The 57,671-nt window shown below is 45.6% G+C and carries 58 protein-coding genes, 1 tRNA gene, 1 riboswitch and 3 other annotated features (2 of these 63 cut by a window edge); of the genes, 4 read left to right on the top strand and 55 right to left on the bottom strand.

From position 1 onward, the window contains the following. The 14 genes from FQV28_RS05020 to FQV28_RS04960 form a co-directional block, all read right to left on the bottom strand. On the bottom strand, positions 1 to 888 hold the 5' portion of the coding sequence (locus tag FQV28_RS05020) for an AbrB family transcriptional regulator (protein WP_146494479.1). It extends 162 nt beyond the left edge of the window; the window shows 888 of its 1,050 coding nt (coding positions 1-888); it begins with the start codon at positions 886 to 888; the stop codon falls past the left edge of the window. A gap of 177 nt (positions 889 to 1,065) precedes the next feature. Then, the gene (gene hemL / locus FQV28_RS05015; RefSeq protein ID WP_146494478.1) at positions 1,066 to 2,352 is read right to left on the bottom strand and encodes a glutamate-1-semialdehyde 2,1-aminomutase; all 1,287 of its coding nucleotides are present in this window, start codon (positions 2,350 to 2,352) and stop codon (positions 1,066 to 1,068) included. Then, positions 2,353 to 3,333, bottom strand: a complete 981-nt coding sequence (hemB, locus tag FQV28_RS05010) for a porphobilinogen synthase (protein ID WP_146494477.1) — start codon at positions 3,331 to 3,333, stop codon at positions 2,353 to 2,355. Then, positions 3,326 to 4,030 carry a uroporphyrinogen-III synthase gene (locus FQV28_RS05005; protein WP_146494476.1) on the bottom strand — a complete coding sequence of 235 codons (705 nt, stop codon included), beginning with the start codon at positions 4,028 to 4,030 and terminating at the stop codon, positions 3,326 to 3,328. Before FQV28_RS05005 ends, hemB begins: the two co-directional genes overlap by 8 nt. Further along, positions 4,023 to 4,952: a hydroxymethylbilane synthase gene (gene hemC / locus FQV28_RS05000; protein WP_146494475.1), complete on the bottom strand. Its 930-nt coding sequence runs from the start codon at positions 4,950 to 4,952 to the stop codon at positions 4,023 to 4,025. The genes FQV28_RS05005 and hemC overlap by 8 nt, the downstream gene beginning before the upstream one ends. An 18-nt stretch (positions 4,953 to 4,970) precedes the next feature. After that, a complete protein-coding gene (ccsA, locus tag FQV28_RS04995) occupies positions 4,971 to 5,801 on the bottom strand; it encodes a cytochrome c biogenesis protein CcsA (RefSeq protein ID WP_146494474.1) in 831 nt (276 codons plus the stop codon). Between the two features lie 85 nt (positions 5,802 to 5,886). Then, positions 5,887 to 7,260 carry a glutamyl-tRNA reductase gene (gene hemA, locus FQV28_RS04990; RefSeq protein WP_146494473.1) on the bottom strand — a complete coding sequence of 458 codons (1,374 nt, stop codon included), beginning with the start codon at positions 7,258 to 7,260 and terminating at the stop codon, positions 5,887 to 5,889. 591 nt (positions 7,261 to 7,851) lie between these two features. Next, on the bottom strand, positions 7,852 to 8,433 hold the full coding sequence (gene yihA / locus FQV28_RS04985; protein ID WP_146494472.1) for a ribosome biogenesis GTP-binding protein YihA/YsxC: 582 nt from the start codon (positions 8,431 to 8,433) through the stop codon (positions 7,852 to 7,854). After that, positions 8,430 to 10,757 (bottom strand): endopeptidase La, encoded by a 2,328-nt coding sequence (gene lon / locus FQV28_RS04980; protein ID WP_146494471.1) that lies wholly within the window; start codon positions 10,755 to 10,757, stop codon positions 8,430 to 8,432. The genes yihA and lon overlap by 4 nt, the downstream gene beginning before the upstream one ends. A gap of 821 nt (positions 10,758 to 11,578) precedes the next feature. Then, on the bottom strand, positions 11,579 to 12,850 hold the full coding sequence (gene clpX, locus FQV28_RS04975; RefSeq protein WP_146494470.1) for an ATP-dependent protease ATP-binding subunit ClpX: 1,272 nt from the start codon (positions 12,848 to 12,850) through the stop codon (positions 11,579 to 11,581). Between the two features lie 169 nt (positions 12,851 to 13,019). Then, the gene (gene tig / locus FQV28_RS04970; RefSeq protein ID WP_146494469.1) at positions 13,020 to 14,345 is read right to left on the bottom strand and encodes a trigger factor; all 1,326 of its coding nucleotides are present in this window, start codon (positions 14,343 to 14,345) and stop codon (positions 13,020 to 13,022) included. 102 nt (positions 14,346 to 14,447) lie between these two features. Next, on the bottom strand, positions 14,448 to 15,428 hold the full coding sequence (locus FQV28_RS04965) for a tetratricopeptide repeat protein (RefSeq protein WP_146494468.1): 981 nt from the start codon (positions 15,426 to 15,428) through the stop codon (positions 14,448 to 14,450). Positions 15,429 to 15,511: 83 nt separating this feature from the next. Further along, on the bottom strand, positions 15,512 to 15,688 hold the full coding sequence (locus FQV28_RS19130) for a hypothetical protein (protein WP_186763785.1): 177 nt from the start codon (positions 15,686 to 15,688) through the stop codon (positions 15,512 to 15,514). Between the two features lie 8 nt (positions 15,689 to 15,696). After that, positions 15,697 to 16,092: a hypothetical protein gene (locus FQV28_RS04960; RefSeq protein WP_146494467.1), complete on the bottom strand. Its 396-nt coding sequence runs from the start codon at positions 16,090 to 16,092 to the stop codon at positions 15,697 to 15,699. 137 nt (positions 16,093 to 16,229) lie between these two features. Between FQV28_RS04960 and FQV28_RS04955 the strand changes: the two genes are divergently transcribed. After that, positions 16,230 to 16,895 carry a hypothetical protein gene (locus FQV28_RS04955; protein ID WP_146494466.1) on the top strand — a complete coding sequence of 222 codons (666 nt, stop codon included), beginning with the start codon at positions 16,230 to 16,232 and terminating at the stop codon, positions 16,893 to 16,895. A gap of 45 nt (positions 16,896 to 16,940) precedes the next feature. On the opposite strand, the gene FQV28_RS04950 is transcribed toward FQV28_RS04955, so the two are convergent. From FQV28_RS04950 to FQV28_RS04900, 11 genes are all read right to left on the bottom strand, one after another. Continuing rightward, positions 16,941 to 17,498, bottom strand: a complete 558-nt coding sequence (locus FQV28_RS04950) for a class I SAM-dependent methyltransferase (protein WP_146494465.1) — start codon at positions 17,496 to 17,498, stop codon at positions 16,941 to 16,943. 248 nt (positions 17,499 to 17,746) lie between these two features. Then, positions 17,747 to 18,343 carry a DsbA family oxidoreductase gene (locus tag FQV28_RS04945; RefSeq protein WP_255472834.1) on the bottom strand — a complete coding sequence of 199 codons (597 nt, stop codon included), beginning with the start codon at positions 18,341 to 18,343 and terminating at the stop codon, positions 17,747 to 17,749. Between the two features lie 448 nt (positions 18,344 to 18,791). Further along, positions 18,792 to 18,865 (bottom strand) — tRNA-Arg (locus tag FQV28_RS04940). 100 nt (positions 18,866 to 18,965) lie between these two features. Further along, entirely contained in the window at positions 18,966 to 19,571 is a 606-nt protein-coding gene (locus FQV28_RS04935) for an XTP/dITP diphosphatase (RefSeq protein ID WP_146494463.1), read from the bottom strand. Further along, complete coding sequence (rph, locus tag FQV28_RS04930; RefSeq protein ID WP_146494462.1) at positions 19,568 to 20,317, bottom strand: ribonuclease PH; 750 nt, start codon at positions 20,315 to 20,317, stop codon at positions 19,568 to 19,570. Before rph ends, FQV28_RS04935 begins: the two co-directional genes overlap by 4 nt. 341 nt (positions 20,318 to 20,658) lie before the next feature. Further along, positions 20,659 to 21,462, bottom strand: a complete 804-nt coding sequence (racE, locus tag FQV28_RS04925; protein ID WP_146494461.1) for a glutamate racemase — start codon at positions 21,460 to 21,462, stop codon at positions 20,659 to 20,661. A 17-nt stretch (positions 21,463 to 21,479) separates the two neighbouring features. Beyond that, a complete protein-coding gene (locus tag FQV28_RS04920) occupies positions 21,480 to 21,932 on the bottom strand; it encodes a MarR family winged helix-turn-helix transcriptional regulator (RefSeq protein ID WP_146494460.1) in 453 nt (150 codons plus the stop codon). A gap of 73 nt (positions 21,933 to 22,005) precedes the next feature. Further along, entirely contained in the window at positions 22,006 to 22,473 is a 468-nt protein-coding gene (locus tag FQV28_RS04915; protein WP_146494459.1) for an acyl-CoA thioesterase, read from the bottom strand. A gap of 124 nt (positions 22,474 to 22,597) precedes the next feature. Beyond that, positions 22,598 to 23,368 carry a succinate dehydrogenase iron-sulfur subunit gene (gene sdhB / locus FQV28_RS04910; RefSeq protein ID WP_146494458.1) on the bottom strand — a complete coding sequence of 257 codons (771 nt, stop codon included), beginning with the start codon at positions 23,366 to 23,368 and terminating at the stop codon, positions 22,598 to 22,600. Between the two features lie 18 nt (positions 23,369 to 23,386). Further along, positions 23,387 to 25,135, bottom strand: coding sequence for a succinate dehydrogenase flavoprotein subunit (gene sdhA, locus FQV28_RS04905; RefSeq protein WP_146494457.1), 1,749 nt, complete (start codon positions 25,133 to 25,135; stop codon positions 23,387 to 23,389). A gap of 44 nt (positions 25,136 to 25,179) precedes the next feature. Next, entirely contained in the window at positions 25,180 to 25,791 is a 612-nt protein-coding gene (locus tag FQV28_RS04900) for a succinate dehydrogenase cytochrome b558 subunit (protein ID WP_186763784.1), read from the bottom strand. 148 nt (positions 25,792 to 25,939) lie between these two features. Here FQV28_RS04900 and FQV28_RS04895 point away from each other — a divergent pair, with 148 nt between their 5' ends. Beyond that, a complete protein-coding gene (locus FQV28_RS04895) occupies positions 25,940 to 26,395 on the top strand; it encodes a YslB family protein (protein WP_370455112.1) in 456 nt (151 codons plus the stop codon). A gap of 106 nt (positions 26,396 to 26,501) precedes the next feature. On the opposite strand, the gene FQV28_RS04890 is transcribed toward FQV28_RS04895, so the two are convergent. The 13 genes from FQV28_RS04890 to zapA form a co-directional block, all read right to left on the bottom strand. Then, positions 26,502 to 27,716: an aspartate kinase gene (locus FQV28_RS04890; RefSeq protein ID WP_146494455.1), complete on the bottom strand. Its 1,215-nt coding sequence runs from the start codon at positions 27,714 to 27,716 to the stop codon at positions 26,502 to 26,504. A gap of 99 nt (positions 27,717 to 27,815) precedes the next feature. Then, a riboswitch (Lysine riboswitch) is annotated at positions 27,816 to 27,990 on the bottom strand. 41 nt (positions 27,991 to 28,031) lie between these two features. Continuing rightward, a complete protein-coding gene (gene uvrC, locus FQV28_RS04885) occupies positions 28,032 to 29,825 on the bottom strand; it encodes an excinuclease ABC subunit UvrC (RefSeq protein WP_146494454.1) in 1,794 nt (597 codons plus the stop codon). A 52-nt stretch (positions 29,826 to 29,877) separates the two neighbouring features. Then, positions 29,878 to 30,192: a thioredoxin gene (gene trxA, locus FQV28_RS04880; protein WP_106533870.1), complete on the bottom strand. Its 315-nt coding sequence runs from the start codon at positions 30,190 to 30,192 to the stop codon at positions 29,878 to 29,880. A gap of 155 nt (positions 30,193 to 30,347) precedes the next feature. Continuing rightward, on the bottom strand, positions 30,348 to 31,313 hold the full coding sequence (locus FQV28_RS04875; protein ID WP_146494453.1) for an electron transfer flavoprotein subunit alpha/FixB family protein: 966 nt from the start codon (positions 31,311 to 31,313) through the stop codon (positions 30,348 to 30,350). A gap of 61 nt (positions 31,314 to 31,374) precedes the next feature. After that, a complete protein-coding gene (locus FQV28_RS04870) occupies positions 31,375 to 32,148 on the bottom strand; it encodes an electron transfer flavoprotein subunit beta/FixA family protein (protein ID WP_146494452.1) in 774 nt (257 codons plus the stop codon). Between the two features lie 20 nt (positions 32,149 to 32,168). Further along, a complete protein-coding gene (locus tag FQV28_RS04865; protein WP_146494451.1) occupies positions 32,169 to 32,942 on the bottom strand; it encodes an enoyl-CoA hydratase in 774 nt (257 codons plus the stop codon). A gap of 16 nt (positions 32,943 to 32,958) precedes the next feature. Continuing rightward, positions 32,959 to 33,588, bottom strand: coding sequence for a fatty acid metabolism transcriptional regulator FadR (locus FQV28_RS04860; RefSeq protein WP_146494450.1), 630 nt, complete (start codon positions 33,586 to 33,588; stop codon positions 32,959 to 32,961). A gap of 88 nt (positions 33,589 to 33,676) precedes the next feature. After that, on the bottom strand, positions 33,677 to 35,368 hold the full coding sequence (locus tag FQV28_RS04855; RefSeq protein WP_146494449.1) for an AMP-binding protein: 1,692 nt from the start codon (positions 35,366 to 35,368) through the stop codon (positions 33,677 to 33,679). Between the two features lie 223 nt (positions 35,369 to 35,591). Continuing rightward, positions 35,592 to 36,005, bottom strand: coding sequence for a DUF350 domain-containing protein (locus tag FQV28_RS04850; RefSeq protein ID WP_146494448.1), 414 nt, complete (start codon positions 36,003 to 36,005; stop codon positions 35,592 to 35,594). Between the two features lie 23 nt (positions 36,006 to 36,028). Next, positions 36,029 to 38,389, bottom strand: a complete 2,361-nt coding sequence (locus tag FQV28_RS04845) for an endonuclease MutS2 (RefSeq protein WP_146494447.1) — start codon at positions 38,387 to 38,389, stop codon at positions 36,029 to 36,031. A gap of 12 nt (positions 38,390 to 38,401) precedes the next feature. After that, positions 38,402 to 40,105: a DNA polymerase/3'-5' exonuclease PolX gene (gene polX, locus FQV28_RS04840; RefSeq protein ID WP_146494446.1), complete on the bottom strand. Its 1,704-nt coding sequence runs from the start codon at positions 40,103 to 40,105 to the stop codon at positions 38,402 to 38,404. 60 nt (positions 40,106 to 40,165) lie between these two features. Further along, positions 40,166 to 40,702, bottom strand: a complete 537-nt coding sequence (locus tag FQV28_RS04835) for a CvpA family protein (protein ID WP_146494445.1) — start codon at positions 40,700 to 40,702, stop codon at positions 40,166 to 40,168. A 5-nt stretch (positions 40,703 to 40,707) separates the two neighbouring features. After that, a complete protein-coding gene (zapA, locus tag FQV28_RS04830) occupies positions 40,708 to 40,968 on the bottom strand; it encodes a cell division protein ZapA (protein ID WP_146494444.1) in 261 nt (86 codons plus the stop codon). Positions 40,969 to 41,051: 83 nt separating this feature from the next. Between zapA and rnhC the strand changes: the two genes are divergently transcribed. After that, on the top strand, positions 41,052 to 41,984 hold the full coding sequence (rnhC, locus tag FQV28_RS04825) for a ribonuclease HIII (RefSeq protein ID WP_146494443.1): 933 nt from the start codon (positions 41,052 to 41,054) through the stop codon (positions 41,982 to 41,984). Positions 41,985 to 42,054: 70 nt separating this feature from the next. Here rnhC and FQV28_RS04820 read toward each other — a convergent pair whose 3' ends face one another. The 11 genes from FQV28_RS04820 to FQV28_RS04770 form a co-directional block, all read right to left on the bottom strand. Beyond that, a complete protein-coding gene (locus FQV28_RS04820; RefSeq protein WP_146494442.1) occupies positions 42,055 to 43,041 on the bottom strand; it encodes a hypothetical protein in 987 nt (328 codons plus the stop codon). A gap of 11 nt (positions 43,042 to 43,052) precedes the next feature. Further along, on the bottom strand, positions 43,053 to 43,538 hold the full coding sequence (locus FQV28_RS04815) for a type II secretion system protein (RefSeq protein ID WP_146494441.1): 486 nt from the start codon (positions 43,536 to 43,538) through the stop codon (positions 43,053 to 43,055). After that, positions 43,535 to 43,900, bottom strand: a complete 366-nt coding sequence (locus tag FQV28_RS04810; RefSeq protein WP_146494440.1) for a type IV pilus modification PilV family protein — start codon at positions 43,898 to 43,900, stop codon at positions 43,535 to 43,537. Before FQV28_RS04810 ends, FQV28_RS04815 begins: the two co-directional genes overlap by 4 nt. Positions 43,901 to 44,060: 160 nt before the next feature. Further along, on the bottom strand, positions 44,061 to 46,460 hold the full coding sequence (gene pheT, locus FQV28_RS04805) for a phenylalanine--tRNA ligase subunit beta (protein ID WP_146494439.1): 2,400 nt from the start codon (positions 46,458 to 46,460) through the stop codon (positions 44,061 to 44,063). A gap of 13 nt (positions 46,461 to 46,473) precedes the next feature. Next, positions 46,474 to 47,511 carry a phenylalanine--tRNA ligase subunit alpha gene (pheS, locus tag FQV28_RS04800; RefSeq protein WP_146494438.1) on the bottom strand — a complete coding sequence of 346 codons (1,038 nt, stop codon included), beginning with the start codon at positions 47,509 to 47,511 and terminating at the stop codon, positions 46,474 to 46,476. Positions 47,512 to 47,550: 39 nt separating this feature from the next. After that, positions 47,551 to 47,778 (bottom strand) — a binding site (T-box leader). 88 nt (positions 47,779 to 47,866) lie between these two features. After that, a complete protein-coding gene (locus FQV28_RS04795; RefSeq protein WP_146494437.1) occupies positions 47,867 to 48,634 on the bottom strand; it encodes a TrmH family RNA methyltransferase in 768 nt (255 codons plus the stop codon). A gap of 47 nt (positions 48,635 to 48,681) precedes the next feature. Further along, a complete protein-coding gene (locus tag FQV28_RS04790) occupies positions 48,682 to 49,131 on the bottom strand; it encodes a small multi-drug export protein (protein WP_146494436.1) in 450 nt (149 codons plus the stop codon). Then, complete coding sequence (locus FQV28_RS04785; RefSeq protein ID WP_146494435.1) at positions 49,128 to 49,628, bottom strand: hypothetical protein; 501 nt, start codon at positions 49,626 to 49,628, stop codon at positions 49,128 to 49,130. The genes FQV28_RS04790 and FQV28_RS04785 overlap by 4 nt, the downstream gene beginning before the upstream one ends. Beyond that, a complete protein-coding gene (locus FQV28_RS04780) occupies positions 49,618 to 49,833 on the bottom strand; it encodes a helix-turn-helix transcriptional regulator (protein WP_146494434.1) in 216 nt (71 codons plus the stop codon). Before FQV28_RS04780 ends, FQV28_RS04785 begins: the two co-directional genes overlap by 11 nt. A gap of 245 nt (positions 49,834 to 50,078) precedes the next feature. Next, entirely contained in the window at positions 50,079 to 51,167 is a 1,089-nt protein-coding gene (locus FQV28_RS04775) for a M42 family metallopeptidase (RefSeq protein ID WP_146494433.1), read from the bottom strand. A gap of 79 nt (positions 51,168 to 51,246) precedes the next feature. After that, entirely contained in the window at positions 51,247 to 51,732 is a 486-nt protein-coding gene (locus FQV28_RS04770) for a dUTP diphosphatase (protein ID WP_146494432.1), read from the bottom strand. An 84-nt stretch (positions 51,733 to 51,816) separates the two neighbouring features. Between FQV28_RS04770 and FQV28_RS04765 the strand changes: the two genes are divergently transcribed. Further along, positions 51,817 to 52,203 (top strand): sigma-w pathway protein ysdB, encoded by a 387-nt coding sequence (locus FQV28_RS04765; protein ID WP_146494431.1) that lies wholly within the window; start codon positions 51,817 to 51,819, stop codon positions 52,201 to 52,203. Positions 52,204 to 52,248: 45 nt separating this feature from the next. Here FQV28_RS04765 and FQV28_RS04760 read toward each other — a convergent pair whose 3' ends face one another. The 6 genes from FQV28_RS04760 to dnaI form a co-directional block, all read right to left on the bottom strand. After that, on the bottom strand, positions 52,249 to 52,521 hold the full coding sequence (locus tag FQV28_RS04760) for a DUF1294 domain-containing protein (protein ID WP_146494430.1): 273 nt from the start codon (positions 52,519 to 52,521) through the stop codon (positions 52,249 to 52,251). A 69-nt stretch (positions 52,522 to 52,590) separates the two neighbouring features. After that, positions 52,591 to 52,950: a 50S ribosomal protein L20 gene (rplT, locus tag FQV28_RS04755; protein WP_106533893.1), complete on the bottom strand. Its 360-nt coding sequence runs from the start codon at positions 52,948 to 52,950 to the stop codon at positions 52,591 to 52,593. A 120-nt stretch (positions 52,951 to 53,070) separates the two neighbouring features. Next, on the bottom strand, positions 53,071 to 53,271 hold the full coding sequence (rpmI, locus tag FQV28_RS04750; RefSeq protein ID WP_033541514.1) for a 50S ribosomal protein L35: 201 nt from the start codon (positions 53,269 to 53,271) through the stop codon (positions 53,071 to 53,073). A gap of 29 nt (positions 53,272 to 53,300) precedes the next feature. After that, positions 53,301 to 53,819: a translation initiation factor IF-3 gene (infC, locus tag FQV28_RS04745; RefSeq protein WP_219905823.1), complete on the bottom strand. Its 519-nt coding sequence runs from the start codon at positions 53,817 to 53,819 to the stop codon at positions 53,301 to 53,303. 73 nt (positions 53,820 to 53,892) lie between these two features. After that, positions 53,893 to 54,031: a sequence feature (ribosomal protein L20 leader region), on the bottom strand. A gap of 58 nt (positions 54,032 to 54,089) precedes the next feature. After that, the gene (thrS, locus tag FQV28_RS04740) at positions 54,090 to 56,018 is read right to left on the bottom strand and encodes a threonine--tRNA ligase (RefSeq protein ID WP_146494429.1); all 1,929 of its coding nucleotides are present in this window, start codon (positions 56,016 to 56,018) and stop codon (positions 54,090 to 54,092) included. A gap of 137 nt (positions 56,019 to 56,155) precedes the next feature. Continuing rightward, positions 56,156 to 56,389 (bottom strand) — a binding site (T-box leader). A 577-nt stretch (positions 56,390 to 56,966) separates the two neighbouring features. Next, positions 56,967 to 57,671, bottom strand: the 3' portion of a protein-coding gene (dnaI, locus tag FQV28_RS04735) for a primosomal protein DnaI (protein WP_146494428.1). It continues 231 nt past the right edge of the window; only the last 705 of its 936 coding nucleotides appear in the window; the start codon falls outside the window, past its right edge — the gene reads right to left on this strand; its stop codon occupies positions 56,967 to 56,969.

Genomic DNA, 57,671 nt, shown 5'->3' with positions numbered 1-57,671 from the left:
TGCAGCACTTAAAAAGAAATCCAAAAAGATGTATTCCGGCAGCAAGACTGCCAATAAATAAGCGATGAGCACCGAAAAGCCGATGAGCAGCACATTATTGACAATTATCGCCATGCCCATGCGCACATTCATTTTCTCCCGAATTTGCTCCATTTGCAGGCCGAGATTAGCGCCGATAAATACCTGTGCAAGCGCCACAAGCCAATTTGGCAATTCCACTAAATGATTGCCGGTAAACGACTGGACCAGCGCCATCGTAAAAATAGGAGCCAATACTTCAGCTGCCGGAAACCGCACTTTCTTCATGATCCAAAAAATAAGCAGCCCCACTCCAATGGCGCCGATAAATGGCTGCCAGGAAAAGACGAACGTATCCGGGACCAATTCGCCGGCCTCTCTCCCGGCAAGAAAAACTGCCAGAAATGGCACGATTGAGATGACCATGAAAATACGAACTGTCTGCATCATCGTTACGACCGTAACATTTGCCGACTCTACTTCCTCCGCAATAACGACCATCTGCGACAAACCACCAGGGATGGAACCAAGCAAGCTCGTCGCCAAGCTCTCATTCGCCATCCGCTGGAACAATAGACCAAGCCCCAAGGAAAGCCCTACAATTGCAAACGTCATAAACGCCATATATGGCAAATCAAGCCACATAAGCGCCACCGTATCTCGGGTGAAAGATGAACCGATTTGGACGCCGAGCAAAACCAGGCCTGCCGTCCGCAAAATTTTCGGCCAATACAATTCGGTTTTTGTAAATTGATTTAGCAGCAATAAAACGAACATCGGCCCAAGCAGCCAAGGCAAAAACATGCCCACTTCGTAGAAAAGCCAGCCTGCTGCAAATGCTATTACTGCCGTTTTTAAAAATAGTTTCAAGATAAGTACCAACTTTCGTTTTGCGAAATAACCCTATAAAATCATATTACATGAAATAGGGATTTATATCAGCTAATCGATATTTCAGGTTGAGTAGAATGAATTCGCTATGATCGCTTGCCCGAAAAAGAAAAAACCGGAATGTCTGCTAGAGACATTCCGGCGATTCTTATTTTATTAACGTGCCAATTTTGCGAAGACTGTATGGAAAGCTTCGACGGTTTTGGCGATGTGCTCTTCTGTATGGGCTGTCGATAAGAACATGCCCTCGAATTGGGAAGGCGGCAGGAAAATGCCTTCTTCCGCCATCAAGCGGTAGTAATCGGCAAACAGTGCTGTGTCAGATGTTTTGGCTGTTTCAAAATTGATGACAGGTTCGTTAGTAAAGAAGAAACCGATCATCGAGCCCGCACGGTTAACCGTGTGCGGGATGTTGTATTTCTCAGCCGCCTCGCGGAAGCCTTTTTCCAGCTGATCGCCGCGTTCAACAAACGTTTCATACGAGCTTTCATCTAAACGGGACAACGTTTCAAAACCGGCCGTCATAGCAAGCGGATTGCCCGATAGCGTGCCTGCCTGGTAAATCGAACCGCTCGGTGCCACGTGCTCCATGATTTCGCGTTTTCCGCCGAAAGCACCAACTGGAAGTCCGCCGCCGATCACTTTGCCGAGGCAAGTCATATCCGGCGTAACACCGAAATGGCCTTGAGCGCAGTTATAGCCAACGCGGAATCCGGTCATTACTTCATCAAAGATCAATACCGTGCCGTTTTCGGTCGTCAAGTTGCGCAGCTCCTGCAAGAAGCCAGGCTGCGGAGGAACAACGCCCATATTGCCGGCAACCGGTTCGACGATGACCGCTGCAATATCGTCGCCGAATTCCTTGAATGCCAAACGGATGCTTTCCAAATCGTTGTAAGGAACCGTGATGGTGTTTTTCGCTACCGATTCCGGAACACCTGGTGAATCCGGCAAACCAAGTGTCGCAACACCTGAACCGGCTTTGATCAGAAGACTATCGGCATGGCCGTGGTAGCAGCCTTCGAATTTCAAGATTTTGCTGCGGCCGGTATAGCCTCTTGCTACACGCAGCGCGCTCATAGTCGCTTCCGTACCGGAAGAAACCATGCGGACCATTTCAATCGACGGCACGCGTTCCATCACGAGTTTAGCCAATTCGTTTTCAAGCAAAGTAGGTGCGCCGAATGAAGTGCCGGATACCGCCACTTCCTGGATCGCTTTGACCACTTCAGGATGCGAATGGCCAAGGATCAGCGGACCCCAAGACAACACATAATCGATATATGTATTGCCATCAATGTCGGTAATGGTGGCGCCGCTGCCGGAAGCCATAAAAATCGGGTCCATATTGACCGATTTGAATGCGCGTACCGGAGAGTTCACGCCGCCTGGCATTAATGTTTTCGCTTCAGTGAATGCTGCAATCGATTTTTCATAGCCCATTTATTTCTCCTCCAACCAGCGTGCGGCATCTTTTGCGTGATAAGTCATGACGATATCTGCACCTGCGCGTTTCATGCTCAATAGCGTTTCAAGAACCATTCTCTTCTCATCTACCCAGCCATTGATCGCTGCAGCTTTGACCATAGCGTATTCGCCGGACACGTTATAAGCGACGATCGGCAAGTCGTAGTTGTCGCGGACTTCACGGATAATATCCAAATAAGAAAGGGCTGGTTTCACGATCATGAAGTCTGCGCCTTCTTCGATATCCGAAGCTGCTTCACGAAGAGCTTCCAAGCGGTTCGCTGGATCCATTTGGTAAGTTTTGCGGTCGCCGAATTGCGGTGTTGAATGGGCAGCTTCGCGGAACGGACCGTAATAAGCTGATGCGTATTTGACGCCATAACTCATGATGGGCACATTTTCAAAGCCAGCTTGGTCAAGGCCGAAGCGGATCGCTGCTACGAAACCGTCCATCATATTCGACGGTGCGATAATGTCAGCTCCAGCTTTCGCTTGCGATACAGCTGTACGAGCTAGCAGATCAAGAGATTCATCGTTCAAAATCACGCCGTTTTCAATCACGCCGCAGTGGCCATGGTCTGTATACTGGCAAAGGCAAGTATCTGCAATGACGACCAAGTCGGGATGGCGGTCTTTTGCAAAACGGATCGCTTCTTGAGTGATGCCGTGGTCATGATAAGCTTGTGAGCCGACTGCATCTTTTTCATTCGGCACGCCGAAGAAAATAACGGAAGGAATGCCGAGTGACACGACTTCATCCAATTCTTCCCCTAAACGGTCCAACGAATAATGGTAAACCCCTGGCATAGAAGAAATTTCTTCTTTGATATTCTCGCCTTCTACGACAAATAGCGGGTAAATGAAATCTTCTTTGTGCAAGCTTGTTTCACGGACCATCGAGCGAAGATTTGCAGATCCGCGCAGACGGCGGTGGCGGTTGAAATTCAATTCATTCATTAAAACAACTTCCCTTCACAATTTCGTTAAGTGCATCTAATATTGTATATTTCTCAGGAATAAAATCGACCTGGCCTCCGGTTTTCAGGATAGCATCCCGGGTGACATGTCCGATTGCGGCTACTTTGATGCCTTGCCAATCCCCTCCAGCTTCCCGGTATGCCGAGACAGCAGAAGGGCTGGCAAAAAGGACAGCGGCGTTTTTCATGGCCGCCAGTTTTTTGGCATTGCCAATATTCAAAGTCGTTTCATAGATAACCCATTCATCTACCGGAATCGGCATGGAGGCAATTGTATTTTTGGCAAGTGATCCTTTGATGAACAAACAACGATCCTGGCCTGCCTGTTCTGGAAATTCTTCCACAAACCGGTCAGCGCTGTAGACACTCGGCATAAAGTCGACCTGATAGCCATTTTCTCTCAGCACTTCGGCCGTTTTTTCCCCAACGGCTGCAATTTTACGCTTGACCGGAACATCGAGCAAACAAAACGCTTCTGCGCTGTTGCGGCTTGTAAAAATAAGCCAGTCGTAAGCATCAAAATCCGGCAGTTCCGACTGGCGGACCACCGTTTTGATGAGTGGCAAATAGACCGCATTCCCGCCTAATTCACCGACCCTTTCCATCGCTTCCACCGGTTTTTTGGAGCCCGTAAAAACAACGGTTTCTCCCCGCAGCGGAAAATTCTGATCAGACATGGTTCTCGGCTTTAACTTTTTGGATCAAGTCATAACCGCCTTGTGAACTGATGCGTTCCGCGACAATCCGGCCTGCTTCGATCGGGTCACGTCCAACGATGGATTCTTTGTACACTTCAAGCGAATCAGGGGAAGAGATCAAACCGGTAAATGAAATATCGCCATTTGCTACTGTTGCATAGCCGGCAATCGGCACTTGGCAGCTGCCGTCCATGTCTCTTAAGAATTTTCGTTCTGCTGTTACGGCAAGTGCAGTGTTTTCGTCATTGACTTTCGCCAGTTCTGCAAGCAATTCCACATCGTCTTCACGGCATTCGATGGCAAGTGCGCCTTGGCCGATCGCCGGCAGGCATTCTTCCACATCCATGAATTCCGTTACGATATTGTCATCCCACCCCATGCGCTTCAAACCGGCAGCGGCCAAAATAATAGCATCAAAATCGCCAGACTTCAACTTGTCCAAGCGGGTGTCGATATTTCCGCGGATCCACTGGATATCCAGGTCCGGACGCAACAAGAGCAATTGAGAACTGCGGCGCAAGGAACTTGTTCCGACAACCGCGCCCACAGGAAGGTCCAAAAATTTAACGTGGTTGTTTGAAATGAACGCATCGCGGGGATCTTCACGCTCAGGAATACAGCCGATGACCAAACCTTCCGGCAAAACGGATGGCATGTCTTTCATGCTGTGTACAGCAAAGTCGATTTCGTTATCATATAACGCTTGTTCAATTTCTTTGACGAACAGCCCTTTGCCTCCGACTTTTGAAAGTGTCACATCAACAATGCGGTCGCCTTTGGTAACGATTTCTTTGATTTCAAACTCAAATGGCGCTCCGGCTGCTTTCAATTTATCAATAAACTGTCCCGTTTGCGTCAATGCCAACTTGCTTCTTCTTGAACCTACAATAATTTTTCTCAAAATAAATCCTACCTTTCCCTAATACCAAAAATGAAAATCTGATAGCCGGCTTCCTAAAAAGAAATTGACCAGCAACAATAAAAACGCATAAATATGGGCTCTCGCGTAGTTCATGCCATTCAGCGAGCCGCCTCTATGGCGGAACAATACCCAACTGTAGACAACCAGCAAGACGAACGAGCCGACGATTTTCAAGTCGAGCAGCGAAAATTCAGCGAGCGAGATATAAGCCCATTGAAGACCGAGAATGAGCGAGACGAACAACAGCGAAATCCCGACCAATATGGAGATGGTCATGCCTTGCTCGGTCTGGCCAAGTGACGGCATATTGCTTAGCTGTTTGGTCCATTTCTTCTTTTTCAACAGCCTGTAGAGGATCATATGCAACGCCGAAAAGACGAACGATAGCGACAAAGCCGCATATGACAGGATCGCAAACGTGATATGGATCAAAAGCAATTCCGATACCAGTGCTTCCCCTATCGGCGAACGTTCGATCTGCACCGGCGCAAACGTATGGATGGTCATAAAAATAAAACCGATAATGTTAATGAAGAAAACCGCAAAATCAAATTTGTAAAAAATGCGCAAGACAATCGACAAGGTCACGAGCAGCCAGGCATAAAAATAAATGCCTTCAAACAAAGTCAGAATCGGAAACCTTTGTGTTTCGATAATGTAAAACACAAGGAAGACCGTCTGCATGATCCAAACGACGCCAAGCAGCACCATGGCGATCCGGCTCGCCTTTTTCTCTTTATATAAATAATCGATAAAGTAAAAAACAAGGCTGACTGCGTATAGAACAACCATAGCTTCGTGCAGCCTTGCCATTGTTATGTCAGCCATCCTATTCCCCTTCGTTTCCATAGTTAAAGGCGTTCCCGTCTCTACATTTTAACATATAGATTCGAAAACGCCTCTGTTAGAAAGCTTAAAATGAATATCTGGGAGTTTCTTGTGCAGACTGTTTTTTCTCTTCAGCAGCTGCTTCAGCTTTCAACTGGACAGCTTTTGTTTGTTTCTCAAGTTCAGCTTCGACCTCATCTTCAATACCAAAGATTTGCTGGAACAGTTCCAGCTGCTCACGGGATTTTGGCGCACCGGCCATTTCCTTCGCTTGCAGAATCGGGTCTTTTAGCAATTGGTTGATAATTGATTTGGTATGCTTGTTCAAGATTTTCTTTTCACGGTCTGTCAAATCCGGCATTTTGTTTTCAATGCTTGCCATTGTCTCTTCCTGGATCGTCAACGCTTTTTTGCGAAGCGCGGAAATCACAGGAACCACACCAAGTGTTGTCAGCCAGTCGTTGAACTGGATCGCTTCCTGGCTGATCATAGCCGAGATTTCATTTGCGGCGCGTTCACGTTCAGCCAAGTTGGCTTCAACGATTCCTTGCATATCATCGATGTCATACAAAAATACATTTGCCAAATCGCCGACACGCGGGTCGATATCGCGCGGCACCGCGATGTCCACCATGAACAACGGTTTGCCTTTGCGAATTTTTTCGATGTGCTGCATCAATTCAAGATCGATGACAAAATCAGTTGCGCCCGTTGATGAAATCAAAATGTCAGCATCCAATAATGCACATTGCAGTTCTCTCATTGATTTGGCTTGGCCGCCAAATTTATCTGCTAAGGTTTCAGCTTTTTCAAAAGTACGGTTAATGACCGTCACTTGATCGGCTCCGCTTCCCTGCAAATTCTTGATCGCAAGTTCGCCCATTTTGCCTGCGCCTAAAATAACGACATGCTTGTTTTTCAGCGTGCCGAAAATTTTCTTCCCAAGTTCAACCGCTGCATACGAAACCGACACGGCGTTTTCACCAATTGCTGTCTCCGAATGCGCTTTTTTCGAGAGCGTAATCGCCTGCTTGAACAATTGGTTGAACACTGTACCGGTCGTGCCATTTTCCTGGCCAGCAAGAAAACTGTTTCTGACCTGTCCAAGGATTTGGGTTTCGCCAAGCACCATGGAATCAATGCCAGCTGTCACACGGAATAAATGCTCAACCGCCTCGTCTTTTTCGTGCACAAATAAATACTGAGAAAATGCTTCTTGGGGAATATCAAACCAATTCGCCAAGAATTGCTTCACATAATAACGCCCGGTGTGAAGCTGGTCGACGACCGCATAAATCTCAGTCCGGTTGCACGTCGAAACGATAACATTTTCCAGTATGCTTTTTTGTTCTTTTAGCGCTTGCATCGCATTCGGGAGTTCGGTTTCAATAAACGAAAGCTTTTCCCGGATTTCTACTGGTGCAGAGCGATAGTTTACCCCAACTACTAGTGTATGCATGGGTCAAAACACCTTTCACGTTCCATATTTCATATCTATTAGTATACCACTTTTGCTGGTTTATAAGCCTTGTAATTGTGAACAAGCAATGAAAATACGCTTGTTTAGAATTATTATAATGTAATTTTACCAAAGCTTTTCAGGAACAACAAGGATATTGCCTGTAGTCGAAATAGTGAGAGAACTTAAGGGTTTCGTGCATTTATATCAAATATTAAAGAGGAACTTTTTATTATCGTAGACATACATAGGGGCTTTTTATGAATTGTTTTGATTGCTTCAAACTAAATTTTTATTGCTTTATATAAGGAGAACTTTTTGCTGGGGGTAATTGATAATTTGGCTATTCCGCGAATTGGCTTCACTTGCCGCGGGCGCCTTCGCTAATTTGCTCCATCGCTATAAAACAATTACTTTTAATAGAATGAACTTAGAGCGGCTTTGAAGACGTCCTCTCGCTTTTTCGGACTTGCAGGTGGTTTTCGGCGAAGCACAAAAAGTTAAGCTACACTCCTTTACTCAGGTTTAATACCCATAAAAAAATGCAGACTCACTCGTATTTACCGAGAGGGTCTACATTTAAGGATTCATCTACATTCTTTTTTCAATTTCTGCCCAAGCGGCATCTTTTCCTAGGCCGGTCTCGGATGAAAAGACGATCAATGGATCATTCTTGTCCATGTCCAAGGTTTCACGGACAATCTTCTTGTGCTTGTCCCATTTGCCTTTTGGAATCTTATCCGCTTTTGTCGCGATGATGATGCATGGAATCTCGTAATGTTTCATGAAATCATACATATTAATATCATCGCGGCTCGGCGGATGGCGCAGGTCGACGATTTGGATCACCGCTTTCAACTGCTCGCGGTCCGTGATATAGCGCTCGATCATTTTGCCCCATGCCTCACGTTCCGACTTGGACACTTTTGCGTAGCCATAGCCAGGAACGTCGACATAAAACAATTTTTCTTCGATCTTATAAAAATTCAACGTCTGTGTTTTCCCCGGCTTCGAGGAAATGCGCGCCATGCTTTTACGGCCGATCATTTTATTGATGAACGACGATTTCCCGACATTTGAGCGGCCAGCCAGAGCAAATTCCGGCAAGCCGTCTTCCGGATATTGATCCGGGCGGACAGCGCTGATAACAAGTTCTACATTATGGACTATCATTGCGTTTCTCCTTCAAGTGCGATTTCTAATGCTTCGTCCGCCTGAGAAACAAGTTTAAATGTCAATTCTTCTCGGACGGTTTCCGGAATATCTTCAATATCCCGTTCGTTGTCAATCGGCAGGATAATGGTCGTAAGCCCGGCGCGATGAGCGCTAAGCGTTTTCTCTTTTACGCCGCCGATCGGCAACACGCGACCGCGAAGAGTGATTTCACCGGTCATGCCGACTTCACGGCGGATCGGGCGTTTTGATAAAGCCGATACAAGTGCCGTGGCAATCGTGATGCCGGCTGAAGGGCCATCTTTCGGAACAGCGCCTTCAGGAACGTGAATATGGATATCTTGCGACTCGTGGAAATTTGGATCGATCCCGAGCGATTCAGCTTTTGCTCTTACGAAAGACAAAGCAGTCTGCGCAGATTCTTTCATGACATCACCGAGTTTACCGGTCAATTGCAGCTTCCCTGAACCAGGGGACAGCGAGACTTCGATTTGAAGTGTATCGCCTCCCACCGTGGTGTAAGCAAGCCCCGTTGCTACGCCGACTTGGTTTTCAGTTTCCGCCATGCCGTAGCGGAATTTGCGTTTGCCCAAGTACTCTTCCACTGCAGCCGCCGTCACCACCACTTGCTCTTTGTCACCGGAAACAATTTGTTTTGTTACTTTTCGGCAAATCGACGCAATTTGGCGTTCCAGCCCGCGGACTCCGGCTTCTCTAGTGTAATAACGGACAACCGCCAACAGCGCCTTATCTTCAAACTGCAACTGCTCTTCTGTCAAGCCATGTTCTTTCAGCTGTTTTGGCGCCAAGTGATTTTTCGCGATCATTTGCTTTTCAGCTTCCGTATAGCCCGCAATTGTGATAACTTCCATCCGGTCGCGAAGCGGCCCCGGAATTGAGCCCAAATCATTCGCAGTTGCAATGAAAAGCACATTCGATAAATCATAAGGCTCTTCTATATAATGGTCACTGAACGTATTGTTCTGTTCAGGATCGAGCACTTCAAGCATCGCCGATGAAGGATCCCCGCGGAAATCGTTTGACATTTTATCAATTTCATCTAGCAAGAAGACCGGATTGACTGTTCCTGCCCGTTTCATGCCTTGGACGATACGGCCTGGCATTGCACCGATATACGTGCGGCGATGCCCACGGATTTCAGATTCGTCCCGCACACCGCCAAGTGATACGCGGACAAAGTTGCGGTCAAGCGACTCTGCAATGGATTTCGCGAGGGATGTTTTCCCGACGCCAGGAGGCCCTACCAAACAAAGGATTGGCCCTCTGAGTGATTTGGTCATCTGCTGGACAGCCAAATATTCCAAGACACGCTCTTTGACGCTTTCCAAGCCGTCGTGGTCCCGGTCCAGCACTTCTTCCGCATGTTTAATATCCAAGCGGTCTTCTGTCGACTGCGACCATGGAAGCGTCACGAGCCACTCGATATACGTTCGGATAATTCCGCTTTCAGCAGAAGCTGAAGGCAGCTTTTCGTAACGGTCCAGTTCTTTGAAAGCGGCTTTTTCGGTTGATTCCGGCATGCCGGCTTCTTCAATGCGGGTTCTCAAATCGGCGACTTCTCCCGACTTGCCGTCTTTATCGCCAAGCTCTGTTTGAATTGCTTTCATCTGCTCGCGCAAATAAAATTCTTTCTGTGTCTGTTCCATCGCTTTTTTTACGCGCTGGTTGATGCGTTTTTCCAAATCGATGACTTCTTGCTCATTATACAAACGGGCAATCAGCATTTCTAAACGCTGGCTAACGTCGAACGTTTCGAGAATTTCTTGTTTGCCAGCCAGTTTCAACGGCAAATGAGAAGCGACCATATCCGCCAAGCGGCCTGGTTCTTCAATATCCGCTACCGTGTTGTAAGTTTCCGTTGTCACTTTTTTCGATGCTTTCGAATATTTCTCGAAATGCTCAAGCAACAAGCGCATCAATGCATCTTGTTCTGCATTGCGTTCGTCTTCGTCCGGGAAAGAAGTCACTTCAACAAGAGAAAAGTTTTCTTCTTCCTCGTAATTTTTCCACTGGCCGCGCTCCAAGCCTTCCACGAGGACACGAATTGTGCCGTTCGGCAGTTTGAGCATTTGCTTAACGTAAGCAAGCGTGCCAACTTTCTGCAAATCGTCCTTGCCAGGTTCTTCAATGCTCATTTCTTTTTGTGTTGCTAAAAATACGATATTGTCTTCAAGCAATGCATGTTCCAATGCAGCTACAGAACGCTCGCGCCCTACATCGATATGCAATACCATTGTTGGGAACACGAGAAGTCCGCGCAGCGGCAGAAGCGGCACACGTTTTGTCACTTTTCTCTTAGCCATGCTGAAGGCCACCTCCGGATTAGTTTCGTAATTGCTTCTATAATATGTTAGGAGCGGATGACTTCGCTTTTCGTCTGCCTTTTCTCCAGCGCCTAGCTCCTCGAGTCGCTTCGGTCTTGGCTGCCATGGCAGAAAGCGCCATGACTTCCAAGCCCTCCAGCGCTTGTCGGAGCTGAACAGGCGCTTACGCTTTTCGTTTGTCCAGTTCCGGCGCCCAGACCCTCGGGGTCATAAGCCGTCCCGCTGCGGCGGCAACAGCCTCCTCGCGGCCCGTCTTAAAATTCTTATGCTCCTGCAGCACTATGTGCTTCGTCGCAAAGAGATGACCCAAACTTCCTTTGGTCCATCTCTTGCCTGTCGGGTCTTGCATGGGCGCCTTCACTTTTCGGTTGTCCAGTCTGCAGCGCCTAGCTCCTCGAGTCGCTTCGGTCTTGGCTGCCATGGCAGAAAGCGCCATGACTTCCAAGTCCTCCAGCGCTTGTCGGAGCTAAACAGGCGCTTACGCTTTTCGTTTGTCCAGTTCCGGCGCCCAGACCCTCGGGGTCATAAGCCGTCCCGCTGCGGCGGCAACAGCCTCCTCGCGGCCCGTCTTATGCCTGTCGGGTCTTGCATGGGCGCCTTCACTTTTCGTTTAAAAAAGGCTGACTTTTGAACGCGCGGATGTGCACGATCAAAGCCAGCCCGTATCATCCTTTTTCCCGCTTTCACGGGCAGAAAATTCTCGCTTTAACTATACGTGTAAAGCAAGGCATCCACTGTCCGGAAAGCTTGAATGTCTTACCGCCAAGCGAAGAAATTTACTCTCCAAGTTGGGCGTTGCATTAAGCGGATGTTTTTTCGTTATTGTCGCCAACGTATTCCGAACCATCATTTAAGATCAGTCTCGGCTGCACATTGTCTGTGACAGTTTCTTTTGTAATGATGCATTCGACGATGTCTTCGCGGGAAGGCAAGTCGAACATCACTTCAAGCATAATGTTTTCAATGATTGAACGAAGTCCGCGGGCACCTGTTTTGCGTTCAATTGCCAATTTGGCAATTTCTACAAGCGCATCGTCTTCAAACGTCAATTCCACATCATCTAATTCCATCATTTTTTGGTATTGTTTGATCAACGCATTTTTTGGTTCAGTCAAAATCTGAACAAGTGCGTTTTCATCCAATTGTTCCAGGCTAGCCAATACTGGCAAACGGCCGATGAATTCTGGGATTAAACCGAATTTCAACAAGTCTTCAGGAATCAATTGGCTAAGCAATGATTTTTCGTCCAACTCTTCTTTGTTCGGATCCGCTCCAAACCCAATCACTTTGTTGCCTAAGCGGCGTTTGATGATTTGGTCGACGCCATCAAATGCTCCACCAACGATGAACAAGACATTTGTCGTATCGATTTGGATAAATTCTTGGTGAGGATGCTTGCGTCCGCCTTGTGGTGGAACGCTTGCAGTAGTCCCTTCCAGGATTTTAAGCAAGGCTTGCTGCACGCCTTCGCCTGAAACGTCACGCGTAATTGAAGGGTTTTCGGATTTACGGGCCACTTTATCGATTTCATCGATATAGATGATGCCTTTCTCCGCACGTTCCACATCGTAATCCGCTGCTTGGATCAGTTTCAACAAAATGTTTTCAACATCTTCACCGACATATCCAGCTTCTGTTAACGAAGTGGCATCAGCAATTGCAAATGGTACGTTCAAGATACGTGCCAAGGTTTGGGCAAGCAATGTTTTACCGCTTCCTGTTGGCCCGATTAACACAATATTGGACTTCGACAACTCAACATCGTCGATTTTGCTGTTTGAGTTAACGCGCTTATAATGGTTGTATACCGCGACAGCCAGCGATTTTTTCGCTTTTTCCTGTCCGATTACATACCCGTTTAGAATGTTAAGAATCTCTTTTGGCTTTGGCACTTCTTTAAATTCTACTTCTTCTTCTGTACCAAGCTCTTCTTCTACGATTTCCGTACATAGCTCAATACATTCGTCACAAATATAAACACCCGGTCCTGCAACCAGTTTACGAACCTGCTCTTGTGGTTTGCCACAGAACGAACATTTTAAATGGTCTTTTTCGTCATTGAATTTGAACAATGTATTCACCCCTATTCAAGCCATTATCTTACAAGATTATATTAATTTCAGCAACTAATAAGATTCAGACTTAAGTTCTCTAGCCATGCACTAGTATTACTATGTTCTATGTAGAGTAAAACAAGGCGCGTCTCCGCGCCTTGTTTTACTTGGTGTTGCTTATGTGGTCTTATTCAGCGTCTGCGTCAGCAGCTGCGCTGGCATTTTCGCTCTCAACGAATTTAGCGTTTTGAACCAAGAATTCAACTGTGTTTTGCATGCGGATATCGTTTTCAAGCATTTCAGTACCGCCTAGAGCAGTTTTGATCGCTTCGATGTCCATGTTGAATTGGCCAGCCATTTTCTCAAGTTCGTTATTGATGTCTTCAGTTGTTACTTCGATGTTTTCTGCAGCAGCGATTGCTTCAAGCGTCAACGAAATACGTACGCGAGTTTCAGCATCTCCGTGCATTTGGCCGCGAAGAGCTTCTTCGTCCTGGCCAGAGAATTGGTAATAAAGATCAAGGTTCATGCCTTGCTGAGTCAAACGTTGTTCGAAATCTTGCATCATGCGATCCATTTCAGTGTGGATCATTGCATGTGGAAGGTCGATTGTTGCATTAGCAGCAGCTTTTTGGACAAGCTCATCACGAAGAGTTGTTTCAGCAGCTTGTGCTTTTTCTGCAGTCAAGTTTTCTTTCATTTTAGTGCGCAATTCTTCAAGGCTTGCCACTTCAGGATCGATTTCTTTAGCAAATTCATCGTTTAGTTCAGGAAGTTCTTTGCCTTTCACTTCGCTTACTTTCACTTTGAATGTTGCAGCTTTTCCTGCAAGTTCAGCAGCGTGGTATTCTTCTGGGAAAGTTACTTCAACGTCTTTTTCTTCTCCAGCTTTTACGCCTACCAACTGCTCTTCGAAGCCAGGGATGAATGAATTTGAACCGATTTCAAGAGAATAATCGCTTCCTTGTCCGCCTTCAAACGCTTCTCCGTCAACAAAACCTTCAAAGTCGATTACAGCAGTGTCGCCTTGAGCGATTGCTTCGTCTTCTTTTACGACCAGTTCAGCGAAACGGTCTTGGTTTTCTTTCAAAAGGTTTTCGATTTCTTCGTCAGTTACTTCGGTATCTTGTTTTGCTACTTCAAGGCCTTTGTATTCGCCAAGCTGAACTTCCGGTTTAACCGTTACTTTAGCTGTGAATACAAGCGGTTGGCCTTTTTCTAGCGTAGTAATGTCGATTTCAGGACGGTCAACCGGGTTGATCCCTGCTTCTTCAACAGCATTTGCATAAGCATCTGGCAAGATGAAATCCAAAGCATCTTGGTAAAGAGATTCTACACCAAAGCGCTTTTCGAACATTTGGCGAGGCATTTTCCCTTTGCGGAAACCTGGTACGTTAATTTCTTTTACAACCTTTTTAAACGCTTTGTCTAGTCCTGCGTTTACTTCTTCAGCAGGCACCTCAACTGTTAATGTTCCTGTGTTACCTTCTTGCTTTTCCCATTTTGCTGACATATATAAGCCCTCCAAACATTTTCTACAAAGTCATACCACGTTTTTATACGGTTTTTGACAACCTCCATATTATAGCATAGATGGAGCCATGTTCAACTATTTCTATCCATTCCGCCATTCAAACCATTGTTCGGCCGATATTATGAGGTTCGTCAAGTTTTCGTCGCCTGAAAAGGTTTCTTCTCCAGTGAACAACAAGTCCAAGTAACTCAAGTACGCTTCCGCTACTTCACGCGGCTCGTACTCTTCCCATTGAAACGGATACAATAAATAAATATGCCGTTCAAATAATTCCTGTACCATCTCCAATCGGGTAGGATCTTGTGCCAAGGCATCTTCTAAATAGCGCTTCACCGCATTCAAACGTTTGTTATTGAGCGGATCGGGCAGGGCAGCGATCGAAAACGACGCTTCTAAATGGAATTTTTGGATATGCACTGTGCCCCGGATCTTTTCCTGATGGAGCATAAATAATATGTATGTTTTCGTCAACATGTCGACATTCGGATGTTCGGCAATCTGAATGAGGTAATTCTTCATTGCTTTATAGGACTCCAGCGGCAAGTCCATGATGAGCCGTTCTTGTTCGAATGGAGTCAAAGTCAAAAAATGGTCTAAGGAATATAACGAAGTCGACACTTTTTCAACCGGGGCATTGGAGGCGATCCGCTCGTTTAAATCCCGAAGCTGGCGGAATTGTTCAAGCCGTTCTTCCGGAAGCACATTTTCTTCTATTAAAATTTCAATCATTTGTTCCGCTTCTTTATACTCCCTGACTTGCATTAAGATGCTTATGTATAGTTCCATCGTTTCCAAGTAATGGATCGGACCGACTTTCAAGAGTTCCCTGCAAACATCGAGCGCTTCTTCGTAGTCGCCAAGCTCAAATAAACTGTATGCATACGCCCCAAGCGCAGCAGCATTTTCCGGTTCATAGGAAAGCACTTGATACAGTTTGTCCCTTGCATCCTCGTAATTTTCGTTCTTCAAAAAATTCATGCCGTCTGTCAGCAGGCGATTGATCGTCGTCGGAAACACAATCACATTGCCTTTGCGCTTCAAATCCCTGTATTTTTTCCGCATCTACCCACCTCATTTGTAAACACTATCATATCATATCGCCATTTTCCGGGAAAATAATAGCCGCTATTTTTTGCAATAGTTCATCAGTGCTGCATTTTCTGGTTGTCAGCTTGTTCAAGCGAGGAATTACATAAAACTTCAGCAACGACCGCTAATTCAGGGCCGAGGACCAACCAGCGGTTTCGCCGGCCGTTCCCGTTTAAACCTGCAATCAGAAGATTAATCCAAAAGCCGGTCATCAAACTAAGCAGATGCTGCATTTTTCCTTTTACTCGATAATGGTTGCAGTGATTTTTGGCGAACCTGATTCGGTTTTGCCATCAAAAGAACCGTATACAGTAACTTCTTGGCCGTCTTGAACATCCACTGAGCTGTTATTGCTGACTACATAAGCCCCTTCACCTTCAGATTCCTGGGTAGTCAAGAGAAACTCATCTCCGATTTCAGTGCCGGTGATTGGCGATGCTACTCCTTCCGCTTTAACAATGGTTCCTGCAGGGACAGAATCATCGTTGGCTGCGACAAAGTCAATTTCCACCGCCTGGTCTTTTAAACCTTCTTCTGTTTCCTGTTCCACCTCAGTCGATTGGCCGTCTTCCGCCTGTTCACCGCCGCAAGCAGCTAATAGCAAAGCCGTCGCCAATAAAAGACTCGCTTTTTTCATCAAGTATTCCTCCAATTGTCAGTTTTCGAGAATCAAAAGACTGGTATTCTGTTTCTTAGTATACCCCGAGGCCAAATAAAAAAACCGCTTTATACTAGGCCTATCATCTTATATACTAGTAAAAAAGGAGGGGTCAAATGAAAAAACTATTAACGGCAGCAACAGTATCATTCTGTTGTTTATTGGCAGGCTGTGGAGCCGGCATCAAAGAAGAAGTTAAAGAGGATCTTACTAATATAGAAGAAAGCGGCGTGGAACTTCAAGGAGAAATCGATTATGGTTCTGCTGAGCCGGGCGAGTGGCTGGAGTCTAGCAATGGCAAATTTAAAGTGACGAGTTATGGCTATAACCAAGCCATCGGTTTAGATTTTACCGAGAATCCCTTTGTCCCTCTTGAAACAGGGCCAATGGAAATTACGATACAAGATGTATGGGTGATGGATTTCAAACCCGAAAACGGGCAAAAAAGAGTGGTTTTCGGCGGAAAAGATGAAGTCCGCGTAGTGACTGCCTCTATGGTGATCGACAATTACTCAGATATGGAAATCAGTTTTAATCCTGATGAAGCTGCACTTATTACGAATACTGGCGAAGCAATAGAACCATTAAAATATTGGACATCGGGTATTGACGGGAATTTCACTCCAGGGGCCACAAAAGCAACTGGAGTGTCATGGGCATTAGCAGATGTTGAAAGTGACCTTACCTCTGTCCGCATCATCATTGAACCGCCAATACTTAAAGAAAACAACACCCCTCTTTCGGAACCACTCGAAGTAGAGATTGAAATTTTGCCTTATTAACGAAAAAAACGATCCGAAGCATTGAGCTGCGGATCGTTTTTATTTTCACCTTGTGCACTTGAACACAAATGCTGGCGGCATATTCAGGAAAACTTTATTGATTTGTATTTCTCTAAAATGGGTCTCAAAATACTTTTGCTTGAATTTGGTGTATTGGAAAGTGATGAATTCCCCGTCCGCATCAAGGACTTTTTTCGATTCCTGCAGAATTTTTTCGGAAACGTTTTTCGGCAAGCTGGCAAATGGCAAACCTGATACAATATGATCCACTTTCGCAATTGCGTGCTCCTCTAAATAGTGGCTCACCCGTTCCGCGGAATCGTTTATGACGAAAACATTCCCTGCGCCTTTGTATTTGCGTTTCAGGAGGAGATAGAACCTTTTGTTCGTTTCAAACACCAATAGTTTTGTGTCTTGCCGTTTCTTTCGTATCAACTGTTCTGTAAACACACCTGTGCCTGGCCCGTATTCGACAATGCAAGCAGCCGTTTCAAACTTGATGGAAGCCACCATTTGCTCGGCAAGCAGCCGGGAACTCGGTACTACAGCTCCAACTGACCGGGGATGCTTTATGTACTGGCTCAAGAATCGCATTGGAGTCATAACATTCCTCTTTCTGTTAGTAAGAATCAATACATCCAGCACCATTTCTTTCTATCGGCCTAATCTACAATACTAAAATTTCAGAAAACTTTTGTTGCTAATTAATATACCATGCTTCTTCTGATTCTCCAAGAAAGTCATACTGCGTTACTTGGTATTGAAAAAAATAAAAAACCCCTACCAATTCAGATAGGAGTTTCTCGTTATACGATTTAAAATAAATCAGGTCTTTCAGTTGTTTTGTTTGCTTATACTGCGGTTTCATCTTCGGCAATCACTTGAGTTAATGCTTGGACAAAAACTTCAGTCGGCTGAGCGCCTGTTAATGCATATTTTTTATTGATCAGATAATAAGGGACGCCTGTCACACCGTACTGCGCAGCTGTCCGCTCATCTGCGCGGACCTCATCTGCCATTTCATCGCCTGCAAGCATTCGGGCGACAGCTTCTTTATCCAGGCCAACTTCTTTTGCCAGATCCGTTAAGGTTGCATGATCTCCGATGTGTTTGGACTCAGTGAAATATGCATGCAAAATCCGCTCGGTCATTTCTTTCATCAAACCCTGCTCTTTTGCAAACATGGTTAGCCGATGAGCATCAAAGGTATTCGTCAATATCAGTGTATCCATCTGATAATCAAGTCCACTTTCCTTTGCCATTTGGACCATGTTTTGTGTATTCGCTTTTGCTTGTTCGATGCTCATGCCGTATTTTTTCGCCAACATTTCGTACATATTCTCTTTTATGTTCCGACCTATTGTAGGATCCAATTCAAAGCTTCTGTATGTCACTTCGATCGGATGGTCAATCTGCTTAATGGCGTCTTCCAGACGCCGTTTGCCAATATAGCAAAACGGTCAAGCAAAGTCTGTCCACATTTCAATATGCATAAGTATCCCTCCAAGTTCTTCTTCACCTCTTAATGATAGAGGATAATTCCCTTTTTTTCACGTTAATTGATTTAGGGGCTCTATACGTGGAACTAAAGAAATTAATTTCATAGCCGCCTAGGGCATGGCTCTCATAATAAGCTGAGAAAAACACTCGTCTTATCGCTTCGCTAGCTTTGAAACATGAAAAAGCGTTGCATCGCTGCGAGGTGCCAAAATCCCTCTGGCAAAAAGCGCATGTTAACTCGGTACGAGTCTGAGGAAAGCCGATGTTTTGCGGAATATCAATAATTATATATATTCAATTCAACGAAGAACCGATTCCAATATATAGTAATCTTTCTTAAATGCAGAAAAACTCCTGGCCAAAACAGCCAGGAGTTTTTCTTATGTACGCTATTTATGTCCCAGGAGGGATTCGAACCCCCGACCGACGCCTTAGAAGGGCGTTGCTCTATCCAGCTGAGCTACTGAGACGATACTTTCTTTAACGAAAGACAATTCTTATTATAGGAATCATTTCAAGAAAAGTCAACGCTATTTCAAAAAAATAATTAAAGAAAGTTTTTCCAGGTTTTTATTCGTTTCCATCCAGCCATTCTGGAATCGCGATTTTCAGGTTGCGAAGTGCGTTTCCACGATGTGAAACTGAAGCTTTTTCTTCAGGCGAAAGTTCGGCCAGCGTTTTGCCGAGCGTCGGCACGTAAAAAATCGGGTCATAGCCAAAGCCGTTTTCCCCGCGGCGCTCACGCAAAATATTGCCTTCGCACGAACCCGATACAGTAATGGTTCTTTTGTTTGGAGCCGCAACTGCCAAGACGCAGCGAAAACGGGCCGTACGCTCTTCTTCCAGGACGCCATCCAGTTTGGAAAGTACTTTGTCGATGTTGGCGTCGTCATTTTTCTCTTTTCCTGCGTAACGCGCTGAATAGACGCCTGGTTCGCCGTCTAACGCATCGATTTCAAGTCCGCTGTCATCCGCTATCACTGTCGTTTGAAGAGCCTCAGCAACGGCTTCTGCCTTGATAATGGCATTTTCTTCGAATGTCACGCCGGTCTCTTCCACATCCATCTCTTCAGCAACATCACGCAGCGTCAACACCTTATAGCCAAGCGGTGAAAGCAGCGTTTCAAAATCTTTCGCTTTGCCTTTGTTTTGCGTCGCAATGATGATCCGTTTCATAGATTCGATTCCACCTCTTCGCCAATGCGCTTCGCCACATCGCCCAATACTTGCTTTTGCAAGTCAATCAATTGCTGAATGCCCGCTTCCCCTAGGTCAAGCAACTCGTTCAACTGAGCACGCGTAAATGTCGATTCTTCACCTGTTCCCTGCAGCTCAACAAAATTCCCTGCTCCGGTCATTACCAAGTTCATATCTACTTCAGCAGACGAATCTTCAATATAGTTTAAGTCCAAAACAGCTCCGTTGTCCGGAACAATGCCGACACTGGTTGCCGCTAAAAAGTCCGTCACCGGGAACGCCGTCAAATTCAGTTTTCCAATCGCCATCGTCATTGCCACAAAAGCTCCGGTAATGGACGCTGTGCGTGTGCCGCCGTCTGCCTGGATGACGTCACAGTCAATCCAAAGCGTCCGCTCGCCTAATTTCTCCAAGTCGACAACTGCGCGCAGCGCACGGCCGATCAATCGCTGGATTTCCATCGTCCGTCCGCCGATTTTGCCGCGTGATGCTTCCCGCTGGTTGCGGCTGTTCGTCGCGCGCGGCAGCATGGAATACTCCGCAGTTATCCAGCCTTTTCCTTGCCCTCTTAAAAACCCTGGAACCCGGTCTTCGATCGTGGCAGTACAAATCACTTTTGTCTGGCCGACCGTAATTAATACCGAGCCTTCCGGATGAATCAAATAATCCACATCCATCTGCACAGGGCGCAGCTCGTTAGCATTTCTTTCGTCTATACGTGTCATAGAAAATCCTCCTTGTGTTTGCTCAAATAGCGTACCATATTTGGGCATGGACGACAAAAAACCCGACAGCTTGCTGTCAGGTTCCCAGACTGTTGAAAAAATCGGGTAGCTCTTTTATTGCACTCCAGCCGGACGCTTTCCGCGGGAGGACTGCGAGCCTCCTCAGGCCTTCGCCTTCCGGGGTCTCGCTTGGCCCTCTTTTCCCGCTGGAGTCGCCGGCTTCCGCTCAATTTTGCCGGTTAAGTTCACTTGGTATGTGGGGATGCTCAGTGAAAAGGCAGAAGGGTTTGAATCAGCAGCGGCAGCGTTCCTCCACAAACAAAAAACCTGACAGCAAGCTGTCAGGTTTTCGGAAAGCGGATGGAATGGATAAGAGGCTCTTCGATTCCAAGCCACTTCTGGATGATGGTCGTAAAAATCGGCGTGGAGCCGGACGTGTAAAAATGATGAACAGGCGGCTTTGTCCGTGTAGCGCGCTGTTTTATATACTCCAAATGCCTTTCGACATCTTTCGCGGTTTCCTCTGCCGAAGAAAGCACATGGACGCCTTTGCCGAAAACTTCTTCGATAAACCCTTGAAGCAGCGGATAATGGGTGCAGCCGAGTATGGCCGTATCAAACGATTCCCCTTCTAGTTCAGAAAGCGTCTCCCTCACCATTTCACGGGCAAACTCGCCTTCGTATTCATCACTTTCCACGAGCGGTACAAATTTCGGGCAAGCCAGTTGTACGACATGTGAAGATGAAACGAGCGACTTGATCGCTTTTTCATATGCACCGCTTTTCACTGTCCCTAAAGTCCCGAGAACCGCAATCTCTTTTGTGGAAGAAGAAGTTATCGCAGCACGCGCGCCAGGAAAAATAACGCCGATCACAGGAATCGGCAAATTCTTCTGCAGCGAGTTGAGTGCTGCTGCAGTCGCAGTATTGCACGCGATTACAAGCATTTTAATATTCTTCTGCATTAAAGCAGTTGCCATTTGCCACGTATACTTCCGCACTTCCGCGATTGGACGTGGGCCGTAAGGGCACCTGGCATTATCACCGACGTAGTAAATTTGTTCATTTGGCAAGAGCTTCATTATTTCTTTAGCGACGGTCAAACCGCCCACTCCCGAATCAATAACACCAATTGGTGCATTCACCGTTAATCTCCTCAATCCTATTTCATGTTTGTGTGCAATTTCTCAAGCAAGAATGAGAATTGCTCTACTTCTGACTGTGTAAAATCGGCAAGAACCGTTTCAAGATACTCCTGCCTTTTTTGGATCACTTCTTCAATGATGCGTTCGCCTTCTTGCAGCAGCTTGATGCGAACGACGCGGCGATCCTGTTCTTCGCGGATGCGCATGACCAAATTGTTCTTTTCCATGCGGTCGACCAAATCGGTCGTTGTACTGAATGCTAAATACATTTTGTTCGATAGATCACCGATTGTCATATCCCCATGTTCAAACAGCCATTGCAATGCAACAAATTGCGGAGGCGTGATTGTATAGGAATTCAAAATTTCTCTACCTTTTTGTTTAATAATGCCAGAAATATACCGCAATTCTTTTTCCATAAAAGCTACCTTTTCTGGATCATGAGTATGGTTTCTCGTGTCATTGGCCATTTTCCTGTTTCACTCCTTAAGAACGAATCTTACTTCTATAGTGAGGGTTTTTTATCCATATGGCAAGAATTCCTTAAAGTTTCGCTGCCTCTACCCCATTATTTTGCAAAAGCTCTTTTTCCTGTTTCGACCAAGGATGGCCTTTGCCTGTCTCTTTGGAAATCTGGACCATAGCGCCACGCCCCGTAAAGCATGTTTCCTCTTTTTCATTGGTTACCCAGTAATGGACATCGACAGACGAATTGCCTACGGAATCAATTTTCACGTGAACATTGAGCTTCTCATCAAAATACACTTGTTGAGTATAATCGACTTGGATATCTGCGACAACAGGAAATAATTTACTTTCTCCTGCAAGCCAGTTTTGCATGAGGCCAAGTTCTTTCATGTATTCGATCCGAGCAAATTCAAAATACGTAATGGGCACCGTGTTGTTGACGTGGCCAAACATATCTGTTTCTGAAAAACGCACTTGTACCGGCACCGAAAACGAAAAGCCTTTTTTCCAGCTTTCAAAATCATCAATATACTTCGCTTTCATAACAGTCTCCTCTCAAAAAAAGGTTTGTTTTGTTAGTATAGCAAAAACACGTTAAAAGGTCCGAAAAATAATGGCCGATAAAAAAATAAAAAACCTCCGCCAAGCGGAGGTTTTAAGATAGCTACTAGTCAACCATTCTGTCGCTTCCGAAGAAGTTGCGGAACATTTGGACTGTTGTTTCACGGTTCAGCGCTGCGATTGAAGTTGTCAAAGGAATTCCTTTAGGGCAAGATTCAACGCAGTTTTGAGAGTTACTGCAACTCCCTAGCCCGCCATCGCCCATGATAGCGTTCAAACGCTCATCGCGGTTCATGGCCCCTGTTGGATGCGCATTGAAAAGACGTACTTGTGAAAGTGGTGCAGGTCCGATGAAATCGGATTTATCGTTAACGTTCGGGCATGCTTCTAAGCATACACCGCAAGTCATACATTTAGATAATTCATAAGCCCATTGGCGTTTGCGTTCAGGCATACGCGGACCTTCTCCAAGGTCATGCGTACCATCGATCGGCACCCACGCTTTAACTTTTTTCAACGATTCGAACATACGGCTGCGGTCAACGATCAAGTCGCGGACTACAGGGAATGTTTTCATTGGTTGAAGGCGGATCGGCTGTTCAAGTTGGTCTACCAAAGCCGTACATGATTGACGGGCTTTACCGTTGATGACCATTGAACATGCGCCACAAACTTCTTCAAGACAGTTCATGTCCCAAGTTACCGGGGATGTCTTTTTCCCTTCCATATTGACAGGGTTACGACGGATTTCCATCAATGCCGAGATGACATTCATGTTGGCGCGATATGGCAATTCGAACTTTTCCCAATACGACTCTTCGTTCGTAGAGTTTCTGCGTTCGACTTCAAATATAACCGTTTTTGCTGCTTCACCCATGGTAAAATAGCTCCCTTCTTAGTGTTTCGCTGAATAATCGCGCTTCCGCGGTGGAATTAATGAAACATCGACTTCTTCGTAATGGAAGATTGGTGCATTGTATCCATTAAATTTAGCCATTGTCGTTTTCAAGAATTCTGCATCATTACGCTCTGGGAACTCCGGTTTATAATGAGCGCCACGGCTTTCGTTGCGCATTAACGCACCGATTGTGATTACTCTAGCTAAATGTAACATGTTTTTCAATTGGCGTGCGAACATTGCACCCTGATTGCTCCAAAGTTGTGTGTCCGTCATGCTGATGTTGTCAAAACGTTGTAACAGTTCCTGAATCTTTTCATCCGTTTTCTGCAGTCTGTCGTTATAGCGCACTACAGTCACGTTATCCGTCATCCATTCGCCAAGTTCTTTGTGCAGAACATAGGCGTTTTCAGTGCCGTCAAGCGCCAAAATTTCTTCCCACTTGCGCTGCTCTTCAGCAACTGCTGCATCGAAAATATCAGAAGGAAGGTCTTCAGCAAGTGTATCCAAACCTTGAATATATTCAATAGCGTTCGGCCCTGCTACCATTCCGCCGTAAATCGCGGATAAAAGCGAATTCGCGCCTAGGCGGTTCGCGCCGTGCTGTGAATAATCGCATTCCCCTGCAGCCAATACGCCTGGAATGTTCGTCATTTGGTGATCGTCAACCCATAGTCCGCCCATTGAATAGTGGACTGCCGGGAAAATCTTCATCGGTACTTTGCGCGGATCGTCGCCTGTGAATTTCTCATAGATTTCAATGATTCCGCCAAGTTTGATGTCCAATTCTTTTGGATCTTTATGGGAAAGGTCCAAGTACACCATGTTTTCGCCGTTGATGCCCAGTTTTTGGTTAACGCAGACATCGAAGATTTCACGCGTCGCAATATCACGTGGAACCAAGTTTCCGTATGCCGGATATTTTTCTTCAAGGAAGTACCAAGGCTTGCCGTCTTTGTATGTCCAAATACGTCCGCCCTCTCCGCGTGCCGATTCTGACATCAAGCGAAGTTTGTCGTCTCCAGGAATTGCTGTCGGGTGAATTTGGATAAATTCGCCGTTTGCGTAATATGCGCCTTGCTGATACACGATCGAAGCTGCTGATCCTGTATTGATTACTGAGTTTGTTGATTTCCCGAAAATAATCCCAGGTCCGCCAGTTGCCATGATAACTGCATCGCCGCGGAATGCTTTGATTTCCATGGTCGTCATGTTTTGAGCTGTGATGCCGCGGCTTACGCCGTTTTCATCAAGCACGAGGCCAAGGAATTCCCAGCCTTCGTATTTTGTAACCAAACCGTTCGCTTCTTGGCGGCGTACTTGCTCGTCAAGTGCGTAAAGCAGTTGCTGGCCTGTTGTCGCGCCGGCAAATGCCGTTCTGTGGTGCATTGTTCCGCCGAAACGGCGGAAATCCAACAAACCTTCAGGCGTACGGTTAAACATAACGCCCATACGGTCAAGCAAACGGATAATTGCTGGTGCTGCATCCGCCATTGCTTGAACCGGCTTTTGGTTTGCCAAGAAATCTCCGCCGTAAACAGTGTCATCAAAGTGAATTGCAGGGGAATCCCCTTCACCTTTTGTATTAACCGCTCCGTTAATTCCGCCCTGTGCACAAACCGAGTGGGACCGTTTAACCGGAACGATTGAAAATAGTTCAACGGGTGATCCGGCTTCTGCAGCTTTAATCGCTGCCATTAAACCAGCCAGGCCTCCGCCGACAATAATAAGTTTGCCTTTCGCCATTTTGGTATTCACTCCTCTTTTAGTTCACCAATATGAAAGCGTTCTTAAACGAACGCGAACAAAGCTCTGATACCAATAACTGATAGTACGATAAATACTAGAAGTGTGAAATAGTTAGCATAGCGCTGTGATTTTTCAGATTGCGTAATTCCCCAAGTTACTAGGAAAGACCATAATCCGTTCGCTAAGTGGAAAGTCGCTGACAAGACACCGACGATGTAGAATGCCAACATAAGCGGATTAGCCAGAATATCTGCCATCATATTAAAATCTGCTTCTGCTGCGTTGCCGACCGCTACTTGGAAACGCGTTTCAAATACATGCCATGCGATAAAGACAACAAGGAAAATTCCTGTGTATCTCTGCAAAACAAGTAAACGGTTTCTCAAATAACTGTAATGCCCCACATTGTGTTTTGAAGTAAACGCTATGTACAAGCCGTAAAATGCATGATACACCAACGGTAGATAAATAACGAAAATCTCCAAGAATATGACGAAAGGAAGATTCGCCATGAAGTGGGACGCATCGTTAAATGCAGACTCACCCTGTGTTGCAAAATGGTTGACGATTAAATGCTGCGTCAAGAAAACACCGATCGGGATGATACCTAATAATGAGTGCAGTCTGCGCAATAAAAATTCACGATTTTCCAAATTTTTTACCCCCCTCAACCTATTGATAGGCAGCAAAAAGAGCCATCGATATGTTACGAAAGCATCCATTGACTGCAACTAACATCATGATACAATAATATGACATATTTATTGTACTCCCCGCAAAAAGGAGCGTCAAGGCAACTCGTTGTTTTTACAAACATTCTTAATAGTATTTTATTATAGTGAAAGTAGGTTTATTATGGCTGCATCTGATACAAACTCGAACGAGCATTTCGGTTATGAAGTGATTAGGGACTACCTTCTGCCAGAAATTTTAGGGCCTCATGAAACAGAAATTCTCTATTGGGCGGGCAAATCGATCGCCCGGAAGTTCCCTTTATATTCTATGGAAGAAGCTCCTGACTTCTTTTCCTCAGCTAGCTTCGGAGAATTGACTCTTGAAAAAGCTTCCAAGGATGAAACAATTTATACGCTTATTCCTTCTAAAATAGAAAATCGCTGCTTTAAATTGGAAGCCGGTTTTCTTGCACAGCAAAAACAAAAACTGGACGGCTTTCTGACTGAAGCACACGAAGAAGTATTTCAGAAAAAGAATTTAGTGCGCATCACCTTAAAAACAGACCTCCGCGAACGTGTCTAAACTATGACAAATACGGCAAATGCATAGTTTGGATTATTTTTTATAGGATGTGTTTTATATACCGTAATCTTAAAACAAGACCCAACTGGAGTTGGGTCTTGTTTTCTTAATATGATAATTCGTACGCATCATGCAGCGCGTTAGCAGATTTCTCCATGTCGCTTTCCGGCACGACGACAGAAACCTTGATCTCTGACGTGCTGACCATTTTAACCGGGATATCTTGCAGACGGAGAACGTCAAACATATGCGCAGCAACACCTGGGTTAGAGACCATACCGGAACCGACGATAGAGACTTTCGCCAAGCCAACCTCGTAATTCGCTTTTAAAAAGCCGATTTCATCGCGATATTCTTCTAAAACGCGTTTTGTTTCTTCCAGGCTGTCTTCCTTGATAGAAAACGACACGGACGGCGGAACATCTTCGGATATACTTTGGACAATAATATCGACATCAATATGATGTTCGGCAAGCTTCATGAAAATTTTCGCAAGCGAGCCATTGAACGGTTTCTCGTAGCTCGCTGTTACTCGGGCAATTCCCTTTTCAAAGGCAACGCCTCTGACAATAAGATTTTTCTCCACTGTGATCACCTCTTGTATGATTGTTCCCGGTTCGTCCGAATAACTCGCTCTCACTGATAACGGGACCCTGTTGTTCTTAGCAAATTCAACTGCGCGCGGATGCAGCACCCCTGCTCCCAAATTGGCCAGTTCAAGCATTTCATCATATGAAATCTGTTCCAATTTCCGTGCACCGGCAACATAGCGTGGATCAGCCGTGTAGACGCCATCGACATCTGTATAGATTTCACATTTCGCTGCTTTTAATGCTGCGGCAAGCGCCACTGCAGTCGTATCGGATCCGCCGCGGCCAAGCGTTGTAATGTTGCCGACTTTGTCCACGCCTTGGAAACCGGCAACCACACAGAAATAGCCGTTGTCCAAAACCCGCTCCAGGCGTTCTGTATGTATTTGTTCGATACGCGCATTGCGCGGCACCGATTCAGTTTCTATGCCCGCTTGCCATCCAGTGAACGACAACGCCTCATGGCCGAGCGCTTTAAATGCCATCGCGAGAAGCGAAATCGTCACTTGTTCCCCGGTTGCAAGCAACATGTCCATTTCCCTTTTTGGCGGATCTGCCGATATTTCGTTGGCCAATGCCACAAGGGTATCTGTCGTCTTTCCCATTGCCGATACGACGATGACCACTCGATTGCCTTTTTCTTTTTCCTGGATGGCACGTTTTGCGACCCCGATAATTTTTTCTGGTGTCGCAACCGATGTGCCGCCGAACTTCATCACAACAGTTTCCATTTTATCCACTCCCACAGTTATTGTGGCTCTCAACAAAAAAAGAGGCAGCCCGCTGCGGATGCAGCAAACTACCTCTTTTATCATGTACGAAAAACGTCCATGTGAGATAGCCCTCCAGAGATCGACTCTGACAGCCCTGCACTTCTTAAATGCAGGACCAGCATGCGGGTTTACAGCCCTCCGCACACTTCGGCGACCGCCCCTTTCCCCATTCTTCACAGACTCTGTACATCTCTGAATGGGTACTTTTGACGTTCGCACCTCTATCACCACTCGTTACAAGTGATTTAATTATGTTATTACGATAGCATACTCTTATTCCGTTGACAATGCCTGTTCAGCAAAGTGTTTATGGATAGAAGCAGCCAGCGCCACCGGCATGCCGGCTTGTTTCAGTTCATCGACAGATGCTTCTTTTATTTTTTTCACTGAACCGAAATGCTTGAGCAATTGCTGTTTGCGTTTCGGCCCGACACCTTCCAAATTATCGAGTGCCGATGTAATGGCGTTCTTGCCTCTAAGCTGGCGATGGAACGTTATGACAAAACGGTGCACTTCATCTTGTATGCGCTGCAATAGATAGAACGCTTCACTCGTCCGTTTCAGCGGCACCACTTCAATCGGCGAGCCATATAAAAGCTGCGATGTTTGGTGCTTGTCATCTTTGGCAAGGCCGGCAATCGGAATCGACAGTCCAAGTTCGTCTTCCAAAATTTCGCGCGCCGACTCGATCTGCCCTTTGCCCCCATCGATGATGATCAAATCCGGCAATGGCAATTCATCTTTTAAGACGCGGGTATAGCGTCGGCGAATGACTTCGCGCATCGCTGCGTAGTCATCAGGTTTTGACGCATTGCGTGTCTTGTATTTACGGTAATCTTTCTTCGACGGTTTGCCGTCGATGAATGTAATCATTGCAGATACGGCATCTGCCCCTTGGATATGGGAGTTATCGAACGCCTCGATGCGCAGCGGTGTTTCGATGTTCATGGCTTCGCCCAGTTCTTCGCAGGCTCCAATGGTTTTCGTTTCCTGCCGCTCAAGCAGCTGGAACTTTTCCCTGATTGCAATTTCCGCGTTTTTCTTCGCCAATTCCACCAAATCTTTTTTCTTGCCTCGCTGTGGGACAAGCGTACGGATTTCAAGCCATTCCTTGATCAGTTCCGCATCCTCGCCTTCCGGCAATAAAATTTCGTTCGGCTTCACATGATGCGACTGCTCATAAAATTGGCCAAGGAACGTCTGGAACTCTTCTTGCGGATCTCGGTATAACGGGAAAAGCGAAACGTCGCGTTCAATCAATTTCCCTTGCCGCACAAAAAACACTTGGACGCACATCCAGCCTTTATCGACAGCATAAGCAAAAACATCACGATTTGTGAAATCATTCATTGCCATCTTCTGCTTTTCCATGACGGTCTCGATATGCGAAATTTGATCGCGGTATTCTTTCGCCCGTTCAAACTCCAGATTTTCAGCAGCTTCTGACATCTTTTCCACCAGCTGCTGCTTGACTTCGCGGAATCCGCCGTTTAGAAACTTTGTAATGCCTTCAATCATTTCTTGATAGGTTTCTTGTTCAATCGGTTTGATGCACGGCGCCAGGCATTGCCCCATATGATAGTAAAGGCATGCGCGGTCCGGCATCGTGTGGCATTTCCGGAGAGGATACAAGCGGTCTAGCAACTTTTTCGTTTCACTTGCCGCGAATGCATTGGGATAAGGGCCGAAATACTTGCCCTTGTCCTTCTTTACTTGGCGTGTCGTGATCAGCTTTGGATGCCGCTCTCCCGTAATTTTCAGATACGGATAGGATTTGTCGTCCTTCAGCATGATGTTGTATTTCGGATCATGCTTTTTTATCAAGTTCAACTCAAGGATCAAAGCTTCTTTATCCGAACTTGTCACAATATACTCGAAATCCTCAATTTCATTGACAAGGCGCTGGGTTTTCGCGTCATGGCTTCCCGTAAAGTAGGAGCGCACCCGGTTTTTCAGCACTTTTGCCTTGCCGACGTAGATAATGGTATTTTGGCGGTCTTTCATCAAATAGCATCCCGGCTGGTCAGGAAGCACCGCCAGCTTATGCTGCAGCAATTCGTTTTTCATCTTCTCTCACCCTATTAAAAAACCGGGCGCCATCGCTGGACCCGGTTTAGAATTATGCGTGTTGGTTAACCAATTCAGCCAAAGCTTCTTTTGGTCTGAAACCTACTACTTTATCAACTGTTTCTCCGTCTTTCATCAACAAAAGAGTAGGAATCGACATAATGCCGTAGTTTCCTGCTGTTTCTTGGTTTTCATCGACGTCTACTTTAACGATTTTTACTTTGTCGCTCATTTCAGCGTCCAATTCTTCTAATACTGGAGCAATCATTTTACATGGTCCGCACCAAGTCGCCCAAAAATCGACTAATACTAAACCTTCTGCGATTTCTTGTGAAAAGTTTTGATCTGTGCCGTGTACAATTGCCATTAATAATTCCTCCTTATTTTGTAAACCCTAACTATAAAACGATTATAGCATGCGATTATTTCACCCGCTAATTTTTTGCCTACTCTTACTCTACCCGCATAATTTCCCACTAAACGAATAAAAGCGGCCTTCTCATCGAGAAGGCCGCTTCCCTATTACATTACTTTACGGAATTCTTCCGTCAGCATCGGAACAACTTCAAACAAGTCGCCGACAATGCCATAGTCTGCTACTTTGAAAATATTTGCCTCAGGGTCTTTGTTGATGGCAACAATGACTTTCGAGTTGGACATGCCCGCCAAATGCTGAATTGCACCCGAAATACCAGCAGCAATATACAAATCAGGTGTAACAACTTTTCCTGTTTGGCCGATTTGCAGCGAATAGTCCACGTAGTCCGCATCGCAGGCTCCGCGCGACGCACCAACCGCTCCCCCTAAAAGGTTCGCAAGTTCCTGGAGCGGCGCAAATCCGTCTGCGCTCTTCACGCCACGGCCGCCAGCTACAATCACTTTCGCTTCTGAAAGGTCAACGCCTTCTGCCGATTTGCGAACCACATTTCTAATGATCGTACGCAAGTTTGTAATGTCTACAGAAAGTGAGCTCACATCTCCTGAACGCTCTTCACGCGCAAGCGGCGCGATATTGTTCGGGCGGATTGTTACAAAAGTAATGCCTTCTTTAATTGTCTTTTTCTCAAATGCTTTACCCGAATAGATCGGGCGGACGAATACAGCGCCATCGCCTTCCCCTTCAATCGCTGTCACGTCGGAAACCAATCCAGCCTGCAGTTTTGATGCAATTTTAGGTGAGAGGTCTTTTCCAACCGCTGTATGCCCGAAGACGATGCCTTCTGGACTTTCTTGTTCGATAACAGCCATGAACGCCTGGCCATAGCCATCAGATGTATATGATTTTAAGTGTGGATGTTCAACAGTGATGACGCGATCCGCCCCGTAGTTGACAAGTTCTGCACCGAATTCGCTGACTGAATCCCCCAGCAGCACCGCGACCACTTCTCCTCCGCCGGCAATTTGCTTCGCAGCGGCAATCGCTTCAAATGATACGTTGCGCAATGCACCTTCGCGCGTTTCAGCCAACACTAGTACTTTTTTCGACATAGTCAGTTTACCCCCTAAGTAGATGTGAAAAATCAATGGATACGAATTGAACTAATTGCTTTTATATAACTTTCGCTTCGTTGCGCAATAAACCAACTAAATCAGATACTTGCGTAGACAAGTCACCTTCTAAAATCCGGCCAGCGGCTTTTTTAGGCGGCATGTAGATTTCTAGCGTTTCCGTCTTCGGTTCTACGTCATCTTCTTCGATATCAAGATCATCAATTTCAACTTCTTCAAGCGGTTTTTTCTTCGCTTTCATGATTCCTGGAAGCGATGGGTAACGGGGTTCGTTCAATCCTTGCTGCGCAGTTACCAACAGCGGCAGCGATGTTTCAAGTTCTTCTGCATCCCCTTCGATGTCTCGGACAATCTTAACTGCTGTTCCCTCAATTTGAAGGTCAGTAATCGTTGTGACATAGTTAATGCCGAGCAAATCGGCTACACGCGGACCCACTTGGCCAGATCCTCCGTCGATTGCTACGTTTCCAGCCAAAATTAAATCGGCATCTTTGTCTTTCAAGTATTCAGCCAATATGTATGCAGTTGTATATTGGTCCATTTCTTCAAGATCGTCTTCTGTATTGATTAAAACCGCTTTATCGGCACCCATTGCAAGTGCAGTCCGCAATTGTTTTTCCGCTTCTTCGCCGCCAATTGTGATGACGGTTACTTCGCCGCCGTGCGCATCGCGGACTGTGATTGCTTCTTCAATCGCGTACTCATCGTAAGGGTTGATGATGAATTCCGCACCGTCTTCCTGGATTTTGCCGTTAGAGATAACCAGTTTTTCTTCAGTGTCAAAAGTTCTTTTTACCAATACATAAATGTTCATGAACAGAAACCTCCCAAGTATTATTTCCCTTTGAATTGTGCTTCGCGTTTTTCCAGAAAAGCCTGAATGCCTTCTTTTGCGTCTTCCGATTCGAAAACCGTACCAAATGACTGAGCTTCCGCTTCGACCCCTTCGAAATATGAAGCATGTTTTGCATATTGAAGCATGTCAATCGCCGCCTTCACAGCCACAGGGCTTTTCTTCGCAATTTTCTTTGCAATTGAAAGCGCTTGCTTAATTAGGTCTTCCTCGGCGAACGCCCGGTTAGCAAGCCCGTACTGCGCCGCTTCCGTTCCGGAAATCGGATCGCTCGTCAACAGCATTTCTGCCGCTTTTGCAACGCCTACATACCTTGGCAAACGCTGTGTACCAGCAAATCCAGGAATCAGGCCCAATTGAAGTTCAGGCAATCCCAGTTTAGCATTTTCAGTGACAAAACGCATATGGCAGCTCATTGCCAGCTCCAGTCCGCCGCCTAAAGCTGCCCCGTGGATGGCCGCTATGACCGGCTTATGGAAGGACTCAACGCGTTCGAAAACTTTTTGTCCGCTAGCGGAAAGTTTCGAAAATTCTTCACCTGAGTTAACAGCTGTGAATTCCTTGATGTCAGCGCCGGCTGAGAAAAATCTTCCCTCGCCGTGCAATAAGATAACGCGGACTTCTTCATCATGCTCCACTTGATTGAGCAATTCGTCCACTTCTAAAATCAGCGACCGCGATAAGGCGTTCGCCGGAGGACGGTTGATCGCCGCAATCGCGACCCCGTCTTCTTTCGTCCAACTGATGAATTCCATTCAATAAGCCCCTTTCTTATGTGCGCATGCCTTTCATCAATAATCGATGAACTTTTGGCGCCAATTCGACTAAATCGTACTTATGGTCATTCATAACCCAAGTAGTAATCGTCTCATCCATTGTACCGAAAACCATCTGCCTTGCTAAACGGATATCCATCGTTTTATCAAATTCTCCGTTTTCCATTCCCAAAACCAGGATCTTATCCATCAGCATTAAGTATTCTTTTAACACGCCATTGATTCTCATACGGATTTCGGTATTGGATTGCCGAAGTTCGAGTTGAGTGACAATCGCGAGGTGGATATCATTTGCGAGCAAGCTGAAGTGGCTTTCAATCATTGATCCTAGCTTTTCTGATGCTGTGCTCTCTTTTGAAAGAATTTCTTCCAGCTTGCTGACGAATATCCCCATTTTTTCTTGGAATACTGAAATCAGAATATCTTCTTTGTTTTTGAAATACAGATAAATAGTGCCATCGGCTACGCCGGCCTGTTTCGCAATTTTCGATACTTGCGCTTGATGGTAGCCATTTTCAGCAATGACGATTACTGCCGCATCGACAATTTGCCTGTATTTTGGTTTATCTTTTTTTACCAACTCATCACCACCCAAAAAAATATGAAAATATGAATGGCGGTTCATTCATATTTTCATATTATAGTTAATAGTATAAGGTGTCAAGCTTTATCCTATACCCGCTAATGCTGGCAAACACTCGCAATAAAGCTTTTTATGATGGAATGGCTTCGTTCTGTTTTGCCATTTCTTCATCCACAAGTTTGCGGCGCAGAATTTTGCCGACTGCTGTTTTGGGCAGCTCTTTTCGGAATTCGTAGATGCGCGGAACTTTGAATGACGCTAAACGTTCCCGGCAATAGCTGTCAAACTCTTTTTCTGTAACATTGTATCCTTCTTTCTGGACAATAAAAGCTTTAACTGTTTCTCCACGGTACGGATCCGGTATGCCCGCCACGACACATTCTTGAACCGCTTCGTGCTCATACAGCACTTCTTCGATTTCGCGCGGATAAATATTAAAGCCGCCGGCGATAATCATGTCTTTTTTGCGGTCGACGATGTAAAAATGTCCGCCTGCGTCCATATACCCCAAGTCACCTGTCAGCAACCAGCCATTCACGATAGTTGCGGCCGTGTCTTCAGGCCGGTTCCAATACCCTTTCATCACTTGAGGGCCTTTGATGGCGATTTCACCGATTTCACCATTCCGGACAGGCTCTGTCGTCCCTGTGCGAAAAATTTGGCAATCCGTATCCGGATAAGGAAAGCCGATCGATCCTTTTGTGCGTTCGCCCCATACGAGGTTCGAGTGGGTTACTGGTGAAGTTTCGGTCAAGCCGTATCCTTCGACCAATTTGCCTCCAGTAATCGCTTCAAACTTCTCTTGCACTTCCAAAGGCAACGGCGCAGAGCCGCTCATGCATGCTTCAATTGAAGACAAGTCATATTTCGAAATATCGGGATGGCTCATCAAACCGATATATAAGGTCGGTGCGCCTGGGAAAAGGGTCGGTTTCTGTTTGTTTATCGTTTTCAGCGCCGTTTCGGCATCGAATTTCGGCAGCAAGACCATCCGGTTTCCTTGCATGACGGATAAAATAAGCACTGTTGTCAATCCGTATACATGGAATAACGGAATAATGCCCAATATCGTTTCTTCGCCTCTTTTGCATTTGTAAAGCCAGCTGTCGCACATCGTCGCGTTGGAAATGAGATTTTTATGCGTCAGCATAACCCCTTTCGGCGACCCCGTTGTGCCTCCTGTGTATTGGAGCAGCGCCAAATCTTCTTCAAAATTGAACTCGGGCTCTTCTACTTGCGGAGGAGCGCTCTTTATGATTTCTGTAAACAAGTGGTTAATGCCCCGATGCTCTACTTTAATCGCTAAACCATGCTGCCGCTTTTGGATAAAAGGATAAACGATGTTTTTCGGGAATGGCAGGTAATCTTTTATGCCGGTAATAATAATGTTTTCTAAACTTGTTTCTTGGACAACAGCAGAAACACGCGGGAACAAAATGTCGAGAGCCACAATCGCGCGGGCTCCGCAATCTTTCATTTGATAAGCGATTTCCCGTTCGGTGTAAAGAGGATTGGTCATGACGACTACGCCGCCGGCATACAAGATGCCGTAAAAGCTGATGACCGCCTGCGGACAGTTCGGCAGCATAATTGCCACCCGATCACCTTTTTGTATGCCAAGTTTTTGCAAGTAATTCGCAAATTTCAAAGAGGATTCATGCAGTTCCCGATAAGAAAGATCTTTGCCCATAAAATGAACGGCCACTTTTTCCGGATATTGTTCGTAAGCTTGGGTTAAATATTCCTGGACCGGGATGCTGGGGTAAGAAAGCGTATGCGGCACTTCTGGCGGATAATGTGCAAGCCAAGGCTTTTGTATCATTCTTCATACCTCCTATTCGATTGAATTCGTGCGAATATTCCTATTTTTATTATAAAGAATAATGATATCGCTTACAATCTATTTCTGAACATAACAAAAAAAGGCAACCAGAACGTGTCCGGCTGCCAGCTTCTTATATAAACAAAAACACTAGTCCCACAATGATAAATATTGCACAACAAACGAACAAAATTTTAATCAAGTTTTCCATTTAGTCCAACTCCTATGAAATACTGGCACCGACCACGTATGACAAGCCGACCGAAATCGTCATGGAAATAAATCCGACAGAGCGGTTGTCCTGTTCGATTTCATCATCAACATTGAATTTCGGGGTCAGAAATTCAAATAGGACATATGCGAATATGAGCAGCGCAAAGCCGTATAAGCCCCACCCAATCATTTGCAGCAAAGAATTATGCTGTTCAATGGAAAAGCGGAAAATATTAGTGACGCCGAAAATTTTACCTCCGGTTGCCATTGCGACAGCGACATTGCCTTTTTTAATTTCTTCCCAGTTTTTGTACTTGGTTATGATTTCGAAAATCACCATTGAAACGATCAAACACAGGACAACTACGCTAAAATAGCCAGCTGTTTCAACGAGCGGATGGGTCCAAAATCCAGTTTCCGACATGTTCTATTCTCCCTTTTCAAAAATCACTTTAATTCAGCTACTGTAACGCCAGAGCCGCCTTCTCCCGCTTCTCCGAAACGATAGCTTTTCACGCGCGGATGTTTTTTCAAATACTGCTGCACGCCTTGGCGAAGCGCTCCTGTGCCTTTGCCGTGGATGATTGATACTTGGTGGTAGTTTGATAATAAAGCATCGTCAATGTACTTCTCGACACGGGCCAGCGCATCTTCATAGCGCTCTCCGCGCAAATCAAGCTCCAGCTTAACATGGGAGTCGCGATTTTTAAGCGTCGCCATGGTACGGGTTTCTTTTTGTTTTTCAGGCTTTGTATATAACAGGTCAGATTCCGGCAGCCTCATTTTCAAAATGCCGATCTGGACAGTCCATTCATTATCGGATACTTTCTCAATTAATGTGCCTTTTTGGCCGTATGAAATGACTTTTACTTCGTCGTTCGGCTTGAGCGGCCGGCTTTGATTAGCTTTTGCGGCTTTCTTCAATACCCGGTTTTCCGGCATGGCGGCTTCCAGCCGTTTTTTCGCATCGATCAACTGATGCTCTTTAACGGTTGATGCCTGTTCCATCTGCATTTTACGCAAATCGGACATTACCGTTTCCGCTTCCCGTGTCGCCTGCTCTACGATTTTACGCGCTTTTTCTTTCGCTTTTTCTTCCAAGCGCTCTTTCTGGTTTTCGTATTGTTTCAACTGCTCTTCCAGCTCTTTTTTCAGCCGTTCCGATTCCTGCAGCACAGCACTTGAACGTTCCGCGTCGCGTTCTGATTCCCTGCGGCTCTTTTCAAGTGATGCAATCATCGAATCAACTTCGCGGCGGTCAGTGCCAGTAAAACTTTTCGCATGATTAATAATGTGTTCCGGTAAACCAAGCCGTTTGGAGATCTCAAAGGCGTTGCTTCGCCCAGGTACCCCGATCAACAGACGGTAAGTCGGGCTTAGCGTTTCCACATCAAACTCAACGCTGGCATTGGCAACGCCCGGCCGGTTAAAGCCGTAAGCTTTCAATTCCGGGTAATGGGTTGTGGCGATGACCCGTGCGCCTCTGCCGTGGACTTCATCCAAAAGCGATATGGCAAGCGCCGCTCCTTCTTGCGGGTCGGTCCCTGCACCCAATTCATCAAAAATGACGAGCGATTTCTCATCAAACTTCGTCAAAATGTCGACAATGTTGACCATATGAGAAGAAAATGTACTCAAGCTTTGCTCGATTGATTGTTCGTCTCCAATATCTGCAAACACTTGATCAAACACTGCAAGCTCTGAGCCGTCCAGCGCAGGCACCGGCAAACCGGCTTGCGCCATTAACGTGCAAAGGCCGACAGTTTTCAGTGTAACCGTCTTCCCGCCCGTATTCGGTCCGGTAATAACGATAGCGGTGATATCGCCGCCGAACTCAATGTCATTCGCTACCACTTCATCAATTGGAATCAGCGGGTGGCGCGCTTTGCGCAAATTGATATAGCCTTCTTGGTTCATTGCCGGCTTTGAGCACTTATTGGCAGCACCGTACTTCGCTTTCGCCAATATTAAATCGATTTCACCGAGCACTTCGACTAGCACAAACAATTCATGTGCAATTTCCTGCACTTGTGCAGAAAGCATCTGCAAGATGCGGTCGATTTCTTCTTTTTCTTTCACTTTTAAGCGGCGAACTTCGTTGTTCGCTTGAACAACTGCATCCGGTTCGATAAACAAAGTTTGGCCTGAAGAAGATGAATCGTGGACAATGCCGCCATAATGGCTGCGGTATTCCTGCTTGACCGGAATCACATAGCGGTCATTGCGGATCGTTACAATCGAATCAGACAGCATTTTCGACGCATTCTTCCCACGGATTAAACTTTCCAAGCGTTCGCGTACGCGGCTTTCCTGCGCACGCAGCTGCTGGCGGATGGTCCGGAGCGCTGCACTCGCGCTATCGAGTACGCCGCCGTTGTCATCGATGCACATATTGATGTCGTGTTCAAGCGAAGTCAATATCGGCATCGATTCTTTTTTCTCCAGAAAATGAGGAATATCAATTCCGCCTTCTTCTTGGATAGCTTCAAAAAACTGGCGCAAAATCCGGCTAGCCCGGATAGTTGATGAGACTTCCATCAATTCCATGGGGCTCAGCATTCCGCCGATTTGAGCGCGCTTCGCGTGCATGCGGATATCAAAAATCCCGCCCATCGGCACATTGTTTTTGACGCGGAGTACGTTTGCAGCTTCGTCCATTTGATCCAGCAAAATTTGCACTTCATTTATATCTGTTGACGGCACTAAGCTTTCAACATGTGATTTCCCGAGCGAAGAGGTACAGTAACGCGCCACTTCTTCCCGGATTTTATAATATTCCAGTGTCCTTAACGCACGTTCTGCAATCAAAGGAGGCACCTCCTATTTTTTCAGGTATTCTTGCAGTTTCTCAAGCGGCCATGTATTGACTACATGATCCTTTTTAAGCCATGCTTTTTGTGCATGCTTGATGCCTGTCTCCATGACTTCCAGTTGTTCAATTGCATGGGCATCGGTATTGATTGCCACTGGCACGCCTTTTTCTTGTGCCATTTCCAAATGCTCGACAGCCAAATCTAACCGGTATGGACTAGCATTCAATTCTACGATTTTACCATATTCTTTCGCCCAGTCCAGCAATTGCTCCATGTCTGGATCATACCCGCTCCGTTGCCCGACAATGCGTCCTGTCGGATGCGCGATCATATCGACATGCGGATTTTTCATCGCAGTTAAAATGCGTGCCATGATCTGCTCCTGGGGCTGCTGAAAGCTCGAGTGGATGCTGGCAATAACGAAGTCAAGCTGTTCCAGCACTTTATCGTCAAAATCGAGTGAGCCGTCCGGCAAAATGTCCATTTCTGTACCGGACATCACTTCTATGTCATCGTATTTTTTGTTTAATTCGCGGATTTCGGCATTTTGCTTCAACAGGCGTTCCGGCGTCAAGCCGTTTGCCACTTTTAAATAATGCGAATGGTCGGTGATGACCATATAGTTATAACCCCGAGCACGGCAAGCTTCCACCATTTCCGTCAGTGAATGGGCGCCGTCCGACCAAGTAGTGTGCATGTGCAAGTCGCCTTTAATATCCGGAAGATCCACAAGCAGCGGCAATTCATCCAAGCGGTCAATTTCCCGTCCATCTTCACGGACTGTCGGCGGAATGAACGGCAAATCGAAATACGCATAAAATTCCGTCTCGTTTTCAAACGTCTTGACCGAGCCATCGGCTTGTTCCACACCATATTCGCTGATTTTCTTGTTTTGCGATTTCGCAAGTTGCCGCATTTTGACGTTATGGTCTTTTGAACCCGTAAAATGGTGCAGCGCTGTCGCGAATTCTTCTGGCGCAACCAAACGGAAATCAACATCAATCATTTCCTGAAACTCTACAGTGACGGATACTTTCGTATCGCCAGCTGCAATCGTATTTTCCACCGGAAGCGCTGCCAGCAATTGCTCTCTTACTCCTATTGGATCAGTCGTCGCGATGATAAAGTCGAGGTCTTTGCTGGTCTCTTTTGTCCGCCGGTAACTCCCGGCAACCGAGAATTTTGCAACCGCTTCGATTTTTGACAGCACCTCTTCGATAAATGCCACAGCTTCTTCTGTCCGCCAAATCGGATGGCGCCCCGGTTTCGAATCGAAATCCGTCAATTCCTTCAAGATCTTTTCTTCGGATTTCGGCCCGAAGCCCGGCAATTTTTGGATGTCGTGGGCAAGGCATGCCTGCATCAACGCTTCTGCGGAATCAATGCCCAGCTCTTTATACAGCTTGGCAATTTTTTTGCCGCCCATTCCTTGGAGCTTCATCAAAGGGAGAAGCCCTTTCGGCACTTCATTTTGCAATTCTTCCAGAACGGTGGATTTGCCGTCTGCCATCAACTCCAGAATGACGTCCCCTGTCCCTTTTCCGATGCCTTTGAGTTTGGTGACATCTTCGATTTCATCCAGGCTGCGCTGGTCGAGTTCAAGCGCTTGTGCGGCTTTTCGGAATGCCGACACTTTAAACGGATTTTCTCCTTTAAGTTCCATATATAATGCGATTTTCTCTAGTGTTCTGATGATTATTTTTTTATTCATGCAGAATCCTCCAGTTTTAGACTTGAAAAAAACTTCTCTCAGCAAGAGAGAAGTTCCTACTTACATATAAATATACCACCATTCTTTTACTTTCTCGGAGAAATAGGGTGTATGTTCCAGCATTGTTTTCGCAATTCCAGAATTCTCCAATTGAGTTTGAATTGCACCGATTGGAAGCAACGCCAACACATAGATGAAAATAAACAACAGTATGTACACTTCGATCACACCCAGTATAGCTCCAAGAATTTTGCTGACAAAACCGAGCAAAGGCAGATATTTTAGGAAATCAAACATCGAAGCCAGCACTTGCAATGCGAATTTCACCGCAAAGAAAATCAAAGCAAATGCGAAAAGCTGGTAAAACGTCTGGTCCAAGTCCAATTGCTCAATAGCAATGGTAAAACGCGAATCTTCGCTGACGGCCGGGTACGGCACCCATAGCACAAAATATTCGGCGAGTGGTTTATAATAGAGATATGCAACAACCAACGCTATGATAAATCCGACCATGTGGATCAGTTGGACCACAAGGCCCCTTTTAGCCCCGACAATCAGGCCGCCAAGCAATAAAATCAATAGTATTATATCAAGCATGTTCGTCAACCCTTCAGTTTTCGGAGTTCAAATTCCAATTGTTCTACTTGTTCTTTTAGTTTAAGATAGTCATTTACGGCATTGACCGCCGTTAAAACAGCAAGCTTCGAACTGTCAAGAGATGGATTCATCGCATGGAATTCACGCATTTTCTCATCAACCATCGACGCAACCAGGCGCATGTGCCCGGAAGTTTCGCTGCCTACCATTTTATAAGTATGGCCGTATATTTCAACTGAAGTGCGAATTTTCTGCTGATCCGACAATGCTCCATCCCCCTTTAGAATTCTATACATAATCATAACATGAACACAAGCTGCTTGTGAATCATAAGAGAGGAGACTTACCCATGTCTAATGTCGTTCTAAAATTATCCGAGGAAAGTCTGCTTCAAATAATTGCGCACTACAAGAACCAGCAAGCGGCTGCCAAAGCACAGTATATCCGCTTCACTGCAAAACTGCCCGATGCGGTGCTGACTGTCTATAATTCCGGAAAAGTGATGTTTCAGGGGGCCGGGGCAGAGCGTGAGGCAGCTAAATGGGGTGAGGCTGATGAAGCAGGCACAAAAACCGCTTCCACAAAGGGCGATGTTTTGCCTGAGGGCTTCGCAGGCCGTTCTGTCCTTGGCTCAGATGAAACCGGCACAGGCGATTTCTTTGGCCCCATTACTGTTGCTGCCTGCTTTGTGCCTTCGGATAAAATCGGCCTCGCCCATGAGCTTGGCGTAAAGGATTCCAAATTATTGACCGATGATTATATGCGAAAAATAGCACCGGATTTGAGAGAAGCGTTTGCCCACCACGTCCTTACGCTAAAGAATGAGAAATACAACGAAGTCCAAGCAAAAGGCTGGTCGCAAGGAAAAATTAAAGCGCTGCTGCATAATCAGGCATTGAAGCTTGTTCTGCGGAAAATGGCGCCAGAAAAGCCGGACGCCATTCTTATCGACCAATTTGCTGAACGCGGCGTCTATTACAATCATGTTAAAAATGAAAAAGAAATTATCAAGGAAAATGTGCTATTCTCCACCAAAGCGGAAGGGCTACACGTTTCGGTCGCCTGTGCCTCAATCATTGCGCGCGTTGCGTTCCTGGAAGAAATGGATCGCATGAGCCAAGAAGCCGGCTTGATTCTGCCAAAAGGCGCAGGCAAACTGGTTGATGAAGCGGCTGCAAAGATCTTGCTAAAAAAAGGGGCCGAATATTTGAAATCGCTGACGAAGTATCATTTTGCGAATACGAAGAAAGCGGAGGTACTGGCAGCGAAGCGGCGGGGTTAACTAATAGTAATTTGGATATTTTTATTTACACAAATAGAGCAGGCATATAAATATGCCTGCTCTATTCCTGTTAGTCTGTAAAATAATCAACATTCATTTCATCGCCCAATTCCCAAGAAAATTGCGAGGTTCCCGGATTCCCCGATCCGGGAAGCGGACAACTTTTATTTCCATTGCCGTAAACGTATACTTTTCCTGATGGTACAGGACCATACTTATTGGGTTTTTCTATTCCGTTGACAAACACTTTTCCCGTCACAAAAATTTCATTGTTGGAAGACGTATACGTATATGAATTAAAATATGCATTTCCATAAACGAATATGTACACTTTATTGGTTGCACTTACGTTTCCTTTCACAATTAAATTCCCTCTAACCGCCAAACAGGCATGGTTTTTAAAATCTATATTGCCATCCACAAAAAAGTTTCTTTGGATCAGTATATCATTTCCACCCTTGCTGTTTCCTGACTGTACCGTTGCATCACCTTTTATATGCATGCTGCTTTGGGCAGGGCTATAAGAACCGTTAAGGAACTTGAAATCACTTTCAACGACCTTTACTGAATCGTTGTAATCAGACGGTACCGGGATCGCTCCACTACCCGTACCGGTTCCACCAGTCCCTGAATTTGCCCCTAACTGGTTGACAACGAACTCAGCTTCTATTTGATCATCACGTTCTCTATATTTTCCTACACTATTAATCGAAACAGTGATGCTTTTGTTCGCCGAAACACAATCAATGTTTTCATTTGTGATACTATAACTCGCATTTTCATTATTTGAGATATTCACTATTGCTTTTTTAAGATCTGTGCATGATAGGTTTTTATTGATTTTATTTGTTTCTACTATTTTTTCCAGCTGGGCTTTATAGTGCAAAACCCCCATTTCTGCTTGGTGTCTTGCTTGTACTTGTTCTTCCTTCGTAGTAAATTGCGTTGCTGCATTCATATTTAAGGCTAGTAAGCCAAGTCCCAAAATTGAAAAGAGTACAACTAATAACATTACCAATAATAACGCATAACCTTTATCATTTTGAATTCGGTTCATCCGATTTCCTCCTAGTTCAACTTACTGAATGAGGTCTGGATTTCAAACCCTTGATTGCTTGGACAATCACCCGTAGCAGACTTCGGGCAAATTTTCAGGTGGAACGGAGAAGTTATAGACCTGTCTAATACCAGTTCTTCTACAGAACCTGTGGTCCCATCTGTTTGCGTCATGAAAAGTTGATAATGATAACCTTCTGAAATAACCTTATTTATGGTGCTGCCTGTCTCAGATATTTCAGAGATTTCCAGCTTCTGCCCTTGTTTTTTGACTATAAACTCTTCCGTTATCAACTCATTTTTCTCATTTTGCAAATAAGCTGAGCGAATTTTTTCAACCACGAGATTTGCTTCTTGCTGAATTTCTTGGCGGCTGGTGGTTCGCTCAGAAGACTTGATTCCATTAGAGAAAACAGACATGATGCTAACTACAATGATGCCAATAATGACCAATCCACCCAACAGCTCAACTAATGTAACTCCATCTTCACTCTTCATGGAGACACCTCAAAATACATTTGTGTCGTGAAATCCGATTCATCTATTCCAGCCCCTTCCGGTGAACTTACTACGACAGTTGCTAATTCTAAATTTTCAGGGCCATCTTTAATGTCAATCTCAACTTTATAAGCGCCCTCTCTTGTAAAACTGGTATCACTCAAATACTTGCCTTGCCGAATCTCAGCTATGACTTCTTCTGCCACTTGCACATTTGTCAGCTTCTCATTATTATGGGCAGTAAATTTAGCCGACTGTGTAAAAAAGCTCATAACACTGATGAGCACAATTCCTAAAATAACTAAAGCAGCCAAAATTTCAATTAACGTCAAACCTCTCTCATTTTGTACCAGACTTTTCACAAGAGATCCTCCTTCTTACTAATAGATAGATATTACCACAAACAAGAGTGCCTCTTATACATATAATCCTATAAAAATATAAATTATATACTATATTTTTTCACAATAAAAAGGAGAGAGAATCTCAAAGATTCTCCCTCCTTTATTAACAGAAGTTCTTTTAACTTCTTAACTCCGCACCGACTTCAGTCAATGCACGCAATACTTTTTCATGTACAGCAGTCACTTCTTCGTCCGTCAAGGTTTTTTCCGGATCGAAATAAGTGAGAGAGAATGCCACCGATTTTTTGCCTGGTTCCATTTTGTCGCCTTCGTACAAGTCAAAGACGCGGACGTCTTTCAGCAATTTGCCTCCAGCGTTGCGGATTACATTTACCACAGTGCCGGCTTCCACGATTTTTGACAGTACAAGCGCAATATCCCGTGAAATGGATGGGAAGCGCGGTACTGGCGTGTAAACAAGCGCATCTGATTTTTGATGAAGCAGTTCTGCCAGATTCATTTCCATAACGATGGTTGTTTTCAAATCGCGTGCTTTTTGCTCGGTCGGATGGAGCTGGCCGATAACGCCAATTCGCTTGCCGTCAATCATGATGAACGCAGTTCTTCCTGGATGCAGGCCATCCATCTGGCCCCGTTCAAACGTCAACTCAACACCCATTTTTTCTGCCAAGCCTTCTACGATGCCTTTCAGCACATAAAAATCGGCTTCTTTGCGTTCACCTTGCCAGCTGTTATCAAGCCAAAGTCCTGTCATTGCCACTGCCAAATGTTCTTCTTCGTTCAGCAATTCATCTTCCGTTTTCAAGAATACCGACCCTGTTTCGTATAGCGCTACAGAATCGCTTCTTCGTGCAGTATTATACGAAACCGACTCCAATAGATGCGGAAGCAAGCTTTGGCGCAGAGTGCTGCGTTCTTCGCTCATCGGCATTAAAAGTTTAGTAGTTGCCGTTTCTGTCAAAGCGAATTGCTTCGCCGATTTTTCTGAAGTCAACGAGTATGTCGTTGCTTGAAGCAATCCGGCGCCTTCCAGCAATGCGCGGACAATACGGCGTTTTGCTTGGTATGGCGTCAAGCCGCCTGGCGTTGTTTCCATTTCCGGAAGCGTCGCCGGAATTTCGTCATAACCGTAAAGGCGTGCGATTTCTTCCACGACGTCTTCTTCAATTTGAATGTCTTGTCGGCGCGTCGGCACTGAAATAACCAACTGGCCGTTGACTGCTTCTGTTTTGAACTTCAAACGGTTCAAGATATCCAGCATATCTTCAAAACGAATTTTCATGCCAAGACGCTGGTTAATGAAATCCGGAGATACAGAAACCACTTTTTCCGCACGGTCAAGATTGTCATGAACGACAGATCCTGATAGCACTTCCCCGCCAGCAAGTTCAGCAAGCAATGAAGCCGCACGCTCTGCAGCCGGAATCACACGGTTTGGATCCACACCTTTTTCGTAGCGGGAACTTGCGTCGCTCCGAAGGCCATGGTCTCTTGATGTTTGGCGGATAGAGCCGGATTCAAAGTATGCCGATTCAATAACAACGGTTGTCGTCGAGCCGCTCACTTCTGAGTTGGCGCCTCCCATAACTCCGGCAAGCGCAACCGGTTTTTCACCATTCGTAATGACCAAGTTATGCGCAGACAATGTGCGTTCTGTATCGTCAAGCGTCGTAATCTTCTCGCCTTCTTTAGCATGGCGGACAGTGATATTGCCAGTTTCAAGCAAATCATAGTCAAACGCATGAAGCGGTTGGCCGTATTCCATCAAAATGTAATTTGTTACGTCGACAACGTTATTGTGGGGACGGACGCCAGCAGCCATCAGACGTTGCTGCAGCCACATCGGTGATTCTTGGACTTTGATGTTGCGGACTACTTTGGCGACGTATAGCGGATTCACTTCCGGATCATCTACACGAACAGTCAGCATGGATTCCGCTTTTTCCGCCGCTTCCGGGTACGCAATCTCCGGCAATTGAACTTCTTCATCTAATATTGCGCCAACTTCATATGCTACGCCGAGCATGCTCATGGCATCAGCACGGTTCGGTGTCAGTCCGAGTTCCAGAATTGTATCGTCCAAATCAAAATTAGTCACAACATCCGATCCAACTTCCGCGTCTTCCGGCAACACATAGATTCCTTCTGCGTACGCTTTTGGCACGAGTTTGCCTTCGATGCCGAGTTCTTGGAGCGAACAGATCATGCCGTTCGATTCCTGCCCGCGCAGTTTCGCTTTTTTGATTTTGATGCCGCCCGGCAGTTTAGCGCCTGGACGGGCAACGATGACTTTTTGGCCTGCAGCGATATTCGGTGCGCCGCAGATGATTTGAGTCGTCTCTTCGCCGACGTTCACTTGGCAAATCGACAATTTATCCGCCTCCGGATGTTTTTCACATGCCTCAACATAACCCACCACAACATTCGTCATGCCGAATGAACGGTCGATGACTGCATCGACTTCAATCCCTGAACGCGTGATTTTTTCAGCCAGTTCTTGTGCCGGCAACTCTTGCAGATTCACATAGTCTTTTAACCATTTTAAAGATACGAGCATTCTAGTTTCCTCCTTAAACTTCGGTGCGTTGGAATTGGGATAAAAAGCGGACGTCATTTGTGTAGAAGTGGCGAATATCTTCAACGCCGTACTTTAACATGGCAATTCGTTCTGGCCCCATGCCAAAAGCGAATCCTGTCAGGCGTTTAGAGTCGTATCCTGCCATTTCCAATACGTTCGGATGCACCATTCCTGCTCCCAAAATTTCGATCCAGCCAGTTTTCTTGCAGACATTGCAGCCAGTTCCTCCGCATTTGAAGCACGAGATATCCATTTCAACAGACGGTTCCGTGAATGGGAAGAAACTTGGGCGCAGGCGGATTTCGCGGTCATCGCCGAACATTTTTTTCGCGAATACCGAAAGCGTTCCTTTCAGGTCGCTCATGCGGATATCTTCTCCGATGACCAAGCCTTCGATTTGCGTGAATTGGTGTGAATGAGTCGCGTCGTCGCTGTCGCGGCGATAGACTTTCCCCGGACAAATGATTTTGATCGGCTCTCCGCCTTTTGCTTCCATTGTCCGTGCCTGTACAGGCGAAGTATGCGTACGCAGCAGAATATCTTCTGTTATATAGAAGGAATCCTGCATATCGCGTGCCGGATGGCCTTTTGGCAAGTTCAACGCTTCGAAGTTGTAATAGTCTTTTTCCACTTCCGGACCTTCTGCAATTTCATAGCCCATGGAAATAAATAAGTCTTCGATTTCTTCCACTACACGCGTCAATGGATGCGGATTCCCCGTTTTAACCGGGCGTCCCGGCAATGTGATATCGATTGTTTCGCTTTGCAATTTTTCATTTATCGCTGCTTCCTCGAGAATCGCCATTCGTTCTTCAAGTGAAGCTGTTACATCTTCCCGCACGACGTTGACAAGCGCGCCCATTTTCGGACGTTCTTCAGCAGGCAGTTTTCCCATGCCTTTCAACAAATCCGTAATCGGCCCTTTTTTCCCAAGATAGGCGACACGCACATCGTTTAGTTCTTTGACACTTGCCGCTGATGCGATTTTTTCCAGCGCTTCGGTTTTCAATCCTTGCAATTGCTCTTCCATTGTTTCTCCTCCTTTGAACATAAAAAAGCCCCGTCCCTAAAAAGGGACGAGGCATTATTCGCGGTACCACCCTAGTTATTGCGCATGCACAATCACTCATTTACATAACGGCTCTTCACCGGCCCATCTTTACAGCACTCTTGCTGGTCCCGTCGGGCAGCTCGCGGGGTGAACTTCCGAAACGTTTGCATATCCGCACTTTCAGTCAAGGTGCAGATTTCCTGGGATGCAAGGGCGCCACGTACTTTTCCCGGTCGTCGCTTTTGCTTTTATCAAGACATCAGCGCAAAACAGCCGCCTTTGCCTTTCATTATTTACTCATTAAGTATACGAAACATTTCCAGTGAATTCAACTTTAGCTTTTGGAAACAAGTCCGTAAAGCAAAATCCCTGTAGCCACCGCAACATTCAACGATTCTGCCGGGCCATAGAGAGGCACCACCAAATTCTGATCCGTTTCTTTTAATAGGAGCGGATCTACTCCGCTTCCTTCATTGCCGACAACCAAAGCAAACTGAGCTTGGCTTGCCACTTCATGGACCGGTGTTGCGTTTTGCAGGGCTGTGCCAAAAATCGGAATGCTGCGCCCTTTCAACTGAGCGATCCATTCCGGCAATTCCCCTTTGACTACAGGAATTTGGAAATGGGATCCCTGTGCGGAACGGACAGTTTTAGGATTGAATGGATCAGCACTGCCTTTTCCAAGAATCACTGCATCGATTCCACTTGCCGCAGCTGTGCGGATCATCGTTCCGATATTGCCGGGATCCTGCACTGCATCTACTAGCAGCAACGTATTCCATTTCTTCTGTTCATCCGCAGAAAATTCGGGTTGAGCACAATGGGCGAAAATCCCTTGCGAATGCTCGGTTTCTGAAATTTCCTTAGAGACGGCTGCCGTCACTGAATATTGAGGAACATTTTCCACATCCCATTCGGCAGGAACTTCTACTCCTTCGCGGACGATCAACGATTTAATCAAGTCCTTCTTCTTTAATGCTTCTTCAGTTAAATGGAAGCCTTCCACAAGGAACTCAGCGAATTTATCGCGTTCTTTCCGGGTAGTGCCTAACTTTTTCCAGTGTTTGACGAGCGAGTTCTGCACTGATTCAATTCTCTTCATATTATGGTTCACGCCTTTATTTCAGAATAGCTCCAGTATATCATAGGTCAACCGGCTCTCGTGAAAAAGTCGAAACCAAGCGCTGTCAAGATGCCGAACGCCAAAGTCCAAATGCCGATACTGATGGTCAGCCAAATCGTCGTATTCTTTTTTGTTGCTCCAAGGGTCATTCCGATAAATGCTGCAATATGCGTGCCGATTAAAATCGGGCCTAGAAGTGCAAGGCCAGGCAGGCCATATTTGTTCCAAATTCGTTTTGCGCGTTCGCTTTTTTTGTTTACCGCCTTTCCTTTTGCTTCTTGGCGTTTCATGTACCAATCCCTGAATTTATCGAAGCCGATGATAAGCGCTAGCACTGTCAACATATTCCCGATAAATGCCATGGCCATTACCCAAAACGGCGACAACCCTGCCACAATGCCGAGTGGAATAACCAATGCAATTTCAAACCAAGGGATGGCCGCTCCTAGAAATACCAAAAAATATTCGTAAATCATTCCGTTTCCTCCTTTAAATGCTTGCGAATTTCCAAATAGTAGACCAGATATTGGCCGAATGCCACTGCAAGAATCCCGTAAATGAGCATTAGCCGAGGCAGAGGCAGAAGAATAGCCACAGTAGCGAGCATCGGTAAGGACCAAGTAATAAATGTATAAACTTTCTGCACTGCGATTCGTGTAATGTGCGTCATACCTTCATCCTGTTCTAAATATTCCGGCGGCCGGATGGACCAGATGGAGATTTTTTGCTTCGGGTTTTCGGTATTGTGCTTTTTCACCTTCCATAAAAAGACTGTCAATAAGATTATGTAAAGCAGTAAGGAAGCAAATACCATAAAGCCCTCAAGCGCTTCAACCTTAACTGTCAAACTTGTTTCAGTGCTTGAATTGACCCACTCTCTTGTGGGCGAATTGATGCCATAAGCAAATACACCGAGCAATACAATAAATGCCATCATCCATATCGGATAATTCAGGCGAATATCATTTTTCATCTTCCTCTTCTCCTTCCAGCCAAAATAATTCATCTACTTTTGTCTCTAGTACCTGTGCAAGCTTCAAGGCCAATGTAATAGAAGGTGAAAACTCCCCTTTTTCAATAAATGCGATCGTCTGCCTGGTGACATCCACCCGCTTGCCTAACTCGCTTTGCGTATAGCTATACCGCGCCCTCAATTCTTTCACTCGATTTCGAAGCAAACGCCTCGCCCTCTCTCTTGAAGATGTGTTGTTTATATAACATAATGTAATATATACTTAACATTTAGTCAAGTTCACATAACATTATTTCTAATTAAAAATCCTCTGTATTTGACGGAGGGCTTTGTGTTTGATTCTTAAAGCACCAAGAACAGTTTTATTTCTACACAACTTTTCCTATAAACCATTAATATATTGATCGTTCACAAATAAAAACCCTCCGCAAAAGCGGAGGGTTTTCTTTATTATTCGAATGTAATGCGTGCAACTGTGTCTTTATCCAACTTCTTGATCACTTCGATGATCAATTTTACTGCATTTTCGTAATCGTCGCGATGCAAGATGCCTGCGTGCGAGTGGATATAGCGGGTTGCCACGCCGATTGCAAGCGACGGTACGCCATTCGCCGTCAAGTGAATGGAACCTGCGTCCGTTCCGCCGCCGGCGATTGTTTCGAATTGATACGGTATGCCATTTTCTTCAGCCGTGTCGACCACAAGTTCACGCAAACCTCGGTGAGAGACCATTGAAGCGTCAAATAACAGGATTTGCGGGCCGTCGCCCATTTTGCTGTTGGATTCTTGCGCTGTAACTCCTGGAGTATCTCCGGCTACACCCACGTCAACAGCAAAACCGATATCCGGTTGGATAAGAGCTGCCGCCGTTTTCGCGCCGCGTAAACCGACTTCTTCCTGAACCGCACCAACGCCGTAGACGACGTTCGGATGTTCCTGGCCTTGCAAGCCTTTTAATACATCAATGGCAATTGCACAGCCAATGCGGTTGTCCCAAGCTTTAGCAAGAAGCAATTTGTCGTTGTTCATGACATTGAATTCGAAATAAGGAGTCACCATATCTCCTGGTGTAATTCCCCACTCTTTCGCTTCTTCACGTGAAGATGCGCCGATATCGATAAACATATCTTTAATATCCACCGGTTTGTTGCGCGCTTCAGCAGACAAGATATGAGGCGGTTTGGAACCGATAACCCCAATCACTTCTTTTCCGCTGCGCGTCGTGATAGTTACACGCTGTGCTAGCATGACCTGCGACCACCAGCCGCCGACTGTTTGGAACTTTAAGAAGCCTTTGTCATCGATTTGGGAAATCATAAAGCCGATTTCATCCAAATGTCCGGCCACCATAATTTTCGGTCCGCCCGCTTGTCCTTCTTTTCTGGCGATCAAACTGCCAAGGCCATCTGTCTCCACAGAATCAGCAAACGGTTCTATGTATTTTTTCATTACTTCGCGAGGCTGGCGCTCGTTTGCAGCAATACCATTCGCATCCGTCAATTCTTTTAGCATTACCAATGTTTCATCCAAATTCGACATTAGTTCGACCTCCTAAATAGTTCGTACTTGTCCATTATAAATCAAAGCAATCCCATTATCAAAAAATTCTTACTGCCTTTTAGTAGCCGTCATTTTGCCGTTCGTAATTGGTTTGATTTTTATGAATGTACGCTTGCAGCACTTCTTCGTAGCTGAATTCCAGTGCGAGTGCAATTGCGCCATACCAACTCCAGGCCTTTATGTAATTCCCAAGCACAGGCTCTGCTATAAACTGCTGCACTGCATTGAATGTCCCTAAAAACAGTTCAGTCAAGTCGCTTTCAGCCGCTGGTTTCGGCCACTCTTCAAGTTCTTCAAATCCTTTTTCAAGGCCAAGTGACAACAGAAAATGAATCGAATCGACATACTCTTCTAAAACGACGGATCGCTCCGACATGCCTTTTGTGCTCCAAAATTTAAAGCAACGTGTTTCGTTTGCGAGCTCCGCAAGTTCCACTAATAATGCCAGTCCTTTTTTGCGGAAGACGTCCTCACTTATGTCCCGGTTCGATTGGATGAAACGGTCCAGTTCTTTCTGCATTATGAATAATTTTTGCAGCTTCATGAAACCCCTCCTTATATTTTTGAAACCTATCCTGCTTCCGTACGTATTATACAGTAGATTCTGGAGCTATAGGAGGTATTTCGCATGGCATTTCTCATCCGCATCCTTGTATTAGCACTCATCGTTTATCTAATTTATAGATTCGTCCGGCATATGTCCGATCCAAGACGAAAACTCGATGCGGCGATAAAGGCCAAAACCTATTATTTATCTGATGATATTAAAAATCCACGAAAGAACTTTTTTTTAGCTTATAAAGGGGTCCTTTTTGAAGGCGAAAAGTATACAGGGCCAGAGGAGAACGCTTTTAGGGTGGTCTCTATTTTCGTATGGACGCATGAGCTTAAAATGTTAATGGACTTCGCTAAAGAAGATTTTGATTTTTTGGAACAGGAAATCCGAAAAAATTATCCGGATGCTGCGATCAACTGGAAAAACCCAATCGAGCAGTTAATGAAAAAAGGAGGATGATTTCTCATCCTCCTTTTTCTTCTTGTCGCCATGTTTCTATTTATCCTACAAAAACGCTTGGCAACTCCAGACAATTAACACCACATCAATGGCCGCAAGAAGCAAAAAGCCGACACGGAAATTGGTGTGTTTTGTCTTATGTCGAAACAGCATCATGCCAAGGTATGCGCCTATGCCGCCGCCGAAAATAGCGGCTGTCCACAGGTTTTTTTCCGGAATGCGCTGGCCGCGCTTGCGTGCCTGAGCTTTATCGATGCGCATCATGAAAAAAGCGAGAAGGGATACTGCAGTAAAATAGCCTATTATTATCCAAAACATTTGATGGCTCCTCTTTCCATACAGAATAAAAAGGCTGACGAAAATTCGTCAGCCTTTTGTTTTCTACTATTATTTAGCTACTGCTTGTTTAGCAGCGTTTGCCAAAGCTGTGAATGCTGCTGCATCAGATACAGCGATTTCAGCTAGCATTTTGCGGTTAATATCGATGCCGGCAACTTTCAAACCGTGCATTAAACGGCTGTAAGAAATGTCGTTCAAACGAGCTGCTGCGTTGATACGAGTGATCCACAATCTGCGGAAGTCACGTTTCTTGTTGCGACGGTCACGGTAAGCATAGTTACCTGACTTCATCACCTGTTGGTTTGCTACTTTGAAAAGGATGTGCTTTGCACCATAGTATCCTTTTGCTAATTTTATAACTTTTTTACGACGCTGGCGCGTCACTGTTCCGCCTTTTACGCGTGGCATATCTCATTACCTCCTGCTTGAATATAAAGAATTCGATTTTTGTTGTTGTGTTGACTCAAGTGCCCAAATTCTCAAGGCCGCATGCCTATCAAACCTACAAGGGCGCTTGCGCTTTTCTAATTACTTCATGTTGTAGATCAAAGATTTGATGCGCTTCAAGTCGCCTGCAGAAACAAGTTTCCCTTTGCGTAGGTGACGTTTTTGTTTTGTTGATTTGTTTGCGAATAAGTGGCTAGTGTGTGAACGGTTGCGTTTTACTTTACCAGTTCCAGTTTTCTTGAAACGTTTCATCGCACCGCGGTGGCTTTTCATTTTCGGCATTTGGAATTCCTCCTAAACAAATTGTTCTGTTATTCTTTTTCGTTTTTCGGCGCTAGCATCAAGAACATGCTGCGGCCATCCATTTTAGGGCGTTGTTCAACTGTCGCTACTTCCGCGCACGCTTCTGCAAAGCGTTCGAGGACTCGCTGACCAATTTCTTTGTGCGTGATTGCACGGCCTTTAAAACGAATTGAAGCTTTTACTTTGTCGCCTTTTTCAAGGAACTTGATAGCATTGCGAAGCTTCGTATCAAAATCATGAGCATCAATCGTCGGGCTCAAACGAACCTCTTTCAAAACGATGACTTTTTGATTTTTACGAATTTCACGATCTTTCTTCTGCTGCTCAAACTTAAACTTGCCGTGGTCCATGATACGAGCGACCGGCGGCTTAGCCTGAGGAGCTACAAGTACAAGATCCAAGTTGACACGAGACGCAATTTCAAGTGCTTCGTTACGCGTTTTAATTCCGAGCTGTTCACCGTTTTGATCAATAACCCGTAACTCACGTGCACGAATACCTTCGTTTACATTAATGTCTTTGCTAATATTAATCCACCTCCGGATAGTGTCGCGAATATCTTAAATGCTTAACCGACGAATGTTGCCGGTTTACAGGTCCGATCCAAAACAAAAGCGGGTGGACCACAGAGGTCCACCCGCAAAGTATGACAGCACGCAAAAAGCGTGTGAAAGTCAATCGTGTATACCTGCCAACAATTCGTCAATCAGGTGAGAAGCGGGTGCTCCTGCTTAGCACATATAAGTATTCAATAACCTTACTTATAATAGCACCCCTGATTGACAATGTCAACCATCTTATCGAAGTTCGCTTTGAACCATTTTCAAGAAGTCATCAAACGGCATACTTTCCGATTTTTGTTCGCCATATTTGCGGACGTTGACCGAACCGTTTTCCACTTCCTGATCTCCGATAACAAGCATGTAAGGAATCTTCTGCATTTGCGCTTCACGGATTTTATAGCCAAGCTTCTCATCGCGTTCATCGATATCGACACGAAGTTTGTGATCCTGCATTTTCTCCTGCAAGTTTCTCGCATAGTCACTATGTGCATCAAGGGACACTGGAATCACTTCGATTTGGACTGGCGCCAGCCAAGTTGGAAAAGCGCCTTTGTATTCTTCAATCAAGAAGGCAACAAAACGTTCCATAGTGGAAACCACGCCGCGGTGGATAACGACCGGACGGTGCTGCTTGCCGTCTTCTCCAATATACGAAAGGTCGAAACGTTCTGGAAGCAAGAAATCAAGCTGGACAGTCGACAGGGTTTCTTCTTTGCCTAGCGCTGTTTTCACTTGAACGTCCAGTTTCGGTCCATAGAATGCGGCTTCGCCCTCGACCTCTACATAAGGCAAATCCAGATCGTCCATCGCTTCTTTCAGCATTGACTGCGCGCGTTCCCACATCGCATCGTCATTAAAGTATTTCTCTGTGTCTTCCGGGTCGCGGTACGATAAACGGAACGAGTAGTCTTTGATATCAAAATCCTTGTAAACATCGATTACTAGATTCACCACGCGCTTGAATTCATCTTTGATTTGATCCGGACGGACAAAGATGTGGGCGTCGTTCAATGTCATGCCGCGAACGCGCTGGAGTCCTGACAATGCGCCAGACATTTCATAGCGGTGCATCAACCCAAGTTCCGCAATGCGGACCGGCAGCTGGCGGTAGGAATGGATGCCTTGTTTGAAAATCATCATATGGTGCGGGCAGTTCATCGGGCGGAGCACTAATTCTTCATTGTCCATCTGCATGACCGGGAACATGTCTTCCTGGTAATGGTCCCAGTGTCCGCTAGTCTTGTACAAGTCTACACTGCCCATAACAGGAGTATAAACATGGTCATAGCCGAGGCGTTCTTCTTTGTCGACAATATAGCGCTCGATGATGCGGCGGATTGTTGCGCCTTTTGGCAGCCACATCGGCAAGCCTTGTCCGACTTTTTGGGAGTTCATGAACAAATTCAATTCTTTCCCGATTTTGCGGTGGTCGCGTTCTTTCGCTTCTTCCAAGAAATCAAGATGCGCTTTCAAGTCTTCTTTTTTGAAGAACGCAGTTCCGTAGATGCGCTGCAGCATTTTATTGTCGCTGTCGCCTCTCCAATACGCTCCCGCCACACTTAACAATTTGAATTCTTTTAGTTTTCCAGTCGATGGCACGTGGATGCCCCGGCAAAGGTCGAAAAATTCGCCTTGCTCGTAAATCGAAACTTGTTCGTCTTCCGGGATTGCTTCTAGAAGTTCCAATTTATACGGATCTTCAATTGCAGCAAAGCGTTCTTGCGCTTCAGAACGCGAAACGTCAAGGCGCTTAATTTCCAGGTTTTCATTGATGATCTTTTTCATTTCTTTTTCAATCACCGGCAAATCTTCAGCTGTAATCGACTGCTCTGTATCAATATCATAGTAAAAGCCGTTTTCAATAACCGGGCCAACGCCAAGTTTGGCATCTGGATAAAGGCGCTTCACCGCTTGCGCCAACAGGTGTGCAGTTGAGTGGCGCAGAATTTCCAACGCTTCATCCGATTCCGGAGTAACAATGGCGATTTCTCCATTTTCAGCAATCGGTGCTTTCAAATCGACCAAGTTATCGCCCACTTTACCTGCTAACGCTTTTTTGCGCAGCCCCGGGCTTATTGATTGAGCGACGTCTTCTGTAGTAGTGCCGCGCTCGAATTCTTTTACCGCTCCATCTGGGAATGTTAACTGAATCATGTCTGACATTGCAATCTCTCCTTTTTCTTTGTTTAGCTTCGCACCTAGCTCATTGATTGCAAGAGCCTCCAAGGTGTCTCAGCTATAGGGTGGCTGCAGGGGCTGGAACTGCCGTTTTTCTTTGAAAACGCAAAAAAGCCTCATCCCAAAGGGACGAAGCTCTGTTCGTGGTTCCACCCTTCTTCTATCCTGAATGGACGAATCCATTCAAAACGAAGCTCTGCATCGGCTAACGGGCCGGTACCGTCAGCTGCTACTCTAAAAGTTCACAGCTGCTGCTCGAAGGTGGTAAGCGGTTTGCCGTACTAAGAAGCTTGCAGCCAGGGCTTCTCTCTCTAAAAGTCGTACAAATTCGCTATTGTCCTTGTCAAAGCATTTCAAATCATATTTCGATTGTTTTTACTATACTGCGAATAAATTAAAAACGCAACCGTCTTCCCATAGAAAAAGGAATTATAAAGATTAAACGTGCTATATAAGTTGAACCGATGATTTTTCACTGTTGATACTCCGCGAAGCTATCACTCGAAGCTTGCGAGACGGATAGCTCTGCGACGAGCTTGCGCGGGACCATATGTTTTTAAAGCCGCTGTCGAGCGGAAGTCTCCGTTGTTTTGCCCCATATCTTTTATGAGAAAAAACGAAAACAGTAGAGGATTTTTTTTATAAACAACGATCTTAGCGACGGTGAGTCCTCGAGCCAGGCGAAGCAAGAAGACAAGCGATCTTCTAGGCTTCTTATAGGAGCCAAAGAGGGGCTCAAAGGATTTGGGACCCTCTTTTGCGACGAAGCAGCGAAGCGATGCAGAAGCAATAATCTTTGCCCTTCCCAGAGCAGCCGAAGCGAATAGTAAAAGCTCATTTCTTTAGCACAACATAGATAGGTCTATTAAATTTGGATAGGTCGAATCCAAATTTCATTGGCAGTAAAAATCTGGCTTACCCATAATTTTTCTATTAACCTCTCCGGTTGCGTCCATCCATTTTTACAGGAGTTGTCAAGGCTTTGATCCGTTCCATGACGCGCGCCGCTTTCAAATCTTCTTTTTCGCCGCGCTGCGTGTACGTCAAATGGTGCTGCAGCTCCGAATAACTGAAATTCGATGTCATGAATGTCGGCAAGCGCTCCGCCATCCGGTAATGCAAGATTGTCCCAAGAACTTCATCACGCGTCCAGCTGGACATCGCTTCTGCTCCAATGTCATCGAGCATGAGCACATCTGCTTTTTTCACATAATCGACTTTCTCCTGCAAAGTTTGGTCACCTATCGCCTGTTTCATTTCCCTCATGAATTCAGGAACGAAGACCAGTACAGTTTTAATACGCATTTCCGCAAGTTCATTTGCAACAGCACTTAATAGATAAGACTTTCCAATGCCGAACTTGCCATAAAGGAACAACCCTTTTTCCGGCAGATGATCCGGTCCCGTGGCTTCGTCCAAAAATGCGCCGACCGCACGGAATGCTTCCATTCGGCTATCGTCAGGTTCAAATCCTGAAAGTGTCGCATGCATCACTTCTTTTGGCATATACATGCTGTGAATCATTGAGGATGCTTGGCGTTTATTTTCGTATTTGGTTTTAGACTGGCATTTCACGTAATCGATGCCTATCGTTCCGCGTTCGAGCACAAGATGCGGCTCAAACCCTTTTAGATGGTT

The sequence above is a fragment of the Planomicrobium sp. CPCC 101079 genome (assembly GCF_007859275.1).
GTDB lineage: Bacteria > Bacillota > Bacilli > Bacillales_A > Planococcaceae > Planococcus.
The sequence above is the reverse complement of the archived record's forward strand: the minus strand, read 5'-3'. Positions and strand labels throughout refer to the sequence as shown.

Coding starts and splice junctions, on each gene's coding strand:
- hemL (WP_146494478.1), bottom strand. CDS start 2,352: ATGGGCTATGAAAAATCGATTGCAGCATTCACTGAAGCGAAAACATTA.
- hemB (WP_146494477.1), bottom strand. CDS start 3,333: ATGAATGAATTGAATTTCAACCGCCACCGCCGTCTGCGCGGATCTGCA.
- FQV28_RS05005 (WP_146494476.1), bottom strand. CDS start 4,030: ATGTCTGATCAGAATTTTCCGCTGCGGGGAGAAACCGTTGTTTTTACG.
- ccsA (WP_146494474.1), bottom strand. CDS start 5,801: ATGGCTGACATAACAATGGCAAGGCTGCACGAAGCTATGGTTGTTCTA.
- hemA (WP_146494473.1), bottom strand. CDS start 7,260: ATGCATACACTAGTAGTTGGGGTAAACTATCGCTCTGCACCAGTAGAA.
- yihA (WP_146494472.1), bottom strand. CDS start 8,433: ATGATAGTCCATAATGTAGAACTTGTTATCAGCGCTGTCCGCCCGGAT.
- lon (WP_146494471.1), bottom strand. CDS start 10,757: ATGGCTAAGAGAAAAGTGACAAAACGTGTGCCGCTTCTGCCGCTGCGC.
- tig (WP_146494469.1), bottom strand. CDS start 14,345: ATGTCAGCAAAATGGGAAAAGCAAGAAGGTAACACAGGAACATTAACA.
- FQV28_RS04965 (WP_146494468.1), bottom strand. CDS start 15,428: ATGCGGAAAAAATACAGGGATTTGAAGCGCAAAGGCAATGTGATTGTG.
- FQV28_RS19130 (WP_186763785.1), bottom strand. CDS start 15,688: ATGCAGCATCTGCTTAGTTTGATGACCGGCTTTTGGATTAATCTTCTG.
- FQV28_RS04960 (WP_146494467.1), bottom strand. CDS start 16,092: ATGAAAAAAGCGAGTCTTTTATTGGCGACGGCTTTGCTATTAGCTGCT.
- FQV28_RS04955 (WP_146494466.1), top strand. CDS start 16,230: ATGAAAAAACTATTAACGGCAGCAACAGTATCATTCTGTTGTTTATTG.
- FQV28_RS04950 (WP_146494465.1), bottom strand. CDS start 17,498: ATGACTCCAATGCGATTCTTGAGCCAGTACATAAAGCATCCCCGGTCA.
- FQV28_RS04935 (WP_146494463.1), bottom strand. CDS start 19,571: ATGAAACGGATCATCATTGCGACGCAAAACAAAGGCAAAGCGAAAGAT.
- rph (WP_146494462.1), bottom strand. CDS start 20,317: ATGACACGTATAGACGAAAGAAATGCTAACGAGCTGCGCCCTGTGCAG.
- FQV28_RS04920 (WP_146494460.1), bottom strand. CDS start 21,932: ATGGCCAATGACACGAGAAACCATACTCATGATCCAGAAAAGGTAGCT.
- FQV28_RS04915 (WP_146494459.1), bottom strand. CDS start 22,473: ATGAAAGCGAAGTATATTGATGATTTTGAAAGCTGGAAAAAAGGCTTT.
- sdhB (WP_146494458.1), bottom strand. CDS start 23,368: ATGGGTGAAGCAGCAAAAACGGTTATATTTGAAGTCGAACGCAGAAAC.
- sdhA (WP_146494457.1), bottom strand. CDS start 25,135: ATGGCGAAAGGCAAACTTATTATTGTCGGCGGAGGCCTGGCTGGTTTA.
- FQV28_RS04890 (WP_146494455.1), bottom strand. CDS start 27,716: ATGGAAACTGTTGTGATGAAGTTCGGCGGCACATCGGTTGCGACACCA.
- uvrC (WP_146494454.1), bottom strand. CDS start 29,825: ATGAAAAACGAATTGCTGCAGCATAAGCTGGCGGTGCTTCCTGACCAG.
- trxA (WP_106533870.1), bottom strand. CDS start 30,192: ATGGCAATTGTACACGGCACAGATCAAAACTTTTCACAAGAAATCGCA.
- FQV28_RS04875 (WP_146494453.1), bottom strand. CDS start 31,313: ATGTCGAAAAAAGTACTAGTGTTGGCTGAAACGCGCGAAGGTGCATTG.
- FQV28_RS04870 (WP_146494452.1), bottom strand. CDS start 32,148: ATGAACATTTATGTATTGGTAAAAAGAACTTTTGACACTGAAGAAAAA.
- FQV28_RS04865 (WP_146494451.1), bottom strand. CDS start 32,942: ATGGAATTCATCAGTTGGACGAAAGAAGACGGGGTCGCGATTGCGGCG.
- FQV28_RS04860 (WP_146494450.1), bottom strand. CDS start 33,588: ATGAACCGCCATTCATATTTTCATATTTTTTTGGGTGGTGATGAGTTG.
- FQV28_RS04855 (WP_146494449.1), bottom strand. CDS start 35,368: ATGATACAAAAGCCTTGGCTTGCACATTATCCGCCAGAAGTGCCGCAT.
- FQV28_RS04850 (WP_146494448.1), bottom strand. CDS start 36,005: ATGTCGGAAACTGGATTTTGGACCCATCCGCTCGTTGAAACAGCTGGC.
- polX (WP_146494446.1), bottom strand. CDS start 40,105: ATGAATAAAAAAATAATCATCAGAACACTAGAGAAAATCGCATTATAT.
- FQV28_RS04835 (WP_146494445.1), bottom strand. CDS start 40,702: ATGCTTGATATAATACTATTGATTTTATTGCTTGGCGGCCTGATTGTC.
- rnhC (WP_146494443.1), top strand. CDS start 41,052: ATGTCTAATGTCGTTCTAAAATTATCCGAGGAAAGTCTGCTTCAAATA.
- FQV28_RS04820 (WP_146494442.1), bottom strand. CDS start 43,041: ATGAACCGAATTCAAAATGATAAAGGTTATGCGTTATTATTGGTAATG.
- FQV28_RS04815 (WP_146494441.1), bottom strand. CDS start 43,538: ATGAAGAGTGAAGATGGAGTTACATTAGTTGAGCTGTTGGGTGGATTG.
- pheT (WP_146494439.1), bottom strand. CDS start 46,460: ATGCTCGTATCTTTAAAATGGTTAAAAGACTATGTGAATCTGCAAGAG.
- pheS (WP_146494438.1), bottom strand. CDS start 47,511: ATGGAAGAGCAATTGCAAGGATTGAAAACCGAAGCGCTGGAAAAAATC.
- FQV28_RS04795 (WP_146494437.1), bottom strand. CDS start 48,634: ATGAAGAGAATTGAATCAGTGCAGAACTCGCTCGTCAAACACTGGAAA.
- FQV28_RS04790 (WP_146494436.1), bottom strand. CDS start 49,131: ATGATTTACGAATATTTTTTGGTATTTCTAGGAGCGGCCATCCCTTGG.
- FQV28_RS04785 (WP_146494435.1), bottom strand. CDS start 49,628: ATGAAAAATGATATTCGCCTGAATTATCCGATATGGATGATGGCATTT.
- FQV28_RS04775 (WP_146494433.1), bottom strand. CDS start 51,167: ATGTCGAATTTGGATGAAACATTGGTAATGCTAAAAGAATTGACGGAT.
- FQV28_RS04770 (WP_146494432.1), bottom strand. CDS start 51,732: ATGAAGCTGCAAAAATTATTCATAATGCAGAAAGAACTGGACCGTTTC.
- FQV28_RS04765 (WP_146494431.1), top strand. CDS start 51,817: ATGGCATTTCTCATCCGCATCCTTGTATTAGCACTCATCGTTTATCTA.
- FQV28_RS04760 (WP_146494430.1), bottom strand. CDS start 52,521: ATGTTTTGGATAATAATAGGCTATTTTACTGCAGTATCCCTTCTCGCT.
- rplT (WP_106533893.1), bottom strand. CDS start 52,950: ATGCCACGCGTAAAAGGCGGAACAGTGACGCGCCAGCGTCGTAAAAAA.
- rpmI (WP_033541514.1), bottom strand. CDS start 53,271: ATGCCGAAAATGAAAAGCCACCGCGGTGCGATGAAACGTTTCAAGAAA.
- thrS (WP_146494429.1), bottom strand. CDS start 56,018: ATGTCAGACATGATTCAGTTAACATTCCCAGATGGAGCGGTAAAAGAA.